This is a genomic window from Pseudoduganella sp. GW821-FHT11H04 (genome assembly GCF_058807935.1).
This window is the reverse complement of record NZ_JBXARE010000014.1, coordinates 1-55,777: the sequence shown is the minus strand read 5'-3', so window position 1 is coordinate 55,777 and position 55,777 is coordinate 1. Positions and strand designations below refer to the sequence as shown.

Sequence of the window (55,777 nt, the reverse complement as noted above, 5' to 3'; positions counted from 1 at the left end):
GTCGTCCACCCAGCCCACGGCGCCGAAGCCCATGGTCACGATCATCACAGGCCAGATCAAGCGATTCGACCAGTCGCACCACAGCACGGTGGCAACACCGACGGCGATCAGCAGCAGCACGCCGCCCATGGTTGGGGTGCCATGCTTCTTCAGGTGGGTCTGAGGACCGTCGGTACGTACCGCCTGGCCGTACTTCATGACGGTCAGTTTGCGAATCACGGCGGGGCCGGCAATCAGGCCGATCAGCAGGGCCGTGATGGTAGCCATCACGGCGCGGAAGGTGATGTAGTTAAAGAGGCGGAAAGCCCCAATGTCGTCCTGCAGGATTTGAGCGAGCCAAAGCAGCATGATTAGTGTGATTCCTTTGTTGCGTGTTGCGATCCAATCAAATGCTGCACGACCCGTTCCATCTTCATGAAGCGGGAGCCCTTGATCAATACGGTTGCATCCGGCGTTACTGCGGCGCTTACGGCCTGCAGCAGCGCGTCGAATTCTTGGTGGTGCTGGGCATGCGGCGCCATGTGGGCGGCCAGCGTGCCGGTGGCGAAGAAGTGCTCGATGCCTTTACTTGCGGCGTAGGCTGCGACTTCTTCATGGAACTCCTTGCCTTGCGTGCCGACTTCACCCATGTCGCCCAGCACCAGAATGCGCGGCGCTTTTGCCTTGGCCAGCACGTCGATGGCGGCGCGCACGGAGTCCGGGTTGGCGTTGTAGGTATCGTCGATCAGCAGCGCACCGTTAGAGGTCTGCTTTTTCTGCAGGCGGCCGTTTACCGGCGCGAAAGCCTCCAGGCCCGTGCGGATGGTGGAGGTGTCGATGCCGGCGGCATAGGTACAGGCGATGGCGGCCAGCGCGTTGCGCACATTGTGCTCGCCGGCAGCCTGCAGCGAGACGCTGAAGTGGCGCGGCACGGCATCGGGTGCGGCGAAGGATGCCGCTGCGCCATGGCCGATGGCCTGCGCAGTGGCCGCAGGGCGCACCGTCACTTCCAGCTCGGCGCCGAAGTCGCCAGAGGTGTACGTGCAGCTCACGTTGGCGGCGGCGTCCAGGCCGAAAGTCAGGACGCGGCGGCCGATGGACAGTTCACGCCAGACCGGGGTGAATTCGTCGCCATGCGGGAACACGGCCACGCCGTCGCCCGGCAGCGCGAACAACACACTGCCATTCTCGCGCGCTACCGCTTCAACGGTGTGCATGAATTCCTGGTGTTCGCGCTGGGCGTTGTTCACCATGCCGATAGTCGGCGCTGCGATGGCGCTCAGGCGGCCGATTTCGCCCGGATGGTTCATGCCCAGTTCCACCACGGCGGATCGGTGCGACGCATCAAGGCGGAACAGCGTCAACGGCACGCCGATCTCATTATTCAGGTTGCCGCGCGTTGCCAGGCGGCCGTCTTCGCCATGGGCGGCGGCCAGGATGGAGGCGATCATTTCCTTGACGGTGGTCTTGCCGTTCGAGCCGGTGACGCCGATCACGGGCAGCGTGAACTGCTTGCGCCAGTAATTGGCGATCTGGCCCAGGGCGACCAAGGTGTCCGGCACTACGATGGCGGGCAGGGTCCAGCCTTCCGGCAGCTTGTCGACGACGACAGCGGCGACGCCCTTCTCCACCACCTGCGGCAGGAAGTCGTGGGCGTCGAACACTTCGCCGCGCAAAGCGACGAAAAGCTGGCCGGCGCCGACCGTTCTGGTGTCGGTGGACACGCCGTCAAAGTCCAGCGCCAGCGCGGCGTCATTGGTCAGCACACCATGATGCAGGTGCGCGCCGGTCAGCGCTGGAAGGATGTGGGCAATGGTGCTGCGCATCAGTGCGGCCTCATCATGGTCAAGCGTGCTGACAACGCCAGTTGCGCGTGCTCGGCATCCGAGAACGGCATCTTGCGGCCCTTGATTTCCTGATAGGGCTCATGTCCCTTCCCTGCCAGCAAGATCACGTCCGCTTTGCCGGCATTGCGCACGGCGGACAGGATCGCGGCAGCGCGGTCTTCCACCGTCATGAATTCCGAATTCGGATTTTCACGGTCCATGCCGGCGACGATCTGGCGGATGATCTCGGCCGGTTCTTCGCTGCGCGGATTGTCGCTGGTGACCAGCACATGTTCCGCCATCTGCGAGATGCGGCCCATCTGCGGACGTTTGCCCGGATCGCGGTCGCCGCCGCAGCCGAACACGCACCACAGGTGGCCGCCACGGTCGTTGGCGACGGAACGCAGGGCTTCCAGCGTTTTTTCAAGTGCATCCGGCGTGTGCGCATAGTCGATCACGACCATCGGTGCTTCCTGGCCGCCGATCTGCTGCATGCGGCCCGGGGCCGGCTGCAGCGATTCGATGCCATCGATGGCGGTCCGGAAGGCGACGCCTTTCGCCAGAAGCGCAGCCAGCACGGCCAGCGCGTTGCTGACATTGAACGGGCCGACCAGCTGGGTGCGCACGTGCGCGTGGCCGAAGGTCGAATCCAGGTTGAATTCAGTACCCAGGTTGCGGCTGCGCAGCGAGCTGGCGCGCAGCATCGAAATGCCCTGCACGTTCGGCTGCGCCTTGATGTCTTTCAGCGTATAGCCGATGATGACCGGCTTGCGCGGCGTCTTAGATGCCTTGATGTGGGCGATCAGGCGATGGCCCATCGGATCGTCCAGGTTCACGACGGCGTGCTTCAGGCCAGGCCAGTCGAACAGGATGGTCTTGGCGGCTTCGTAGTTTGCTTCGTCGCCGTGGTAATCCAGGTGGTCGCGGGTCAGGTTGGTGAAGACGGCCACGTCGAAGTGCATGCCCTCGGTACGGCCCTGGTGCAGGCCGATTGACGATGCTTCGATCGCCAGCGCACCAGCGCCGTCGGCGTGTACTTCCTTCAGTTTTTGGGCCAGCAGCACGGCATCCGGCGTGGTGTAGCCGGTTTCGTCGAATTCCACTTCGCCGCGGGCGCGGAACATGCCTACGCCCAGCGTGCCAATGACTGCGGTCGTTTCGCCGACTTTCGCCAGCGCCTGGCCGGTCCAAACCGCACAGGAAGTCTTGCCGTTAGTGCCGGTGACGGCCACAGTGAACATGCTTGCATCGGGCTGTCCGTACCATGCGTGCGCGATCGGGCCAGCTTGTTTCTTCAGTCCCGCCACGGCGAGGTGCGGCACAGTGTGCGCTTCATCCCAAGCGTAATCGGTATCGTCGTACACCACGGCGGCAGCGCCGTTGGCAATGGCTGCGGCAATGAAAGTGCGGCCATCCTTGGCATCGCCAGGATAGGCAAAGAATACGTCGCCGGCCTTGATGCGGCGCGAGTCGGACGCCAGCTGCGCATTTGGCGCTGCCTCGCGCATCCAGCTGATAATGTCTTGATGGGTCATCGTCGTCATTTACATGGCCTCCGGTCCGGTATCGGTCGGCACCACGATTTCCGTGATGCTCGAATCAGGAGGCACATTAGAGGCGCGCAATGCGTTGATTGCGACAGCCGCGAAAGTTGGTGCTGCGACCGAGCCGCCGAAGTGGCCATTCTGGGTCGGTTCGTCGATCATGACTGCAATGATGAAGCGCGGCGCCGACATCGGCACCATGCCGACGAAGGAACCAATGTACTTGCGCGGCATGGCGTAGCGGCCGTTCTCGACCTTGTAGGCGGTACCGGTCTTGCCGCCTACGCGGTAGCCTGGAATCTGGGCTTTCTTGGCCGTGCCGTCCTTGCCGGACACCACGGTCTCCAGCATCTCGCGCATCTGCGCGGCGGTCTGCGGCTTGATGATCTGCTGGCCCAGCGGCTCCTTGTCGACCTTCTCAAACGACAAAGGAATGGTGTCACCATTCCGGGCAAACATCATGTAGGAGCGGGCCAGCTGTATCAGCGACACCGAGATACCATTACCGTAGCTCATGGTCGCCTGTTCGATAGGCCGCCATGATTTATAAGGCCGTACCCGCCCCGCCACTGCACCGGGGAAGCCCCACTTCGGCTGCTGGCCGAAGCCGACCTTGGTGAACATTTCCCACATATCCTGGGCCGGCATGCTGAGCGCGATTTTCGACGTGCCGATATTGGACGACATCTCAATGATCTGCCCCACATTGATCACGCCGTGGGCCTTGGTATCCGAGATCGTCTTGTCGAGAATCGTGTACTTGCCGCCGCCGGTGTCGATCAGGGTGGATGGCTTGACGCGGCCGGTGTCCAGCGCCAGCGACACGGTGATCGGCTTCAGCGTGGAACCCGGCTCGAAGGTATCGGTCATCACCCGGTTACGCAGCTGCGCGCCGGTCAGGTTGCGGCGGTCGTTCGGGTCGTAGCTTGGGTAGTTTGCCAGCGCCAGCACTTCACCGGTATGCACGTCCAGCACCACGGCGCCGCCAGCCTTGGCGCCGAAATGCTCGACTGCCTGTTTCAGCTGGGTGAAGGCGATGTACTGGATCTTGCTGTCCACCGACAGCACCACGTCCTTGCCATTGTGCGGTTCGATCTTGCCGCCGATGTCTTCGACGATGTGGCCGCGGCCATCCTTGATCACACGGCGCGAGCCAGGCTTGCCGACCAGGTTGTTCTGCTGCGCCAGTTCCATCGATTCCTGGCCGCGGTCGTCCACGTTGGTGAAGCCCACCAGGTGGGTCATGACTTCGCCCTGCGGATAGAAGCGCTTGTACTCTGGACGGATATCCATGCCGTCCAGGTCCAGCGCTTTGATCTTATCAGCGGTTTCCACCTCGACCTGGCGCTTCAGGTAAACCAGGTTGCGGTCGGAGTCGAGCTTCTTGCGCAGTTCGGCCTCGCTCATCTCCAGCAGGCCGGCCAGGGCGCGCAGTTTTTCTTTCGGTGCTGCCAGCACTTCCTCCGGCGCTGCCCAGATGGCGCGCACAGGAATGGACGAAGCCAGCACCTGGCCATTGCGGTCGGTGATCTTGCCGCGCACTGCCGGCAGCTCCTGCGTGCGCTGGTAGCGATTGGCGCCCTCCTTCTGCAGGAACTGCTGCTGGCTTGAAGTGCCCTGCAGCCAGACTGCGCGCGCCGCCAGCGCGGCGAACGCGACGAAGATCACGAACAGCACGACGCGCGAACGCCAGCTTGGCAGGCGCACCGCCAATACCGGGCTCTTGGAGAAGGACACGCCTTGCGAGCGTGCCACGCGTGCTGGTCCGGTTCCGCTGGAGCGCGTCACTTGTCGCCCTCCGTCAGGTATTGGGTGCGGTTCGGCGTGAGCTGGGTCATGTTCAGTTCACGGCGGGCGATTTCTTCGATACGGGCGTGCTTGCCCAGCGTGGACTGGTCCAGCTGCAGCTGCGACCATTCGGTATCGAGCTGTTTGGCTTGCGTGTTCGCGCGCTCCAGGTCCACGAACAGGTGGCGCGCCTGGTATTGCGCGTTAACGGTCGACAGGCCGCAAGCGACCAGGAATGCCGTCAATACGATATTGAGCTTGTTACTCATTGCGCCCCCCCGTGGAAGGCAGGCGCATGGCAACGCGCATCACAGCCGAACGTGCGCGCGGGTTTTCCTCAACCTCTTTATCGGAAGGCTTGATACGGGCCAGCAGTTTCAACTCCGGCTGCGGCAGGTCGACCGCCTTGATCGGCAGGCGCCGGTCGGGCTGCTCCACCTTGGCCTTGGAAGCGAGGAATTGCTTGACCATGCGGTCTTCCAGCGAATGGAAGCTGATGACGGCCAGGATGCCGCCCGGCTTCAGGGCGTTGAAAGCCTGGCTCAGGGCCGATTCAAGGTCCTCAAGCTCTTTATTGACGAAAATCCGGATAGCCTGAAAGGTGCGGGTCGCAGGGTCCTTGCCCTTCTCGCGAGTCTTGACCGCGCCTGCCACGATACCGGCAAGCTGTCGTGTGCTTGAAATTGGTTCGACTGCCCGGCGAGCAACAATCGCCTTTGCAATCTGAAAAGCAAACCGTTCTTCCCCATAATCCCTTATCACCTTTTCCAGTGTTTTTTCTGATTCTGTGGCCAGCCACTCGGCGGCGGAGATACCACGCGTGGTATCCATGCGCATGTCGAGCGGGCCATCGTTGCGGAAGCTGAAGCCGCGCGCAGCATCGTCTACTTGTGGCGACGAGATGCCGAGGTCCAGCAAAATGCCGTCGACGGCGGGAATGCCGCGTTCGGCCAGCGCATCCGCCATGGTGGCGAAGCTGTCATGCACGATGGTGAATCGCTTGTCGCCGATGGTTTCGGCGTTGGCGATAGCTTGTAAATCTTTGTCGAAGGCGATCAGGCGGGCTTCCGGGCCCAGGCGGGACAGGATCAGGCGGCTATGGCCGCCGCGGCCGAACGTTCCATCTATATAGATGCCGTTGGCGCGCTCGCCTTTCAGGTCGAGCGCATCCACCGCTTCATCTAACAGCACCGTACGATGCTGGAATTCTGGCACCGAGGTCGTCGTCATGGTGAGTCGGGCCTCAGAAGGAGAAATCGGACAGGGTATCGGGCATGCCAACCTCGATGGTGGCTTGCTCGTTGGCGGCACGCTTGACCGGATCCCAGATCTCGAAGTGGGTCAGCATGCCGGACAGCACGACTTCGCGGCCCAGGCCGACGGCGTCGCGCAATTCAGGCGCCACCAGGATGCGGCCGGCCGAATCCATCTCGACGTCGGCGGCATTGCCCAGCAGGATACGCTGCCAGCCGCGGGCCGACATCGGCCAGGCTGCGATCTGGTCGCGTTTGGCTTCCCAGACATGGCGCGGGTACATCAGCAGGCAGCCATCCGGGTGTTTGGTAAGCGTGAGCCGTCCTTCACACTGAATCATCAGTGCGTCACGATGCTTGGCCGGGATGGACATCCTGCCTTTCGCATCTAATGTGATCGCGGACGCGCCTTGGAACACGACTTAACCTTATCTAAAAAATCCCACAAAACTACACTTTTTCACACTGTCGCCCACTTTAGAGGATGCTCACAAGCCGGTCAAGCGATTTTCCCAAGTGAAAACACCGATTTGTCCAATGAAATTAAGGACTTAGCGCCATTCCTTGAGAAATAGCAGCGCTAAAAACCATTGAGAAATTAGGGACTTATGGAAGATAGTGAAAGTGCTACTTCACATGCAAAGATGGCGAAACGTGAAAAAAATGACTAAAAATAAATTTGGAAATCGGCGTTTGGTTGCCTGATGACAACGACACTTTAGCAAATTAGCAACAAGTGCCGAGAGCTCCGTTTGGCGGAAGAACGACTGCCTGCCACGCTTTGCGCGTGATCTGCTACCTCTAAAAAAATTTGCCGCCCAGGGGAACTGGGCGGCAACTTGTATAGACAAATGGCGTTGCCGCCGCTTGCCACCATTATACGGCTTGGGCCGCTATTTAATCGTAAGTGACGCCTACCGTGACACCGCTGAACGGCTGCTTCGCTTCCAGCACAATGTAATACCACTGGTTCGCGACCGGACTTGCGATGCTGATATTTTCAGCATTGCCGGCATTGGCCGAAGCATAGTCGTAGGAAGTGGTGCTCGGATAGCGGTTCAGGGCCACGTACATATTCATGTCGCCCGTGCCGCCGGCGCTCATGATCTTCACGTTTTTGGCGCCGGCCGGCACGATCAGGTGCAGGTAGGTGCGGCTGCCGGACGACAGGTTGCGGATAGCGCAGTTCTTGCCAAGGTAGGTCGGCGAGGCCTGGCCGCTGCAAGTCGGCAGGTTCGACACGGTATCCGGCATTGGCGGCTCGCCGGCGGTGGTGGCCGCATCGGCCCAGGTGGCGAACTCGCTGTCGTAACGGGTACCAATGCCTTGCATGAAGTTGTTGTAGCGGCTGTAATCACCGACGCGGAAATTGGCCAGGGCCTGGTCGACGTCCGCACGGTGGCGCTCCATCATGAAGCGCGTCGCCATGTAACCCCAACGGTAGGCGCGGTCCTGGTAATCCGACATCGAGTAGGTGTTGCCGAAGATATCGCTCAGGCGGTACTTGCGGCTACGCGCCATGTCGATCGCCGCCTGGTTGTTATTCTTCAGCGACAAGTACTCCGCAACGCCTTCGATCCACCACACGGTAGGCACGGTAGTGGCTGCGCCGAAGTCACCGTACATATCGAAACGGCCGTCGATATAGTGCACGAATTCGTGCTCCAGGTTCCATACCTTGAAGGTCGGACGCAGCCACGATGCCTCGTGGGCGATGAAGCGCGCCTGGTTGCCCGCAACCGAAGGGTCGCCTTCCAGGTACATGCCGCCGTTATTGGTGTCGATGCCGTAGATCACGCTCGCGTACTTGCTGTAGTTGGTGTAATCGTCGAACACCACCAGTTCCAGCGAGGTGTTGTTGTCATGCGCGACCGGGGTGCTATTGGTCTGCAGCATGGCGTGGGCGTAGGTTTCTTCCGTCGCCAGCGAGGAGCAGATCTGCTGCACCTGGTCCGAAGTGACGTCCTGCGCGCGCAGGCGCAGCGTCGGGCTGCAGCTGTAGGTCGTTTTCAGCACGGCATTGGCCAGCTGCTGCTCGAAGTTACATGTTCCGTACTGGCCGCAGTTGGCGTTGTCGTAGTATTTGACCGCTTGCGCAGCAGCCAGCCACATTTCGCTGTCCGCGCCCAGCATAGTGCTGGTGTTCAGCGTGTTCTGCACCATCGGCTTCACCTGCGGCTTCAGGCCGGCGTACTGCATGAAGCGGAAGGTCTCGTTCGACGCATCGGTCAGCTGATAGCTGGCGTTGGTGCCCAACAGCGCCGACTTGTTGGCGGTGATGAAACCGTACAGGGTGCTGGCGTATGAAATATCGTTCGACAGGGTCGTGCCTACATCGGGCATGGTATGCGCGCGGAACAGCACATTCAGGGCGCCAGTCATGCCGCCGCCCGCACTGTCCTGCTTCAGCGGCTCCGCTGCCGTCGTTGTGGTGCCGTTATTGGTGAAGCGGGTAATCGTCGCTTTCACATCGGGCAGGTACTGCACCTCGTCGTGCATATTGGTGATCAGGCGCCAGGTCTCCGCCGCCGTCGTCGATGCCACGGTGTTGTTGGAATACAGGCTGCTGCCACGCACCGCGCTGTGAAGGGCGGCGCGCAGAGGTGCACGTACCGATTCCGTCAGCGCGGGGATAGTGCCGTTGCTGGCCTGGTAGTAGCCTGCGCGCAGATAGAGCACCAGGTTGACCAGCTTCATGTTGGTGCCGTTGTAGCTGGCCGCTTCGCTGGCCATGCGGCTGGCGACAGCGCTTACATTGGCGCTCGAATAGATCGTCGTGGCCAGGGCTGGAGCAGCGGAGAACAGCGGATAAGTACATTCGTAGTCCGGCAGCGTAGCCACGTATTCAGCCAGCGCCGCGCCACTGTAGCTGGCCAGCGTGTTCATGTCCTTGCACTGCGTTGTAGCTACTGCAGGCGCCACGCTGGCCTTCATATTGCGCGGCATCAGGTCATTGCGCGGCTTGCGCGTTGGCGCCAGGTCGTACTTGCTTTGCTCCACGGTTGGCGGCAGGGTTTGCCGCTGGTGCGGCGCAGGGGCCTGCTTCAGTTTCTGCTCGTGGCCATCGCCTTCGTGCTTACCTGCTGCTTGCACAGCGGCGCTGGACAGCATGGCGGCCAGCAGGCCGGCCATGCCGATTGGGTGCAACTTCATATCTCCACCTCTTGTCGTTGTTAAATGGGAGAGCCCATGCTAACGAGGTGGAGCGGCGCGCTTTCAAGCGTGCGCGCCGTTAGTGTGATTTCGCTGAATCAGGCAGCGTGAACTGCACAGGAAATGGGCGAAAAAGCGACAGGTTGGCGCGTGCCGGAACCATTTCGGTACTGGCTTGGCGTGTAACCCGTCATCGCTTTGAACTGGCGGCTGAAGGCGCTATGGTCCGTGTAGCCGCATTCGCGGGCGATGTCGGCGATGCTGCGGCCAGGGTGGGCTTCGATCAGCGTCAGCGCACCTTCCAGGCGCGATTGCAGCAGCAACTGGCGCGGGCTGTAGCGGAATACTTTCTGGAACAGGCGCTCAACGCGGGCCAGCGAGAGGCCTTCTTCGCGCGCCAGGTCGGCCAGGTTCAGTTGCTGGTGGAAGTTCTCGCGGATGCGCTGGGCGATGCGCGCCACCTGGCGGTACACAGGGTGCTGCTCGTCGACCAGGCCCAGGTCGTGCGAGGTGCCGACCAGGCCCACGATATCGCCCTGCTCATTGCGCAGCGGGGTCTTATGCGTCAGGCACCAGCCGCGGCGGCGGTTCGGGTAGAGGTGCAGCTCAAGGTGCTTTTCAATGGTGGCGCCCATCTCGATCACCTGGCGGTCCTGCGCCTCATAGGCTGCAGCCAATGGATGCGGATGCACGTCCATCACGGTCTTGCCGAGGATGTCGGACTTGTTGCGCAGGCCGCAGCGGCGTGCCAGCGTATTGTTCACGGCCACATAGCGGCCATCTCGGTCCTTCACAAAGAAGGCCACTTCGGTCAGCGCGTCGAACAGTTTTTCGATCGCGTCCAGCTCCACGCTCCACGGACGGTCCATCATAAAGGTGTCTCCCATGCTTTGGCGCGCTCTGTGGCGCGATTCCATTTTGCCAGCAACTCGGCCCTCTGGTCACCCCCCATATTCGGCGTGAAGCGGCGCTCGCACGCCCACTGTTTCGCGATTTCTTCCTGCGATTCCCAGAAACCGACGGCCAGGCCGGCCAGGTAGGCAGCACCCAGAGCCGTGGTTTCGGTGACCTTCGGCCGCAGCACTGGAACGCCCAATAAATCGGACTGGAACTGCATCAGCATATCGTTGCGGGCTGCGCCGCCATCCGCGCGCACTTCCGTCACCGGCATGGAGGCATCTTTCTGCATTGCGGCCAGCAGTTCGGCGCTCTGGTAGGCGATCGATTCCACGGCGGCGCGGGCAATGTGCGCCTTGTTGCTGCCGCGCGTCAAGCCGACGATAGTACCGCGCGCATACGGGTCCCAGTGCGGCGCGCCCAGGCCGACGAAGGCCGGCACCAGGAATACACCGCCGCTGTCAGGCACGCTGCCGGCCAGCGCTTCCACTTCGCTCGAGTGCTGGATGATGCCCAGGCCATCGCGCAGCCATTGCACCGTGGCGCCGCCCATGAAGACCGAGCCTTCCAGCATGTAGTCGGTTTCGCCGTCGACACGCCAGCCAACGGTGGAGAGCAGGCGGTTATGCGAGGTACGCGGATGGCGGCCGGCGTTCATCAGCATGAAGCATCCGGTGCCATAGGTGTTCTTCACCATGCCGGGCTGGTGGCAGGCCTGGCCGAAGGTCGCGGCCTGCTGGTCGCCCGCGATGCCGGCAACCGGGATCGCTTGGCCGAACAGCGTTTCGCGCGTGGTGCCCACTTCCTCACTGGAGGAGACCACTTGCGGCAGCATTTCTTCCGGAATGTCGAACAGTTCGAGCAGGTCGGAGTCCCAGCGCATCAGGTGGATGTTGAACAGCATGGTGCGCGAGGCGTTGGACACGTCGGTGACGTGCACGCCGCACAGCTTCCACGCCAGCCAGGAGTCGATGGTACCGAAGCACAGCGCGCCCTTGCGTGCACGCTCGCGCGCGCCGGGCACGTGGTCCAGGATCCATTTGACCTTGGTGGCGGAGAAGTAAGCGTCCAGCTCAAGGCCGGTCGCGTCGCAAATCATTTTGGCCTTGCCGGCCGCGCGCAGCTCTTCGCAGTAATCCGCAGTGCGGCGATCCTGCCAGACGATGGCGGGCGCGATCGGCTCGCCGGTCTTGCGATCCCATACGACGGTAGTTTCGCGCTGGTTGGTGATGCCGATGGCGCGCACCTTTTTCACGTCGAAGTCCTGCAGGACCTTGCGCGCTACCGTGAGCTGGCTGTTCCAGATTTCGTTGGGGTCGTGCTCAACCCAGCCGGGCTGAGGGAAGTGCTGGGGAAATTCCTGCGCCGCGCATCCTGCGATTTTTCCTTCGTGGTCGAACAGGATGGCGCGCGAACTGGTTGTGCCCTGGTCCAGGGCGAGGATGTATTGAGTCATCTCTCAAGAATTAGTTGAAGCAAGCCGATAGGCCGGATTTTGTTACGGCACCCGAAGGTGCTATGACAGCCATTCCTCTAGGCGACGGATTACTCCGCCGCTCAAGCTTTCTACCCGCACGCTCCGCGAGCAACATCATCGCGTGCCTATTTGAAATTGCACCAGGTGGAGGTTACCGCGTTTCACCGTAACTTAATACGCTCGTCTCTGTGGCCCTATTCCTCGCCTTATAGTCTTGCGACCTTTCAGCGGACGGCCGTTAACCGTCACCCCGCTCTGTGGAGTCCGGACCTTCCTCCCGCCCATGTCTTGCAACATGAGCCAGCGGCTGTCTGGCTTGCTTCGGGCGATATTCTACCAGTTTAATTTCGGGGTCAGGTCCTGACACCTGACACGGCTCAGCCGTGTTGGGTGTTGGACCCTGACTCCGCCCGTATAAATCCCGTATAAATTGGTGTCGCAAAACCGAAAGCTATTTCTCTAGAGCAGGCATAGAATGCCAAATCCATGTATAAGAAGGCAAGTACCATGACGCAAACTCCTCGTTCCGGCGGCCAGATCCTGGTCGATGCGCTGAAGATCCACGGCACCGACACCGCCTTCGGCGTGCCCGGCGAAAGCTACCTGGACGTGCTCGATGCCCTGCACGAATCCGGCATCCGCTTCATCATCAACCGCCAGGAGGGCGGCGCCGCCTTCATGGCCGACGCCTACGGCAAGATGACCGGTAAGCCGGGCATCTGCTTCGTCACCCGCGGCCCGGGCGCCACCAATGCCTCGATCGGCGTGCACACCGCCTTCCAGGATTCGACCCCGATGATCCTGTTCATCGGCCAGGTCGGCAGCGATTTCATGGACCGCGAAGCCTTCCAGGAAGTGGACTACCGCCGCATGTTCGGCCAGATGGCGAAATGGGTCGCCCAGATCGACCGCGCCGACCGCATCCCTGAATACATCGCCCGCGCCTACCAGGTCGCCACCAGCGGCCGACCTGGCCCGGTCGTACTGGCCCTGCCGGAAGACATGCTGACCCACAAAGCCACCGTGACCGACACCCGCGCCTACGTGCCGACCCAGGGCGCACCGTCCGCGCCGCAAATCGCTCAGCTGCGCCAGATGCTATCTGAAGCCAAGCGCCCTATGCTGCTGCTTGGCGGCGGCGGCTGGAACGAGCAAGCCACCAGCGATATCCGCAAGTTCGCCGAAGCGAACAAGCTGCCGGTCGGCTGCGCTTTCCGCTTCCAAGACCTGCTGGACAACACCCACCCGAACTATATCGGCGACGTCGGCATCGGCATCAACCCGAAGCTGGCCGCACGCGTGAAAGAAGCCGACGTGCTGATCGCCATCGGCCCGCGCCTGGGTGAGATGACCACCAGCGGCTACTCCATCATCGCTTCGCCGGTACCGCAACAACGCCTGGTGCACATCCACGCCAGCCCGGAAGAACTGGGCAGCGTGTACCAGGGCGAATTGATGATCGCCTCCGGCATGCCGCAAGCAGCGGCAATGCTGGCAGCAATGGAGCCGGTGGATTCGAGCGCATGGCGCGACAGCGTGGAACTGGCACGTGCCGAATACAACGCATGGCAGCAGCAGCCGACCATCTTCAAGGACAACAACGCCCCGCTGAACCTGTGGCAGGTAGTGCAGGAACTGAAGGCGCAGTGCCCGGCCGACACCATCATCACCAACGGCGCCGGCAACTACGCCACCTGGGCGCATCGCTACTGGCAATACGGCCAGGCGCGCACCCAGCTGGCGCCAACCAGCGGCGCTATGGGCTATTCCGTGCCATCCGGCGTAGCCGCCAAGATTATCGATCCTGCGCGTACGGTGGTGACGTTTGCGGGCGACGGCGAATACATGATGAACGGCCAGGAACTGGCAACTGCCGTGCAGTACAAGGCGGGCGTGCTCATCATCGTGTTCAATAACCAGATGTTCGGCACCATCCGCATGCACCAGGAACGTGAATACCCTGGCCGCGTTTCCGGCACCACCTTGCACAATCCGGACTTCGCCGCAGTGGCGCGCGCCTTCGGCGGCCATGGCGAAACCGTTGCGGCGACCGAGGAATTCGCGCCGGCACTGCAGCGCGCCCTGGCCTTCACCCGCGAGCAGAACCTGCCGGCGATCATCGAGCTGCGTTACGACGGCAACCTGATCACCCCAGGCGCAACCCTCGACACCATCCGCAAACAGGCTGTCGCGGCAGGCAAGTAATCAATCCGTGCCCCGCCGCTTCGGCGCGGGGCAGTTCTTACAGGCTTTTGCCTGGCGCGAGAAGTCGCGCACCTTCGCCAGCACCATCGGCTGCGACTGATCCTCGCAATAGCCGCCATCCAGCGTCAACGTTTCGCCATCGGAAGAGAACTTGCCGCTGATGGTGCGCTCCTCCTCCCCTTCCAGCACGGTGAAGTACATCATCTTCCCGCGCGGATCGATATTGACATCAGTGGCAACCAAGGGCCAGCTCAGGCCACCGGCCGTGTACTCGTAAATCACCGAGTCAGCTTCGGCAAAACGCTGCAGCGTAATGCGCTGCCCGCCGAATTCGCTGCTGCTTTCGTGGACGCACAAGTCCGAATACACCATCACGCCGTAGCGCGGCAAGCCGGCACTGGCGTGCGGAGTAGCCGCGCGCTTACCCGGCGCAGCAAAGGCCGCAGTCAGCGCAATCAAGGTGCAGGCGGCGAAACCGCCGATCAGTATATGTTTTCGCATATAAAAAAAACGGCTGCACTCGGCAGCCGTTTTGACCAGGAACTGGTGAAGATTAGAACATGTGGCGGATGCCGACTGCGTAACCTTCGTGGCCGGTACCTACGTCGGCGTTGTTGCCGATGGTGTAGGAGCCGTTGTGCTTGTTGCGCAGCTTGGCGTACGAAGCGTAGGCGGTGGTACGCTTGGACAGCGAGTGCAGGTAGCCGATAGCAGCTTGGTCGCCATCGCGGCCGAAGGACTTGTCTTCAGCGGAAGACCAGGAACCAACCAGCGAGCCGGCAGCCGACACTGGGATGGTTGCGCCAACCAGCCAGGTGCGGGAATCCAACGATGGAGCAACTGGAGTTGCGAAGTAGGCAGTAGGGTTTGGCAGCACGTTGGCGGTTGGGCCCTTGTTGGTGCCGTACATTGCGTATGCCTTCAGTACTTTGAAGTCATAGTTCACAGCCAGCAGGGTGTTGTGGCCGATCTGGTTGTTCACCACAACGTTCGCTGGGGTAACGGTGTCGTTGTTGATGTTGTTGTATGCCAGACGAATGTTCAGAGGACCATTCTGGTAGCCGATCGAGGCGCCCAGTTGACGGCCGGTCTCAGCGTATTTCTTTTCGCCGAAAGCGTAGAACAGTTCGCCGGTCACACCGTAGAACTCTGGGGATTTCCAGACTACGGCGTTGCTGTTACGGGTGTTGATGCCGCCAGCTGGGAACAGGTTCTTTGCGGAACCTTCCAGGCCAGCTGCGAATGGGTCACCAACTTGGGACAGGGTGTTGTACCAAGGGGTGTACTGACGACCCAGGGTCAGGGTACCAGCAGTCTTGGACGACAGGCCGACGAAGGCTTGACGGTTGAACAGTTGGTTGTTGGCGTTGTCCAGCTCGCCGGTATCGGCTTTGATACCGCTTTCCAGGGTGAACACAGCCGACAGGCCGCCGCCCAGGTCTTCGCTGCCTTTGAAGCCCAGACGGGAAGCGTTAGCCACACCGGAGGAAATCTTGTTAACGGTGCCGTTCTTGCCACCGTGCTCAGAAACGAAACCAACATCCATGATGCCATAGATGGTTACGTTGGATTGAGCGTAGGCCGCGCCAGAAGCAGCGAGGATCGCGAGGGACATCAGGGTTTTTTTCATGTGCTTTTTCCTTTTGCTTTGTTATCGATCACCAGGGCGCTACGGCACTGATCTTCACTATTTTATATGATCTCAATATTTCCTGCCATGCACGTAGTAATGCGTATTGCAAGATAGCGTCAAATACCACATAGGCGCAATTAAAATTTACTTAATAGTAGAGTTTTTTGTTCAGGACACATTTCACACTTTCAAGCCCTTAGAGGGCTAAACTGAAAGCGACAACATTGTGTCATGGACAAGCGCCCCGAACGCTGGTTTCAGAGTGAAACTAGCCTGCATCATCTGCAACTTTTGTCGAATTTCAGCGTTAGAATGCAGGTCGCGTATCAATCTGGGGGCGCCGTCGGCGAATGAAAACGAGTGCGATTTCTGTAACAATTCCGTCCACAATCAGCGACGTGGAACGGGATACCGGTGTTGCAAAAGAAACCTTGCGCGTCTGGGAGCGCCGTTACGACTTCCCCCGCCCTGAACGCGATACGTTCGGGGAGCGAGTCTACCCAAGCGATCAAGTAATTAAATTGAGATTGATCAAGAGATTGATCGATCTCGGCTATCGTCCCGGCAAGGTAATCGGCTACTCCTCCGACGAACTGCAAGCGCTGGCGCAGAAAACCGCCGTGAGCCAAAAAGCGGAAGTGATGCGCCCACATCCCGAACTGCAGGCTTATATCGAGCTGTGCAAGACCCACCAGATGGAAGCCTTCCGCCGTAAACTGACCCAGGCCATGCTGGTGATGGGGCTGAAAAACTTTGTCATCAACCTGGTTGGACCGCTGGCCACCCTGGTCGGTGAAGCTTGGGCTTGCGGACAGTTCGCGGTATTTGAAGAGCACTTGTTTGCCGAATCGGTGCAGATCGTGCTGCGCAGCGCGGTGTTCTCGGTGCCCCAGGTGAACCACAGCAGCGGCTCGCCGCGTCCGCGTGTCCTTTTAACAACACTTCCCCAGGAACGCCACGGCCTCGGCCTGCTGATGGCGGAAGCCATGTTCGCCGCCGAGGGAGCGCATTGCATTCCGCTAGGCGTTCAAACTCCGCTGCCCGATATCGTGGAAGGGGCGCGCGCCATGCAGGCCGACATCGTGGCGCTGTCTTTCTCGACCACGATGAACCCGCGCCACGTCAACGACAGCCTGCGCGAACTGCGGGCGCGCTTGCCGGAAGCAGCGGAAATCTGGGCCGGGGGCAGTAATTCCGCCTTGCGCAAACGTCCGCCAACGTATGTGAATGTGTGCGAACTTGCCGATATCGGTACGGCAGTGACCGAATGGCGCCAGCGCCAACGCCAAGCCCTCACCTAGGCTCTGGTAGAATACGCGGTTCGATTGAAGGACCCTCTGCCAACCTGTCCATGTTCAGTTTTTTCAAGAAGAAACCGGTCGCGCCGGAAGTAGCTCCAGCAGCTCCAGCGGCCGCCCCTGCTCCTGCCACGCCTGCCAGCGCCGAACTTCCCGCGCCCCTGGCATATGAAGTCGAGACCGCCTCCAAACCGGAACTAAAACAAAGCTGGATGAGCCGTCTGAAGGCTGGCTTGTCCAAGACATCATCCAACCTGTCCATCCTCTTCGTCGGCGCCAAGATCGACGACGAGCTGTATGACGAACTGGAAGCGGCGTTGTTAATGTCCGACGCCGGCGTCGACGCCACCCAGTTCCTGCTCGACGCCCTGAAGCGCAAGGTCAAGGAAGAGAAGCTGCTCGAGGCCGCCCAGGTCAAGGACGCGCTCAAGCAGCTCATGATCGACCTGCTGCAGCCCCTGCAAAAGCCTTTCGAACTGGGCCGCCACCAGCCCCTGGTGATGATGATTTCCGGCGTCAACGGTGCCGGCAAGACGACCACCATCGGCAAGCTGGCTAAACATATGCAGGCCCATGGCCAGTCGGTACTGTTGGCTGCAGGCGACACTTTCCGTGCCGCCGCCCGTGAACAGCTGATGGTGTGGGGTCAACGCAACAATGTGACCGTGATTTCCCAGGAGTCAGGCGATCCGGCAGCCGTGTCCTTCGACGCGGTGCAGTCCGGCAAGGCGCGCGGCACCAATGTGGTGATGATCGATACCGCCGGCCGTCTGCCAACCCAGTTGCACCTGATGGAAGAGCTGAAGAAGGTCAAGCGCGTGATCGGCAAGGGCATGGAAGACGCCCCGCATGAAACCCTGCTGGTCATCGATGGCAATACCGGCCAAAATGCACTGGCCCAGGTAAAAGCTTTCGATGATGCACTGCAACTGTCCGGCCTGATCATTACCAAGCTAGACGGCACTGCGAAAGGCGGCATCCTGGCCGCCATCGCCCGCGTACGCCCGGTCCCGGTGTACTTCATTGGCATCGGCGAAAAGATTGAAGACCTGCAGCCGTTCAACGCGGCTGAATTTGTTGAAGCACTGCTCGCTTAATCGGCCTACATGATCGAATTCCAGCACGTCAGCAAGCAATACTCCCCCGACGGTGTCGCCCTGCGCGACATCTCCTTCACCATCGCCAAGGGCGAGCTGGTCTACCTGGCCGGCCCTTCGGGCGCCGGCAAATCGACCCTACTGAAGATGATTGCCGCCATGGAGCGGCCAACGTCCGGCAAAGTGCTGGTAAATGGCCAGGATATCGGCGCCTTGAAGCGCCCCGGCATACCCTTCCTGCGCCGTAACCTGGGCCTGATTTTCCAGGAACAGCGCTTGCTGAACGACCGCAGCGTGCTGTCCAATGTGATGATGCCCCTGCTGGTCACCGGTTCGCCGCGTGCCGCCGCCGAGCAGCGCGCCCGCGCCGCACTCGACAAGGTGGGCTTGCTGGACCGAGCCGATGCGCAGCCGCTGGCCCTGTCCGGCGGCGAGCAGCAGCGCGTTTCGATCGCGCGCGCCATTGTCAACCGTCCACAAATCATCCTGGCCGACGAGCCGACCGCCAACCTGGACCGCGCCAGCGCCAACAAGGTGATCGACGCCCTGCACGCCTTCCACTCGGTGGGCGTGACTTGCCTGATCTCATCCCACGATGAGCAGATCCTGGACGCTGCCGCACGCGTGATCCACCTCGAACGCGGCGCACTGATGAAGGAGGCTGCATGAGCACCTGGCTGCGCCACCACCTGTTCGCCTTCGGTTCTGCCCTGGTGCATGTGCGCCGCGCGCCGGGTTCTTTCCTGTTCAATATCCTGGTGGTCGCAATTGCGCTGGCCCTGCCCTTCATGGGCGTGACTTTGCTCGACAATGTGCGGCCAATGTCGGAACAAATGGCGGTCGAGCCTGAACTGAGCGTGTTCATCAAGGCCGAAACCCCGCGCGAACAGGCGGCTGGCCTGGCCTCCTCACTGCGCGGCATTGCACCGCAAGCCAAAATCATCTTCAAGCCGCGTGAAAAAGCGCTGGAAGAGCTGAATGCCAAGAGCGGCCTGTCCGACGTGGTTGCCACCCTCGGCGAAAATCCGCTGCCCGACAGCTATGTCGTCAAGCTGAATGCCTTCCAGAACGCTGCAGAAGGCGCCCAGATCGATGGTATTGCGGAGCAGATGCGCGTCCTGCCCGGCGTCGAAGCGGTACAGGTGGACTCGGCCTGGGTGAAACGCCTGGCCGCCTTGCTGGGCGTGCTGCGCCTGGCCCTGCTGCTGCTGGCCGCCACCCTGGCGACGGTGGTCGTTGCCGTTGTATTCAACACCATCCGCCTGCAGGTAATGACCCAGCGTGAAGAAATCCTGGTGTCCAAGCTGATCGGCGCCACCGACAGCTTCATCCACCGGCCCTTCTATTACACAGGCGCCCTGCTCGGCCTGTGCGCCGGCGGTGTTGCCCTGGGCGGCGTCGCGCTCGCGCTGCAGCCGCTGAACCACGCCATTGCCGACTTTGCAAGGCTGTACGCATCGGAATTCCAACTGGCGCCGCTGGCTCCCTTGGGCACCATCGGCCTGCTGGCCCTGTCGGCCAGCCTTGGCCTGTTCGGCGCCCTGCTTTCTGTGCAGCGCCATCTTTCCCGCCTGAACTGACACCCCTCCAGCTCCGTGCGTACCCGCACGGAGCCTGCCTTCCCGTCGCCCTATCCTGATAGTAAATTTACTATCAAACCCATAGAATCTCAGCAATTGGCACTCACCAAGGGAGAGTGCTAATATATGTTCAGAACAGCATGATAGAGGTTAAGAGTCATTTAAGTTCTATCGTGCATGCTGGTAACTCTGAAAGTATTTCCCTTCAATCGAGGATGAATAAGATGACCGCAACAAACGCACTGGTACCTGCCGGCAGCAACGCGCTGACCCTTGGCTTCAGCGGGAGCCTGGGCAATCTGGACGCTTATATCTCGGCTGTGAACCGCCTGCCTATGCTGACCCACGAAGAAGAAGTGGCGCTGGGCAAGAACCTGAAGGAAAAGAACGATCTCAAGGCAGCGGAAGTGCTGGTCACCTCGCACCTGCGCCTGGTGGTGTCGATCGCGCGTGGCTACCTTGGCTACGGCCTGCCGCACGGCGACCTGATCCAGGAAGGCAATATCGGCCTGATGAAGGCGGTCAAGCGTTTCGATCCGGACCAGGGCGTGCGCCTGGTGTCCTATGCCATGCACTGGATCAAGGCTGAAATCCACGAATACATCCTGAAGAACTGGCGCCTGGTCAAAGTGGCCACTACCAAGGCCCAGCGCAAGCTGTTCTTCAACCTGCGCAGCCACAAGCAGGGCCTGGACGCCATGTCGCCGAAACAGATCGACGAGCTGGCCAAGGCGCTGGACGTGAAGCGCGAGGAAGTGATCGAGATGGAAACCCGCCTGAGCGGCCGCGACATTGCTCTGGAAGCGCCTTCCGACGACGAAGACGATAAGTTCTCGCCGATCGCCTACCTGTCCTCGGACAATATGGAGCCGACCAAGGTACTGGAAGCGGCACAGGTGGTGCGCCTGCAGTCTGAAGGCCTGGAAACCGCCTTGTCCAAGCTCGACGCCCGTTCGCGCCGCATCGTGGAAGCACGCTGGCTGGCGAACGACGATGGCTCCGGCGCCACCTTGCATACGCTGGCTGAAGAATTCGGCGTCTCCGCTGAGCGCATCCGCCAGATCGAGGCTGCCGCATTGAAGAAAATGAAGGGCGCGCTGGCTGCTTATATGTAAGCATTCAAAGCAATGCCCCAACGAAAGCACCGATTCCGTAAGGATCGGTGCTTTTTTTAACTAACTGGCAATATTTTTAATGTCGGGAATTTTTACATTCCCATATGCAACACCGGCTAAGTCCTTGATATGGATGAGTTTCAGTTACTGGCACGTCGATTGCTTTGTAACTGCTGAGCACACTCACTGAGGAGTTCCCCATGTTCAAGAAGCTTGCACTGACCGCAATTTGCGCACTGGCAGTTGGCTCGGCCGTCGCTGGTCCTACCAAACCAGGCGAGACCTCGGCCAACCCGTTGATGCTAACCATCAACACCTCGATCAGTGCCGGCTGGAACCCGGATGGCGACTCCGTATGGACCTTCGCCGACTGGATCCATATCAAAGACCTGACGGTGTTGTACGTGAAGACCGTCAACACCACCACCTTCGATTTCGGCATTACACCGCCAAATGGCGGTGCGGTGCAGGATTTCGACTTCGATTTCCTGGTCAATGGCAGCTCGAAAACCAAGAGCAAACCCAGCGGCTATGCGGCCTATTGGGATGACGTGACGTTGACCGGCGGGGTGGTCTACGAATTCAAGCTTGATTCACTGAACGTGCACGACAACAACACCAACGTGGATTTCAAGGTCATGGCCGGAACGGCCGCTCCTTCCAATCCGGGTGGGCCACCACAAAGCATTCCTGAACCTGCATCTCTTGCACTGCTGGGCGCCGGCTTGCTGGGCCTGGGGATGGCGCGCCGCCGCCGCAAAGAATAAGCGGTTAAACACCAACTATAAAAACTGGCGCCCTTCGGGGCGCCTTTTTTATTACATGTCGAAAATCCTTACAGTTGAGTGGACTCAACAGTGCAACAAGGAGCTTTGCGATTTGCTAAGCTGTTCTCAGGCCAGAGGAGAACATCATGCAAGCAAGATTGATCTGCCTTGGCATGGCGAGCCTGGTCCTCGCCATTGCCGCTGCCTGCGGTTCAACCCGCAGCACCGAGGACGGCAGCGCCAGCCGTCCTGCACCACGCACCAGCGCCAGCTACCAGCTGGGACAGGGGGAATCCGTTACGCTGGCCCCCGCCGTCACGCTCAAGCTCGAGCGCGTCAACGACAGCCGTTGCAAACAGGGCGCAGTCTGCGTCTGGGCCGGCTATATCAGCTACAGCTTCGTCCTGAGCGACAAGCAAGGCAACACCAGCTTCGTGCTGGCGCAAGACATGCCTGGTGCTAGCAAGTCGCTTTCGCGCAACGGCCTGACCTTCACCCTGCTGGGCGTGGAGCCGGCCGAGGTGCCGGCACTGAAGGCGGCGGCGCCGAATTATCGGGTAAGCTTGCGGGTATATATTTCCCACCCGACATAGTTGCCCATGACGCCAAACGCCCTGCCCCTGCGACTGACTTCCACCATCATCCTTGCACTGGCGTTCAGCGGCCCGGCCTGGGCCAAGACCCCGGTGGCCACCGGCACCGGCGGCGCTGTGGCGACCATCAGCGAGCCGGCCTCGCAAGCTGCGCTCGCCATTCTCAACAAGGGCGGCAATGCAATTGATGCTGCAGTCGCGGCAGCCGCCACCCTGGGCGTCACCGATCCGTTCAGCTGCGGCGTGGGCGGCGGCGGCTTCATGGTGATTTACCTTGCCAAGGAAAAGCGCGTCATCACACTTGACCATCGCGAAATGGCGCCGGCTTCCTTCCAGGCCGATGCTTTCACAGCTGATGGCAAGGCGATGGATTTCGATACCGCGGTCGCCAGCGGCATGGCGGTTGGCGTGCCGGGCACGGTGCGCGGTTGGCACGATGCGCTGGACCGCTACGGCACCATGTCGTTCAAGCAGGTGCTCGCGCCCGCCATCAAGGTGGCGACGGACGGCTTCCGACTGAACGACAACTTCGTCGCGCTGGCGAAAGAAAACGAGAAGAAGTTCGCGCTGTTCCCGGAGACGGCCGCGCGCTACCTGAAGGATGGCAAAGCCCTGCCTTCTGGCACCCTGCTGCGCAATCCGGACCTGGCCAGGACTTATCGCCTGCTTTCCACCGGCGGCGTGAAGGCCTTCTATTCAGGCAAGCTGGCGCAGGCGATCGTCGGTGCGGTCAACCAGCCGCCGGTTGCTGCCGGCGTCTCGGTGCGCGCAGGACGGATGTCGCTGGCCGACCTGGCCAATTACGAGTCGCGCTGGCGCCAGCCGGTGCGCAGCACTTACCGCGGCTATGAGCTGCTTGGCATGCCTTTACCGAGCAGCGGCGGCGTGACGATCGCAGAAGCGCTGAATATCCTGGAGGGATTCGACCTGCGTGCCATGCCGCGTGAGAAGGCGGAGCACCTGTACATGGAGGCGGCGCGCCTGGCATTCGCTGACCGCAATGCCTACCTGGCCGATCCGGAATATGTGGAGGCGCCGGTAGCGGGCCTGGTCAGCAAGGAATACGCTGCACGGCGCCGTGAGCTGATCGATCCGACCCAGGCCCATTACCATGCACAGGCGGGCGATCCCTATGCCTTCCAGCGCGACTTGAGCGTGCCCCTGCGTCCCGCAGCCGCACCGCCATCGAAACTGCTGTCGGAAAGCGCGCACACCACCCACCTGGCCGTGTCCGACAAGGATGGCAATATTGTCGCCTACACCTTCACCATCGAATCATGGGGCGGCAGCGGCATCACTGTGCCGGGCTATGGCTTCATCCTGAATAACGAGATGACGGACTTCGACTTCACCGGCCCGCATCCGAATGTGCCGGAAGCGGGCAAGCGTCCGCGCAGCAGTATGTCGCCGACCATCGTTTTCCGTAACGGCAAACCAGCCTTCACCATCGGCAGCCCGGGCGGCGCCACCATCGTGACCACGGTGCTGCAAACCATTTTCAACCACATCGACCTGGGCATGGACATGCCGGCTGCGCTCAACGCCCCGCGCATCTCGGAGCGTAATGGCCTGGCCACGTCCATCGAGCCTGGTTTCTCGGGCAGCGCTCAAGCAAAGGCGCTGGAAAGGTTCGGCCAGCGCTGGGATGAAGCGGGCGTCGAGGAAATCGGCGCCGCCAATGCGATCGTCTTCAATCCCGACGGCACGGTGACGGCCGTCAGCGAAGGCAAACGCCACGGCGTGGGCAGCGCGCTGGTGCAAAAGCGCGGACACTGATTCAACCGTGCCGTTCGCGGCTATCGGCCGGCGCTTCGGCGCGTTCGTTCAGGCCGTAGTCGCGCACCACGCTGGCGATGCGAAGGCGGTAATCGGCGAACAGGCGCTCGCGCCCGGCCTGCTGGGCGGCACGGTGCGCTTCCACCTTGCGCCATTCCTGCACCGCTTCTTCGTCGCGGAAGAACGATAGCGACAGCATCTTTCCTGGATTAGTCAGGCTCTGGAAACGTTCGACGCTGATAAAGCCATCGATCTGTTCCAGCGTTGGCAGCAGCTTGGCGGCGATATCCAGGTAGGCATCCTTGCGGCCCTCGGCGGGCGTCACTTCAAAAATCACTGCGATCATTGATGAAACTCCGGTATGCGCGCGTTAACCGATGCGCGGTATGTCCAGCTTAGCTGCGGCAGCGGCCTGCTGCGCAGCGCTTCAATGCAGCCGGCGACGATCTGTTGCGCCAGCTGCTGGCCGGGGCAGGCGTGCTTGCCGTGGCCGAAACCGCGCTTCGCAGCGCCGAGCATGACCAGTATCGCTTGCCCTTGTTCTACTGTCACGCTGCCTATTGTGCAGCGTTCGGCGGCGAAGCGGCGCGTGTTGAGGATGGGTGGGTCGTTCTCCATCACTTGCGCCACCAGCGCCCCTTGCTGCATGGCGATGAGGGAGTTGCCCAGCAAGCCTGCCGTGGCTTCATAAGTTTGCGACAGCAGGCCGACGAGATTGGCGAGGATGGCGTGGTCGTTCTGCCAGCCGGCAGCGGCGGCTTCCTGGCCGACTGCGGCAGCCAGCGATCCCACGGGAGCTTCCTGCAGAAGCTCGCGCATGGCGGCCAACAGGCACAGGCTCGCGGCCTGCGCTTGCTCGATTTGCGGCGCGCTGCTCAAAGGCGACAGGCAAGCCACGAAATCGCCCATCCAGCGCGCCACGGCTGGCAATTGGGCGTCGGCGAAACCAAGCAGGCTGGCGACCGTGCTGACTGGCGCCTCGAAGGTCCAGTCGCGAATCGAGCGCCCTTCGGCCAGCAGCCGTGCAGCCACTTCGCGCGCCCGTGTTTGCGCTGGCGTTGGCGGCGCGGCGAGCGCAAATTGCGCGAGGGCGCGCTGCAGTGCGAGTTTGGGCGCAGCGTGGCGCTCGCCGTCATTCATGCGTACCAGCGCGCCGAAGACTTCGCCCGCGCTGCCGCCGGCAAGGGCGGCCGGCACAGGTTCGGCCAGCGGACGCACCCTCAGCGCCGGATGGCTGAGTACCCCTTCCACCAGCTCCGTGCCATTGGCGAGCCACAATCCACGTCCTCCATCCCATTCCAATTCCTGCATGTCTTTCCTCCGGCATTGATCAAGAATTTGCAGTATCCTGAAAAAGACACAACGACAATTCGCCCCACACCGAAATATGGATTCCAAGCTTGCCAACGTTGCCGGCGCCATCGCCGAACCTGCCCGCGCCCGCATGCTGTGCTCCCTGCTGGATGGCCACGCGCGCACCGCCACCGAGCTGTCCGTGGTGGCGGAAGTGAGTCCTTCCACCGCCAGCGCCCACCTCTCGCGATTGAAGGACGAACAGCTGCTGGTGCAGCTCGCGCAAGGCAAACACCGTTACTACCAGCTCGCCAGCCAGGAAGTGGCCGCAGCCCTGGAAGCCTTGCTGGTCGTTGCAGGCCTGCCACGCAATGAGTTCAAACCCAATACGCCCGACCGCTTGCGCAACGCGCGAACCTGTTACGATCATATGGCGGGCAGCGTGGCCGTTAAATTGCACGACCATTTCGCCGCGCAAGGCTGGCTGGCCGAAGCCAGCGAAGGCTACGACTTGAGCGCGGAAGGCGAAAAACAATTCGAGCAACTGGGCCTGGATTTGCCGGCACTGCGCAAGCTGCGCCGCCGCTTCGCCTGTCCCTGCCTGGACTGGAGTGAACGCAAGCCTCACCTGGGCGGCGCGCTTGGCGCGGCGTTGCTGCAACTGGCGTTGAAGCGAGGCTGGGTCGAGCAGGACCTCGACAGCCGCGCCCTGCAGGTTCCGCCGAAAGGACAACGCCAGATGCTGGCAGCCTTCGGTCTAAGCAGCGCTTAAGATTTTGCAAAGATGATGTTGTTTCCAGAACCAGAACGGAGACTCCCGTCATGAAAAAAATCATCCACGACAACAAGGGTTTTATCGCCTTCCTGCTGTTGCTGGGCGTATTCCGCACTGCCGTTGCAGACTGGAATCCTATCCCTTCGGCCTCCATGCACCCCAACCTGCTGGAAGGCGACGTGGTGTTCGTCAACCGCCTCGCCTACGACTTGAAAGTGCCGCTGACCGATATCGCCGTCAGCCATCTGGGCGAACCGCAGCGCGGCGACGTGGTCACGTTTTTCTCGCCCAAGGACCGCACGCGCCTGATCAAGCGCGTGGCAGCGTTGCCGGGCGACCGCGTTGAAATCCGTGGCGAACACCTGATCATCAATGGCAAGACCTCCGAATACACTGTGCTCGGCAACGCGGTTGAACACATCGACCACGTCGGCGACCTGCAGGCGCTGCAACTGAAGGAGCACAACGCCAGCGCCAGCTACAGCATCCAGGTGCTGCCGCAAGTCCAGGCGACACGCGACTTCGGCCCGGTCACCGTGCCTGAAGGCAGCTACCTGATGCTGGGTGATAACCGCAACAACAGCGCTGACTCGCGCTACATCGGCTTCGTCCCGCGCGCACTGTTGATCGGCCGCGCGGAACGCATCCTGGTCTCCGCCGACATTCTGGGCAACTGGGCGCCACGCACGGAGCGCATAGGAATGAGCTTGCGGCCATGATCGAATTCCAGGGACTGGCCAAGCACTACGGCGAGTTTCCCGCCGTGCAGCCGCTGACACTGACTGTGCGGCGCGGCGAAGTGTTTGGCTTCCTTGGACCTAACGGCGCAGGCAAAACCACCACCATCCGCATGATGATGGGCATCCTGGTACCCAGCGCCGGCCGCGTGCTGGTGGACGGCCTCGATTGCCAGTCCGATGCGGCAGAAGTGAAACGCCACGTCGGTTACCTGCCGGACAATCCCATCTTCTACGACTTCCTGCGCGGGCGCGAAATCCTTCAATTCGTGGCGGAGATGCACGGCATGCCGCGCCAGGCGGCAGTTGAACGCGCTGCACAGATGCTGCAGGAATTCGGCCTGCAGGATGTGAGCGAGGAATTCGCCGTCAATTACTCGATGGGCATGAAGAAGAAGCTGGGCCTGGCCTGCGCCCTGGTGCACGATCCCGCGGTGCTGATCCTGGATGAGCCGATCAACGGTCTGGATCCGCGCGCCGCGCGCGAAGTGCAGGACAAGCTGATCGCCAGTGCGGCGGGCGGCAAGACCATCTTCGTGTCCACCCACCTGCTCGACATGGCGCAGCGCATGTGCAACCGGGTCGGCATCATCAACCACGGCGCGCTTGTAGCCACGGGCTCGCTGGACGAATTACGCGGCGCCAGCAGCGACAACAGCACGCTGGAAGAGCTGTTCCTCAAGTTCACCAACGAAGACAATATGGCGGCGTGATGGACCTGCCCAGCGCTCCGCGTGCTTTCTGGCTGCTGGCGCGACTCAGGCTGCTGCGGGTCCTGAACATCGCAAACGCGCTGCGCATCAGCAAAGGCTGGCTTGGGCCAAGCCGGCAAGCAACACGCGGCAAGAAGAATGTGCGCTGGCTGGTGACCTGCGCGCTGGCTGCCTTCATGCTCTTCGCCTTCATCAATACCGCCAGCAACTCGCTGCTCAATATGCAGTGCCGGCTTCCAACGGGCAGCCACTGCACGGCCATGCACGAAGCGGGCAGGCAGTTGCAGGAGGCAGCCTTCCACCCCGTAGTGATGCTGGCGGTAACAATGCAGGCTTGCCTGCTGTTCTGCATCGCCTTCCTGCTGCCACTGGGAAGCCGGGAACTGGCGCAGCCGGATTGGGATCTGGAATGGCTGGTCACATTGCCGCTGCAGCGGCGCACCTTGCTGCTGGCGCGCATCGCCGAACGCAGCGTCGCCAACCCTTCCGGCATCCTGGCGCTATGGCCTCTGTGCATGACGGTGGCCTGGTATTCCGGCTACCGTTGGAATGCACCGCTACTGGCTGCGGGCTGCACCCTGGTCTTGCTGGTTTGCGCCGCCACGCTGCGCACCCTGGCCGATACCGGCTTGCGGCTGCGGCTCGCGCCTTCGCAGTTGCGCAACCTGCAGGCCATCGCCTCGGTTTCCAGCATGCCGCTGATGTACCTCGCCATGTCGCTCGCCATGCCGACCGCCACCCTGACACTGGGCTGGGCCGCGCAGTTCCCTTCATGGACCTTATGGACGCCGCCGGGCCTGGCGCTGCGTGCCCTGAATGCTCGCGACGCATGGCATGGATTGGGATTCGGACTGCTGCTGGCGGCGCAAACAGCGCTCGTGGTATGGCTTGGGCTGCGCCTGCTGCATGCCTTGCTGGCCGACGGCGTGGTTGCCACCGGTGCGCGCGAGACTGGCCGAAGCCCGGGTGCAAGCGGGAGATTCAAAGGCTGGGCAATCGGCACACCGCTTCAGCGGCGCGAGCTGCGATTGCTAAGCCGCGATCGCAACTTCCTCGTCCAAAGCCTGCTGATCCCCCTGATCATTTTCGGCAGCCAGCTGGTGTTGAACGGACAGGTGGAGAACCTGGGCCAGTTCCTCCGCAGCCCGGCGTTGATGTCGTCCGTGGCATTCGGGCTGGGCGCCTACGTGCTGATGCTGTCCGCCTTCCAGACTATCAATACCGAAGGCCATGCGCTGTGGATGCTGTACACCTACCCCAAGTCCATCGGCACTATGCTCGCGGAAAAAGCGCAGTTATGGTCGGCGTTGGCCCTTGTCTATCCGCTGGCGGTATTTTGCATCGGCTTGTGGTTTGGCGTACCGGCCAATCGTAATTTTTTCTCGCAATTGATGCTGGTGGTGGCCGGCATCCCGATATTTGCCGTTATCGCAGTCGCGCTGGGAGTCTGGGCTTGCGATCCCCTGGCGCAGGACATGCATGCCCGCGTGCGCCCCACATTCGCCTATGCCTACCTGATTCTACTATCTCTCTACACCTTTGCATTGAACTCACGCGTATGGCATTTGCGGCTGGCGGCAATTGCGCTGCTAGCCTTTCTCGCCCTGGCGCTCTGGCAACGGGCGCGCGACTCACTGCCCTACCTGCTCGATCCTTCAGCATCGCCGCCGCCAAGGGTTTCGGCTGCGGACGGCATCATATGCGCTATCCTGCTCTTCCTCGTGCAAATGCTGATCAGCGGAGCACTGAAGCTGGCTGGCCAGTTTTCCTCGCTAGCGACCAACACGCTCTCCTTTACGATTGCTGGCGCCCTGGTGTACGTCCTGGCCCGCTTGCTGTACTGGCGCTTCGGCACCAGCGGCGTACCGCGCCTCTGGCACGGCACATGGAGCGGCGCCTGGCGGAATGTTTGCGGCTGGGGTGTGCTGATGTCGCTACCCGCGCTGGCTGCAGGCTTGCTGTGGCTCGCGATCCAGCGCCAGGCCTACCTCGTTCCATCCGCCCCTCCGCGCTCCGCCATTTTCTGGCTGGCGCCCCTGACAATCCTCGCCGCGCCGATATTTGAAGAATTCATCTTCCGCGGACAGGTCTTCAACGGAATGCGCCGCTCTCTTTCCGCCCTACCAGCGATGGCCGTCAGCGCAGCTCTGTTCGCGGTGATCCATCCCCCCTCGTCCATGGCGCCGATTTTCGTACTCGGCCTGTGCACGGCCTATGCGGCAGAGCGTAGCAAATCACTGCTTGCGCCAATGCTTGCACATGCGCTGTACAACGCCGGCATGCTGGTCGCATAAAAAAAAAGCGGCGGCCTGTCGGCCACCGCAAAAGAAGAACGCCATGGGAAGCGTCCAACGGAGGTAAAAGATTAACGGCTCTGGTGCGACATCATCCAGGCCACGAAGGCTTCGCGGTTGCGCGAGCAGATCAGGACCTTGCCGCGGCCGGCAAAACGCAGCACCATGCCTTCACCGCTTGTCACCGAATTCACCAGGTTGCCCAGCAAGCCGCCACCGGAGCGGGTTGCCACAGCCAGTTCGTAGCGCAGTGCGCTATCCCAGGCCACCACGTGAGCGTTGTCGATGACGACGTCCTTGCCCGGTTCCACGTCGATTTCCTGCATCGAGCCGAAGCCCGAGACGGCCAGTTGGCCCTGGCCCGCCGATTCCGTGATGAAGAAGCCGCCGCTCTGGCCGAACAGCGCATTGCCAACGTTCTGGGTGCGCACCCGCAAGTCAACGCCGCCCGTGGCTGCCACGAAGGCGCCGTCGCTGATCATGTACTGGCGCTCGCCGATATCGAGAACCCGCATTGCGCCCGGCAGGTTCGGCGACAGCAGGCAGTTGCCGTCGCCGCCCGTGGCTTCGATGTTCTGCTGGAAGAAGGATTCGCCGTTTGCCAGAGAGCGCATCAGCGCGCCACCCAGGCCGCCGCGCATCTTGCCCTTCAGTTCGAGCGTGGAGTCCATCATCACCATCGCATTCGATTCGCAGAAGATGCGTTCGCCCTGCCTCATCGACACCTGCAGGAAGGGATCGATATCCCCGGTCACTTTGAAAATCGTCATCGCTTTAAGCCCCTTTCAGTTCAAGTTTCTTATGGCGAATCGAGGACCAGAGCGAGGCCACGATGAACGCCACGCCAATCAGGCCGGTCACCACTTCCGGAATATGGAACTTCATGCTCGCCAACATGATCACAGCCAGGATGCCGATCGCGTAGTGGGCGCCGTGCTCCAGGTAGACGTACTCTTCGAGCGTTCCCTTGTGAACCAGGTAGACCGTCATCGAGCGCACGAACATCGCGCCAATGGCCAGGCCGAGCATAATGATCACGACGTCGCTGGTGATGGCAAACGCGCCGATCACGCCGTCGAAGGAGAACGATGCATCCAGCACTTCCAGGTAAAGGAAGCCGCCAATGCCGCCGCGCTTGACCAGCTCACCGGCGTTCACGCCGCCTTCTTCCTCCTTCTCCAGCCAGGACGACAGGCCATCCACCGCAATGTAAGCCAGCAGGCCCCACATGCCGGCCACCAGCACGATGAACTTCTGCGCTTCGTCGACGATGGACAGGCTGCCAAGCAGGATCGCCATCGAAATCAAGATCGCAATCGAGGAAACCTTGCCCAGCGCGCCCAGCTTGCGCTCCACATGACCCAGCCAGTGCAGCTGCTTCTCATGGTCGAAGATAAAGTTCAGGAAGACCATCAGCAGGAACATGCCGCCGAATGCCGCCACTTCCGCGTGGTGGTTGGTCAGGTGGGTCGAAAACGCTTTCGGGTCGTTCAGCGCCAGCGTCCAGACATCGGGCAGGCTAAGGTCAGCCGCCACTGCGACGATCACCAGCGGGAACACCAGGCGCATGCCGAATACCGCGATGATGATGCCGACGCCAAGGAACAGCTTTTGCCAGAACGGATCCCAGGTTTTCAGGACCGAGGCGTTGACTACCGCGTTGTCAAAGGAGAGCGAAACTTCCATCACGCTCAGGATAAGGGCGATCCAGACGGCCGCCAGGGCGCCGCTCGCGCCAGTTTGTTGGTATCCCCACCAGCCTGCAATTGCAAGACAGATGAAGGAGACCAGGAAGGAAATCCTGAAGTGCTTCATCGGTTGACCCTTTCTCGTTGGTTAGTCCGGCAAGTCTAAGGGCAACCCGCATTTTGAAAAATAGAAGATAATCGAAGTATTACTTCTAAAAAATCGAAGCATGAGAACCACGGGCCTGAACTTCCGCCACCTCTATTTCTTCCGCATGGTTGCCACCGAGGGCAGCGTGACGCGGGCAGCCGACCGGCTGGGGTTAGCCATCCAGACCGTCAGCACCCAGATCGCGGCGCTGGAACAGTCCATCGGCAAGTCCCTGCTAACCCAGCAAGGACGGCGGCTGGTGCCGACCGAGGCAGGCCGGGTCGCGCTGACCTATGCCGAGCAAATCTTCCAGCTGGGCGACCGCATGCAGGAGGCGCTTGAGGAAGTCGATACCGGCAAGATCCGGCTCACGGTCGGCATATCCGACTCGATGCCGAAGCTGATCGCGGCGCACTACCTGCAAGGTGCGCTGCCGCCCGAAACGCCGGTTCGCCTGGTGTGCACCGAGGGCGAATTCGATGTCCTGCTGGCCGAACTGGCGCTGCACAAGCTGGACGTCGTGCTGACCGACCGCCCGGTGCGCGCCAGCGCCTCGCTACGCGTGTTCAGCCACCTGCTGGGAGAAAGTGAGATGCAGCTGTTCGGCGTGCGTGCGCTGGCCCGCAAAGTTGGCAAGGATTTCCCTGCAAGCCTGAACGGCGCTCCGCTCTTGCTGCCGACACGGAATACCGCGCTGCGCGGCCGCATCGACGCCTGGCTGCTGGAGCAAGGCGTGCGGCCCGACGTGGTCGGGGAATTCGAGGATAGCGCGATGCTGAACACCTTTGGCCGCAGCGGCATGGGGCTGTTCTTTGCGCCGGCGGCGCTGGCGGACGATATGCTGGAGCAGTTTGGCGCGATTCCAGCCGGTCCGCCGGCTTCGGAGCTGCGCGAGCAGTTCTACGCCATTTCCAGCGAGCGGCGCATCAGCCACCCTGTGGTCGAGGCGATGCTGAATACTTCGCCGCGATAGCAGCCAGGCCTGCACTGGCATAAGTCATCATATCGTCGACCAGTCCTTCGGCATCGTCGGACAATGCGGGGAACAGGCTGCTGCGCATTTCGCGCGGAGCGACCAGCAGCGCCAGGCAGGGCGACATCAGCAGGAACAAGGCGCGTTGCAGGCCGGGCGTGGTAGGCGGCAGGCCGAGGATCTCGCACACCAGCGCCATCATCAGCATGGCCTTGGGGGCGATGGCCTTGTGCACCAGCGCCGGCGCATGCTCGGTCGGCGACATCAGTTCGCGGATCACCACGCGCGCGCCCCAATGCGCTTGCGGCCCGGTGGCGCGCAGCACGATGCCGCGCAGGATCGTGCGCAGCTTGTCGTGCGGCGGCAGGTCGCGCGACACGTTTTCCTGCATTTCTTCAAGCTTGAGTAATTGGTGGTGCGCTTCCACCAACACAGCTTCATATAGCGCGCCGCGGCTGCCGAAGTGATAATTGACAGCAGCGATATTGGTGCCGGCGCGGGCACAGATTTCCTTGCTGGTGGCGTCGGCAAAGCCGCGTTCCGCAAATACCTGCCCGGCCACGTCAAGCAAGGCTTGGCGAGTGGCGTCGCCGTCCTGGCGGCTGGTACGGGTTGCGGTCTTTTTTTGCATGGCTCGCATTTTACGTCGGATTTAAATTCAAATCCAAATTTGAATTTGATGTAGAATTTCCGCAGGAGGGTCTGCACATGAATAAGAAACTTGTTGGAATTGCCATTGTCGCGGTGGCGGCGATAGGGTTTGGCGCCTGGTACCGGAGCCGCCCTGTCGCCGACGACAAGGAACTGGTCCTGTATGGGAATGTCGATTTGCGGCAGGTGGCGTTGGCTTTCCCTGCCGCCGAGCGGGTGGCGCGCGTGCTGGCCGAAGAAGGCCAGAAGGTCCACGCTGGCGAGGTGCTGGCGGAACTGGACACACGCGGCTTGCGTTTGCGCCTGGCCGAAACCGAGGCGCAGTCCAACGCACAACAGCAGGTGCTGGCCCGCCTGAAAGCTGGCACGCGGCCTGAAGAACTGGCGCAGTCGCGCGCTCGCACCGCAGCCGCGCAGGCCGACGCCGACCTGGCGCGCCAGCAGCTGGAGCGCGTCACGGCGGTGCAACAGGACAGCAATGGGCGTGCGGTCAGCCTGCAGGATGTCGATGCCGCCCGGGCGCGCAATAAGGGCGCGCAGGCGGCGCTGGAGCAGGCGCGCCAGGGGCAGGAACTGGCGCAGCATGGCCCGCGCCGCGAGGATATCGCCCAGGCACAGGCGCAGCTGGATGCGGCGCAAGCGGCCATCGCACTGCTCAATCACCAGCTAGGCGAAGCCACGCTGAAGGCGCCTGTCGATGCCGTAGTGCGCGCGCGGCTGATGGAGCCGGGTGATATGGCTTCGCCGCAGCGTCCTGTTTATACGCTGGCCATCGCCGATCCAAAGTGGGTGCGTACCTATGTGCGGGAGGCCGACCTTGGGCGCATCAAGCCTGGCATGGCAGCAGGAATTTCTATCGACAGCCTGCCGGGAAAGACTTTAACTGGCAAGGTTGGCTACATTTCCTCGGTCGCAGAGTTCACACCTAAGACCGTGCAGACGGAAGATCTTCGTACGGCGCTGGTGTATGAGGTGCGTGTGCTGGCCGAGGATAAGGCCGATGTGCTGCGCATGGGAATGCCGGCGACTGTGCGGATCGCGTTCGGGCAGTAGTCATGGATGCTCCGGTCCTCAGTGCGCGCGGCTTGTCCCGCCACTTCACCGTCAAGGGCGCTGAAGCGCCGGTGGTGGCGGTGCGCGATGTCTCGCTGGAAGTAGCGGCTGGTGCGCTGACGGCGCTGGTGGGGCCGGACGGTGCGGGCAAGACGACCTTGTTGCGCATGGCGGCGGGTTTGCTGGCGCCTAGCGCTGGCAGCTTGTCGGTGCTGGGGATCGAGGTGGCGGCGCACCCACAGGCGGTACAGGATCGGATCAGCTATATGCCGCAGCGTTTTGGTCTTTACGAGGACCTGAGCGTGCAGGAGAACATGGATTTATATGCTGACCTGCATGGCGTGCCGTTGGAGGTGCGGCGCGAGCGTTTCGCCCGGTTGCTGCATATGACGGACCTGGGGCGCTTTACCTCTCGCCCGGCAGGCAAGCTTTCGGGCGGCATGAAGCAGAAGCTCGGACTGGCTTGTACGCTGGTGCGGTCGCCGGAGCTGTTGCTGCTTGACGAGCCGACCGTCGGCGTCGATCCCTTGTCGCGGCGCGAGCTGTGGGAGATTGTCACGCAGCTTGTCGATGAGGAGCGCTTGTCGGTCATCGTCAGCACTTCGTATCTGGATGAGGCTGAGCGGTGCGGGCAGGTGTTTGTGATGCATGAAGGGCAGCTGCTGGCACAAGGTGCGCCGGCCGCCCTGCGCTCCCGCGCAGATGGCTTGTGCTTTACCGCGATGCCGGGTAATGGAGAATCGGCCCGCGCATTGCAGGCGCGCTTGATCGATGCGCGGGAGATTGTGGTTGATGCGGTGCCGGAGGGTGGTCACGTGCGGTTTATACGCCGGGCGGATGCTTCGGATGCCGCCGTTGCACGGCTGCTGAATGGATTGGCCGCGAAGCCCGTGCCTTCGCGGCTTGAAGATGGATTCATGATGCTCCTGCGAGCCAGCCCGCAATCCCCCGCAGCCGGGAGCACGGCGGGGGCGACGAGCGACGGTCGGGGCACAAGCGGCGAGAACGGGGCGGCGGCGGATGGCGATGGTGAGGCGATGATTGAGGTGCGGGACCTGGTGCGGAAGTTTGGCGACTTCACGGCTGTAGCGAGCACCAGTTTCAGCGTGGCGCGCGGGGAGATCTTTGGCTTGCTCGGACCGAACGGCGCGGGCAAGACCACGACGTTCCGCATGCTATGCGGCCTGCTTCCTGCCAGCTCGGGCTTCCTGCAGGTGGCAGGCGTGAACCTGCGCTACGCCCGCGCGCAAGCACGCGCCAAGGTTGGCTATGTATCGCAAAAATTCGCCCTGTACGGCAACCTGACCGTCGCCGAGAACCTCGACTTCTTCGGCGGCGCATACGGACTGCGCGGCAAGCGCCTGAAGCAGCGTACCAGCGAAGTGCTGGAAGAGTTCCAGCTGTGCGGCCAGGAAAACCAGGCCAGTGGACAGCTCCCCGGCGGCTTCAAGCAGCGACTCGCCATGGCCACCAGCCTTCTGCACGAGCCGGAAGTCCTCTTCCTGGACGAGCCAACCAGCGGCGCAGACCCGCTCGCTCGACGGGAATTCTGGCGCCGCATCACAACCCTCGCCGAGCAAGGCGTGACGGTCGTGGTGACGACGCACTTCATGGAAGAAGCTGAATACTGCGACCGCATCGTCATCCAGGATGCCGGCAAGGTGCTCGCCATCGGCACCCCGCGCGAAGTCCGCACGCAGGCGGGAGGTGCGGGCAATATGGAAGACGCCTTCATCGCCATCGTCGAAAAGAACCGCGAGGGAGGCCAACCATGAAACAAGGTTTCCGCACCCGCCTCGCGGCCCTGGTGCGCAAGGAATTCCGTCAGTTGCTGCGCGACGCATCCAACCTCGCCATCGGCATCGCCCTGCCAATTGTGCTGATCCTGATTTTCGGCTACGGCCTGTCGCTGGACGTGAAGAATGCACCTGTCGCCATCGTGATGGAAGACAGCTCGCCCATTGCGCAGGAAGCCGTGGCAGGCTTTAGCCTCTCCCCTTCCTTCGCACCGCTGCCCGTCGCATCGATGCACGACGCCGAGCAGCTCCTGAGCCAGCGCAAGGTCGACGCCATCATCCGCATCCCAGCCACCTTCACGCGTGACATGGCGGCCGGCAGCGCCGCCGTACAGGTCATCGTGCATGGTGCAGAAGCCAACCGAGCCAGCATCATCATGAATTACGCCAACGGCGCCTTGCAGCAATGGGCCGCCCGCCGCGCCGAGCGGCAAGGCAGCGCCGCGCGGCCCGATGCCCTGCCCGCTAACGGCGCGGTACGCATCGATCAGCGTATGTGGTTCAACAGCGCCAACACCAGCACCTGGTACCTGGTGCCCGGCCTGATCGTACTGATCATGACGCTGGTCGGCGCCTTCCTGACCGCGCTGGTGATGGCACGAGAGTGGGAGCGCGGCACATTGGAGGCGCTCTTTGTCACGCCAGTGCGGCCGGTCGAAATCTTGCTGGCCAAAGTCATCCCCTACTTCTGCGTCGGCATGGCAGGCTTGTTCCTTTGCCTGATTGCTGCGCGCTTCCTGTTCGACGTGCCGATGCAGGGATCGCTGCTGGTGATCGTATTCGCCTCCATGCTCTACCTGCTGGTGGCGGTTGGCATGGGCTTGCTGATTTCCTCCGCAACCAAGAACCAGTTCCTGGCAAGCCAGCTGGCACTGGTGAGCAGCTTCATGCCTTCGCTGATGCTGTCCGGCTTCCTGTTCGACTTGCGCAACGTGCCGCTGGCGGTGCAGGTGGTCGGACATATCCTGCCGGCGACATATTTCATGGAACTGGTCAAGACCCTTTTCCTGGCCGGGAATGTCTGGCCGCTGATACTGCGCAATTGCGCGATCCTTGCCGCTTATGCCGTACTGCTGCTTGGCGTAGCGCGCGCTGTCACCCGCAAGCGACTGGATTAGCCATGATCGACTTCTTCCACCGTATCGCCGCCATCGTCCGTAAGGAATTCCTGGCCGTGCTCAAGGATCCGAAGAGCCGCTTTATCCTGGTAGTGCCGGCGATCGTGCAAAGCCTGTTGTTCGGCTATGCAGCGACTTATGACTTGACCTATGTGCCTTATGCGGTGAACGACGCGAGCCACAGCGCGGCTTCCGCCGAACTACTGGCGAAGCTGGATGCCAGTGGCACCTTCCGCCGCATCCTCACTTTCGAAACCCAGCAAGCGCTGCGCGATGCAATCGACCGCGAGAAAGCGCTGCTGGCAATCAGCATTCCGGCCGATTTCGAGCGCCGCCTGTATGCGGGTGATGCGGCGCCGCTGCAGGTGGTGCTGGATGGGCGCAACTCCAATACAGCCGGGACAGCGGCGGCTTATGTCGGTGCGGTGGTGGCCGACTTCAACCGACAATGGCGCGAGAAGCACGGCGGCGTCCAGCCAGCGCTGCGCATCGAGTCGCGCGCCTGGTTCAATCCGAACCTGGAAACTCGCTGGTACCTGTTGCCGGGCATGATCGCGGCGCTCAGCATGCTGCAAACATTGCTGCTGACGGCCCTCTCGGTGGCACGCGAACGGGAGCATGGCACTTTCGATCAGTTGCTGGTAACGCCGCTCTCGCCGACCGAGATCATGATAGGCAAGGCGCTGCCTCCCATCATGATCGGGTTGCTGCAATCGACGCTGATACTGCTGGTTACGCGCTTGTGGTTTGGGGTGCCGATGGCCGGTTCGCTCTTGTCTATCTATGCGGCGCTGACGCTGTTCACGATCGCCAGCGTGGGCATTGGCCTGTCAATTTCGGCGGTGTCCCTGAATATGCAGCAAGCAATGCTATACACCTTTGTGCTGGTCATGCCGATGATGCTTTTGTCCGGGCTCACCACACCGGTACGCAATATGCCGGACGTGCTGCAGGTGGTGACCATGGCTAATCCACTTCGCTTTGCTATCGATATGGTGCAGCGTATTTATCTTGAGGGCGTTGGACTTGGCACGCTGTGGCCGAATATGGTGCCGCTGTTTTTAATTGCCCTGCTTACCCTGCCACTGGCGGCCTGGCTATTCCGACATCGCCTAACCTGAATTGGAAACATCATGAAACGCTCAATGATCTCGCTGCTTTGCCTGTCGCTCGCGGGTTGCGCGGCGGTGGGGCCCGATTTTCATTCGCCCGAATTGAAGGCGCCGGCAGCTTACGGCGACTGGCATGGCGGTTCTGCTTCGCTGCGCGACACGGCGCTGTCCTCTGGCGGCGCGCAGTCCTTTGCCCGCTTCGATGATCCGGTGCTGCATGGCTTGCAGGAACAGGCGCTGGCGGCCAGCTTTGATGTGCGCTCGGCAGCCTTGCGGTTTGCGCAAAGCCGGATGACGCGTGATGTGGCGGCGGGCGCCTTCGGGCCGCAAGTCAATGCCCGGGCTGGAGCGATGCGGCAGCGGCAATCGGAATCAGGGGCCGGCACGAGGATGGTGGATGCGATCGCGCCGGCGAATCGCGATGTGCTGATCGAAAAGCTTAGCGATCCATTCTCCTTGTATCAGGCGGGGTTTGATGCCAGCTGGGAGCTCGATCTTTGGGGTCGCGTGCGGCGCAGCGTGGAGGCCGCCGATGCAGGGATGGCGGAGGCTAGTTCGCTGCTGCGCGAAGTGCAAGTGGCGGTGCAGTTGGAGGTGGCGCGCAACTACTATGAATTGCGGGCAGCGCAGCGGCAGCAGGCGATCCTGCGCGCGGACATGGCGGCTACGCAGGAGATGGCAGAGTTGGTATCGGCGCGCCAGCGCGGCGGGCTTGCCAGCGGATTGGAAATCGAGCAGCAGTTGTCGACGGTCGCTGAGCTGCAAGGGCGCTTGCCGGCGCTGCTCGAGCAGGAGGCGGGCGCCATCAACCGCCTGACGATGCTGCTCGCGCAAACGCCGGGCGCCCTTCAGGCCCAACTCGCGGCGGAAGGGGCGGCGACGGTGGATGGGCCTGACCTCGCGCTGGGCGTACCGGGCGAAGTGCTGCGGCATCGTCCGGACATCCAGGCGGCGGAGGCGCGCTTACAGGCGGCGACGGCGCGCATTGGCGTGGCAGTGGCGGACCTTTATCCGCGCGTCACGCTCGGCCTGTCGCTGGGCCTGGAGTCGGTCGACGCGGGCAAGTTCGGCGACTGGGGCAGTCGTCAATGGTCACTCGGCCCTAGCCTGCAACTCCCGATCTTCGACAACGGCCGCCGCCGCGCGACGGTCGAATTGCGCGAACTGGAACAGCAGGAAGCCGCCATCAACTTCCAGAAAACCGTCCTCAAAGCCTGGCACGAAATGGACGACGCGCTATCGGCCTACGCCGCCGAACGCCAGCGCCAGCAAGCACTGGCAGCAAGTGAGGCGAGCGCCCGCGCCACGCTGGAACTGGCCACAACGCGCGCGCGGCGCGGCATGAGCGACCAGTTGCCGCTGCTGCAGGCGCAGCGCGCGCTGCTCGCCGTACAGCGCGAACAAAGCGCCAGCAAGAGCGCCCTTGCCCTGCGCCTGCTGGCCATCTGCAAGGCTAGCGGACTCGCCCCGCAGACGTAACTTTCCAACAAGAAATTATCAGGAATGCGCGAGACAGGCCCCGGGTCGGATAAGATAGAGGTTTTCGACTCACCGCCTTAGGGCGCATATGGACAACCTTTTACTAGTAATCTTCGCACTTCTCCTCGTAGCACTGAACGGCTTCTACGTGGCCGCCGAATTCAGCATCGTCACCCTGCGCCGCACCCGCGTGCGCGCCATCGCCAAAACCCAGGGCCTGCGCGGCCGCATCCTGGCCAAGGTCCATGGCCAGATCGATGCCTACCTGTCCGCCTGCCAGCTTGGCATCACCCTCGCCTCGCTGGGCCTGGGCTGGATCGGTGAACCTGCTTTTGCCCGCCTGCTGGAGCCCCTGCTTACCTTCGCCGGCATCACCTCGCCGGAACTGGTGCACGGCATTTCCTTTGTATTCGCCTTCGTCACCATCTCCTTCCTGCACATCGTAGTGGGCGAACTGGCGCCGAAGTCGCTCGCTATACGTATTCCGGAAGCGGTCGCGTTGTGGAGCGCCATTCCGCTGTACTCCTTCTACTGGGCCATGTACCCGGCCATCTGGCTGCTGAACCAAAGCGCCAACGGCGTGCTGCGCTTGGCCGGCCTGGGCGAAGCCGGTGGCCACGAATCGCACTACTCGACCGACGAACTGAAACTGATCCTGCGCACCAGCCAGCCCGGTGAATCCTTCAATAAGGACGAGCGCAACATCCTCGCCAACTCGCTGGATTTCTCGCAGCTGCGCGTGGCCGACCTGATGCGCCCGATCAATGAAGTGATCGCGCTGCACGAAGACCGTTCGATGGATGAGAACCTCGACACCGTTGTGCGCAACCGCTTCAGCCGCTATCCGTATTTCGACGAAAGCGGCGACAACGTGCTGGGTGTGGTGCACCTGAAAGACCTGTTCTTCGCCCTGCAATCGCGCAAGGAACTGAAGGACCTCGCCGGCTTCCTGCGTCCCGTGGAAACCATCTCGGCCCGCACGCCGGCGCTGGACCTGTTCCGCCGCTTCAAAGATGGCGCGCCGCACTTCGCCCTCATCGGCGAAAAAGGCAAGCGCCCAGTGGGGTTCCTCACGCTGGACAACCTGCTGGGCGCCATGGTGGGTGAAATCCACGATGAATTCCGTCTCAACGAAAATGACTGGCTCAAGCAGCCGGACGGTTCGCTAATCGGCAAGGCGAGCCTGCCGATTTTCTCGCTGGAGCGCATCCTCGGCGTCGACATCGAGAACGAAGAAATGGGCCTGGGCGAAGTCGAATCGGTCGGCGGCCTGATCATGCTGAAGATCGGCGACATCCCGAAACAGGGCCAGCGCGTTGAATTCGATGCCTTCGACCTGGTGGTGAAAAAGATGAACGGCCCGCGCATCCTGCTGGTCAAAGTCATCCCGCGCAACCTGCCTGCGGACTCCGACGAGCAGGATTGACGGTTTAAGGAATGGCGTCGGGCATGGTCACCAACCCCATGCTCACGCCGTCGCGCAGGAACTTGATTGCCTTTTCTTCCGGCAGCGGCTTGCTGAATAAATAGCCCTGCAACTCATCGCAGCCTTCGCGCGCCAGCAATTCGAGCTGGCCCGCGGTCTCCACTCCTTCGGCAATGGCGCGCAAGCCCAGGCTGTGCGCCAGGCGAATCACGGCCGTCACGATGGAACGGTCTTCCGGATCGCGCGTCAGGCCGCTGGTGAAGCTCTTGTCGATCTTCAGCTTATCCACCGGGAAGCGCTTCAAATAACTGAGGTTCGAGTAACCCGTGCCGAAATCGTCGATCGACATGGCGACGCCGATATCCTTAAGGCGGTACATCAATTCGATGGTGCCTTCCGGGTTATCCATAGACAGGCTCTCGGTCAACTCAAGCTCGATCAGGTGCGGGTGGATGCGATAGCGCTCCAGCACTTCGCGCACCTGCTTCTCCAGGTCCTGTACCGAGAACTGCGAGGCCGCCACATTGATCGCAACCGGCACCACCGGCACGCCGGTATTCAGCCACTCGCGCATGGTGGCGCACACCTTTTCCATCACCCAATTGCCAATGGCGATGATCAGGTTCGATTCCTCCGCCACCGGGATGAATTCCATCGGCGGAACCAGGCCAAGTTCCGGCGACTCCCAGCGCAGCAAGGCCTCCATGCCGATCACCTTACCGGTGCGGATATTGACTTGCGGCTGATAGTGCAGCACAAACTCATCGCGCTGCAAGGCGCGCATCAGGCCCTGTTCCAGCGTCACGCGCGCATCCAAGCGGTGCTGCATTTCCGGCGTGAAGAACTGGAAGCGATTGCGTCCACTCTCTTTTGCGCGATACATGGCGATATCGGCCTGGCGCAGCAACACCTCGGCCTGCGCTCCATCGTTCGGATACAAGCTCAGACCCAGGCTGCCTGTAATCACGTGGTCCTGCCCCGCCAGCTGCACTGGCTGCGCCAGGCGCGCCCCGATGCGCTCGGCAATCATGCCTGGCGTGGTGTCGCCCAGCGGGCTGTCGAGCAGCAGCACGAACTCGTCCCCGCCCAGGCGGGCCACCGTGTCGAAATCGCGCACGCATTGTTTCAGCGTGGCGGCCACGGTGCGCAGCAATTCGTCGCCTATCGCGTGGCCGAGCGTATCGTTGATCTGCTTGAATTTGTCCATGTCGACGAACACCACGGCCAGCGTTTCCTTGCGGCGTTCGGCGCGGCGGATGGCATGCGACAGACGGTCCAGGAACAGGTTGCGGTTCGGAAGTCCGGTCAGCTGGTCGTGCGTTGCCTGGTGCTTGATGGCTTTCTCGTGCAGCAGACGCTCGGTGATGTCGTGCGCCACATTCATCACCGAGTCTTCGCTGTTGAAGCGGATATCGGAGGCAAAGAATTCAACATCAACCAGATTGCCGTCCATGCGCAGCAACTGCAGCGTGCTGCGCGGCTTCTCATGCACCTTCAGCAAGTCCAAGCCCGACCACTCTTCCACCGTCTTGTGGAAGCTGGATGGGAAACGCTGTATGGCGGGCGTGCCGATCAACTCTTCGGCAGTGGCGGCGCCGAACAGGCGTACCGATGCCGGATTCAGGAAGGTGATCTTGCCATCGCTGTGGATCCAGATCGCATCGGGCGCCAGCTCCACAAGGGTGCGGTAGCGCAGCTCGCTGTCTTCCAGGTGGGTGTTCAGGCGCCGCAGGTGCTGGAAGTTTTCGTACAGTTCGAGGGACTTCTTTTCAAGCAGCGATTCCGCTTCCTTGCGTGCGGTGCGCTCGCGCAGCAGGCTGCGTGTGGCAACCGTGCTTTGGGGTGATTCCTTGTCCATCAATTCTGCTTGACGAGTTCAAAGCGCACGCGATGCAGCGCGCCTTCTTTCGGCAAGTCGGTTCGGGTTACATCGATCGCTTCGCCATAATGCTTGATGCAGCCGGCAATCAGGCCTTCGGCCAGGTCGCCGAAGCCGCGCGGGGAACTGTAATGCATGACCAGGCGCCCGGGCGCCGGGCGTTCGCACGGCAACGTTGGCAGTTCCGCATCCGGATACAACTTGCGCACTTCAACGTGGATCACGTCATCTATGCGGGACAGGAAATCGAAAGCGTTGTGGGTATCGGCAAAGAGGGGCTGGTAGTTCACACTGAAGCGATGGAACAGGTGCTCACCGAACATGTGGATCAACTTTGGCACGCTGTTGCCGGTGGCATTCGAGAGAGCCTGCACCAGGCGCACCAGTTCCGCGTGGTCGTAAGTGCCGACCGAGGTATAGGCGCCGTCGTTGGGAAGATTGGCTTCGGTGATGATCCGGTCCAGCATTTCGAGGCCCATGCGGCTCTCGACCAACTCCATGAATTCTGTGAAAACGACGCCTTTCATCGCGCCCTCTTTTTGATAGTTGGACAGGCGCCAGTATAACCCCTCTGGCAACGTTATACGACTGGTTTACCTTTTGTCCAATTCCTGAGCAGCCCAAGCGCCACGGCCAGCAAGGTCGGACCGATGAACAGACCAACAAAGCCGAAGGCCAGCACGCCGCCCATCACGCCCAGCAGCACCAGGGCGAACGGCAAACTTGAACCGCGCGAAATCAGGAAAGGCTTGACTACATTATCGACGCCGCTGATGACGACGGTGCCGTACACGAGCATGAATATGCCCCAGCCGGTCATTCCTTGCGAGAACAGCCAGATCGACGCACCGCCCCAGATCAGCGGCGGACCCACCGGCACCAGGGAAAGAATGAAGGTCGCCACCGACAGCAGCGCTACGCCCGGCACGCCGGCCAGCATGAAGCCAATGGCGGCCACCACTGCCTGCGCCAGCGCAGTGCCCAGCATGCCGTACATCACGCCGGTCACGGTGCGGCTGACGGTTTCCGCCACGTCGACCGCATGTTCGCCCATGATCTTGTCCATGCCCACTTCCAGCGAGGCCACGATGTTATGGCCGTCGCGGTACAGGAAGAATGCAACGAAGGCGGCCAGGCTGACTTGCGCCACGCCGGCGCCCAGCACGATGCCGCTGTTGAGCAGGAAAGTGCGGGCCGGTTCCACATATTTCTTGGCCACGGCGAGCAGCTCTTCCTTGCTGCTCAGTATCTGGCGCAGGTAGGAGTCAACCGATTCACCCACAAGCGGCAACTGGCGCAGCCAGGCCGGCGTTTCAAAGCCGCCGACGTCGATGGCATGGCGTGCAGCGCGGTAAAAATTGGTCACGCTGTCGGCGATATTCCATGTCACCAGCGACAGCGGCACGAGGATAACCAGTATCAGCGAAATCGTCATCACCGCAGCAGCAAGCGTGCGCCGTCCTTTCAGACGGGCCAGCAGGCGCTGGTACAGGGGCCAGGACGAAATGGCGATGGATGCGGCGAAGAGGATGCCGGCCAGGAAGGGGCGCAGTACATAAAGGCAGCCAATGACGAGGAAGACAATGGCTGCCAGGCGGCTGTAGGGCTGAAAACGTTTTTCCATGCCCTACAGCTTAGCAGGAATTCAGTTTGCGACGAGCAGCTTGAGGTCGTGCACGATCGGGGCCGGGCCGCCGCCGTGGCGCAGGAACAGCCGGATCTTGCCGTTCTTGTCGAACACATAGCTGCCGGCGGTGTGGTCGATGGTGTAGCTGTCAGGAGTCTTGCCAGGCACCTTCTGGTAGAACACCTTGAATTCCTTGGCGGTGGCGGCAATCTGCTCCGGCGTGCCGTACAGGCCTGTGAAGCGCGGGTCGAAGCCGGGCACGTATTGCGCCAGCAGTTCCTTGGTGTCGCGCTCAGGGTCGAGGGTGGCGAACAGCACCTGCACCTTGTCGGCGTCCGAACCGAGCTCCTTCATCACGGACGACATTTCAGCCATGGTGGTCGGGCAAACGTCCGGGCAATGGGTGAAGCCGAAGAACAGCACCACCACCTTGCCCTTGTAGGTGTCCAGGGTCACCGGCTTGCCGGTGTGGTCGTTCAGCGAAAAGCCCTTGCCGTAATCGAGGCCGGTCAGGTCGGTGTTTTCGAATTTGAGCTGCTTGTCGCCGCAAGCGACAAGGGCCAGCAGCATGAACAGCGCGGCAAACAGTTTTTTCATAGGACTCAGAACTTGAAGTAGTGGTCGACCAGCAGCGCCGCGAACAGCAGCGACAAGTAGATGATGGACCAGGTGAAGGCCTTGCGCGCCACGATATCGCTGTAATGCTTGTAGATGCGCCAGCCGTAGTACAGGAAGACCGCATTCAGCACGATCGCGCTGCCCAGGTAAATCAGGCCGCTCATTTTCACGGCAAATGGCAGCAGCGTGGTAGCGGCCAGGATGATGGAGTACAGCCAGACGTGGAAGGCGGTGAAGCCCATGCCGTGAGTGACCGGCAGCATAGGCAGGCCGGAACGCTCGTAGTCGGCTTTGCGGTACATGGCCAGCGCCCAGAAGTGCGGCGGGGTCCAGACGAAGATGATCAGCACCAGCAACCAGGCTTGCATCGGCACGTCGTTGGCGATTGCCGCCCAGCCCAGGGCCGGCGGCATTGCGCCCGACAGGCCGCCGATCACGATGTTCTGCGGCGTGGCCGGCTTGAGGATCATGGTGTAGATAATGGCGTAGCCGACGAAGGTGACGAAGGTCAGCCACATGGTCAGCGGGTTCACCAGCTGGTGCAGTATCCACATGCCGGCGCCGCCGATCACCAGTGCGAACACCACGGTTTGCGGAACGGTGATATCGCCCATCGCCATCGGGCGGCGTGCGGTGCGCGCCATGCGGGCGTCGATTTCGCGCTCGGCCAGGCAGTTCACGGCAAATGCCGCGCCGGACAGCAGCCAGATGCCGGCCGTCGCGGCAAGCACCACGCGCATATCAGGCATGCCGTCGGAGGCCAGGAACATGCCGATGACGGCGCAAAACACCGCCAGCTGCGTCACGCGCGGCTTGGTCAAGGCCCAGAATTGGCCGATGCGGGAGGTCGAGGATTTCATTGTTATTGGTAGGCGGGCGCAGCGAGGTACTTAGCCCTGTAGTTTATCATGGTCAGCAACAGCACCAGGGCTGCCGCACCCGCGTTATGGACCACCGCAATGGCCAGCGGGAAGTTGAAATAAATAGTCGCCACGCCGGTGAACAGCTGCAGCGCCAGTACCGCCACCATCCAGCGCGCGTGCTTGCCCAGGCCGTGCACGGGCCAGGCTTGCCAGGCGGTCAGGCCCAGCACCAGCACCACCACGGCGGCGAAATTGCGATGCACCCAGTGGATCGCGGTCAGCGCCGAGAACGGCAGGTAGTGGCCGGCGGCTGTCTTGCCCAGCTCACGCCACAGGTGGAAGCCATGTTCGAAATCCATCTCCGGCAGCCAAGCACCGGCGCAGGTCGGGAATTCGGTGCAGGCCAGGGTGGCATAGTTGGAGCTGGTCCAGGCGCCGAGCGCCAGTTGCACCAGCAGCACCACGCCGGACAACGCTGCCAGCAAGCGGATGCGTCCCAGGCGGCCCGCCTGCGACGGCGATACGCGCGGCATGGCCGAATGCAGCTGGTCTTCACGTCCGCCGAACCAGGCCAGGAATGCCAGAAGCGACATGCCCAGCACCAGGTGGCCGGTGACGAAGATAGGCTGCAGCTTCTGCGTCACGGTCCAGGCGCCGAAAGCGCCTTGCAGCATGATGAAGAAGAACAGGAAGGTCGGGTAGCCAGGCGTGACGCGGCGCGCGAACGACGCGGCGCCGGCCATTCCTTTGCGGCCGCCCTGCCAACGCCACCACGCAACGCCCATCATTGCCACGATCAGGACGCCGATGCCCATGGCCAGGTAGCGGTGGATCATCTCGATCCAGGCCTTCACCATGGTGACGGGGCCGGTCGGCATCAGCGATTCCGCGGCGCGAATCTGTTCGTGCGCAACAAAGGGATTGGCGGCGCCATAGCAGCCCGGCCAGTCCGGGCAGCCAAGGCCGGAGTCGGTCAGGCGCGTGAAGGCGCCAAACACAATCAGGTCGAAGGTCAGGAAGACTGCAATCCAGACCAGCTTGCGGTATTTATTGCTGTCCTTCGAAATCCAGACGGCGGACAGCGGCAGCGACGCTACCAACAGTGCCGTGATCGCCATATGGGCAAAGGAGTTGTGATCCATTGCACCCGCCTTAACCGATGGCCGAAGCCTTGAGCACCTTGCCCAGGTCCTTCTTGACCTTGGCCGGGTCGGCGTCTTTCGGGAAGCGCATCATCAGGTGTCCCATCGGGTCGATCAGGTAGATGTGCTCTTCCACCTTGCCGCCCTGCTCCAGCGGCAGCCACTTGCCAACGACGTCGGCCGGCGCGCGCAGGAAGTGGGTGCCGTCGTTCACGCGCATCATAAAGGTTTCCAGCGGCTCGCTATCGGTGATCAGCCACACGCGTTCGATACGGTCGGCTTCCTTGCCCTGCATGGTGCGCAGCTGGCGCATCATGAACAGCATGTCCTGGCATTTCTGGTCGCAGGCAGAACCGCCCACTTTGACCATGATCCATTTGCCTTTGAAATCATTTAGCGTCTGCGGCTTGCCATCCAGCGAAGTGCTGGCCATGACAGGAATCGGGTGCGCGCGCGGGTCGAGCAGGTCGCCGTAATTGGTCCGCCCTTCCGGCTTGATGAAGAAATACGTGAGGTAGGAGGCAAGGATAGGCGCTGCGCATACCAGCAGCACCGCGAACATGCTCCAGCGGCCACGGCGGCGCTGGTTTTCGTCTTGTTTAACGTTTTCCACTTTTTCTCAACCCAGTGAATACAAAGAAAAGTACTGCCATTGCCGCCAGTGCGTACCACTGGAAGGCGTATGCTTTATGTTTGTCGGCGCCCAGCGCCGGCGCTGGCCAGTCGCGCAACAACACTTCTGCCGCTCGCTGCGCCACGCCGTCCGGCGTCGTCTGCTCGACCACGATCGGCTGGAACTTCCAGCCCGTCGCCGCAGCCACCGCCGCGGCATCGGTATTTTGCACGATGACGCCGGCAGTCAGCTTCGGCGCATCTCCCAGCTGCATCACATGTCCTGGCGCCAGGCGCGCAATGCCCTCGACCGTCACCGGACCAGCCGGCGTGACATACGAAGGCAGCTTGCTGCGGTCCGCCATATCGCGCGGCAGCCAGCCGCGCGCCACCAGCACGTGCATATCGGTGCCGGCCAGGCGCAGGGGCATCAGGAGGTAGAAGCCAGGTTTCCCCTCGTGCGGGCGATTGTCCAGGTAGACCGGCCAGCCGGCCACCCATTCGCCCTGCAGGCGGACGCGGTGGAACTCCACCTCGGCGGCGGCGACCGGCGCGGCTCCCAACGGCAGGGGCGCGGCAGCGTTGCCGGCAGCCAGACGCGCTTCCAGCGCAATCTTTTGCGCGGCGCGGCCATCCTGCCAGCGGCCAGCGCTAATTCCAATCGCCACCAGAACCACGGTGGCCAGGAAAGGGATTGAGCGGAAGCGGAATGCCATACAATGAGAGTTCCTCAGAAACTGCTTAAATACCATGAAATACTTCGTCGCCGTCGCCTTCGTGCTGATCATCGGCAGCCTGGCCTCGGCCTTCATCAGCATGATGCGCAGCAAATCGGCCAACCCGAAGATGGTGCGCGCCTTTGCGCTGCGCGTAGGCTTCTCGATCGCGCTGTTCATCACCATTCTCGTATTGGCCAAGCTGGGATACATCAAGCCGACCGGCATCCGCTAACGGGCCGGTAAATGCAAAAAAGCCGCATCAGCCAGAACGCGCCCTAGGTCGCGCTCTGTGCAGATGCGGCTTTTTTTCGCGGGTAAATTATACCTGCGTCTTACATCCAGTACACGACGACGTACAGGCCGAGCCAGACCACGTCAACAAAGTGCCAGTACCAAGCGGCGCCTTCGAAGGCGAAGTGGTGTTCAGCGCTCATGTCGCCGCGGATCAGGCGGTACAGCACGACGGACAGCATGATCGCGCCCATGGTCACGTGGAAGCCGTGGAAGCCGGTCAGCATGAAGAAGGTCGAACCGTAGATGCCCGAGGTCAGCTTCAGGTTCAGTTCGCTGTAAGCGTGCATGTATTCATAAGCCTGGAAGCCCATGAAGGTTGCGCCCAGCAGCACGGTAGCGGCCAGCCAGAAGATCGCTTTCGAGCGATTGGCAGCTTGCAGCGCGTGGTGGGAGATGGTCAGGGTCATGCCCGAAGCCAGCAGCAGCGCGGTATTGATGGTCGGGATTGGGAACGGGCCCATCGCGGTGTACGACTCGACGGTGCCTGCAGGACCGGCGCCGCCATTCCACACGCCATTGTAGTCAGGCCAGATGAACTTGTGGTCCAGGTCGGACAGCCAAGGCATGGTGATCTGGCGTGCATAGTACAGCGCGCCGAAGAAGGCGCCGAAGAACATCACTTCGGAGAAGATGAACCAGCCCATCGACCAGCGATAGGACAGATCGATACGCTGGGAGTACATGCCTTTTTCCGATTCGGAAATCGCATCGCCGAACCAGCAGTACAGCACGCACAGCGTCATGACGATACCGGCCAGGTTGACGGCCATGCCCCAGGAGGCATCGTTCACCCAGGCGGAAGCGCCGATCATGGTCACCAGCAGGGAAATACCTGCCAGCATTGGCCATTTGGAAGGACCAGGCACGAAGTAGTACGGTGCCGCGGCGTTATTAGAGCTCATCTTGTTCTCCCTAAAATCCTGCAATAATTTACTTTGAAACCACGAGTTTTACGATCGAAACCAGCAAGCCGATGAACAAGGCCGCGCCCAGCAAACCAGCGATGATGACGTGGACCGGCTTGATCTTCTCCTGGTCCTGGTCAAAATCGCTCTTGCGGCGCAGGCCGAAGAACGACCAGATCACTGCTTTCATCGAATACAAAAACGATCCCATCTGCCTTCCTTAGTTGGCCGCAGTCTGGTTGCCCAGGCCGCCGGCCTCGATAAAGGTGTACGACAGGGTGACGGTCTTCACGCTCTTCGGCACTGCCGGGTCGATGAAGAACACCACGGGCATCTGCCGCGCTTCCCGCGGTTTCAGCGTCTGCTCTTTAAAGCAGAAGCATTCCACCTTCTTGAAGTGCGGCGTTACTTCCACCGGCGTGTAGCTCGGGACGGCTTGCGCCTTCACCGTGCGGTCCACGCTGTTGACTACTTCATACACCACGGTGGTCATTTCGCCGGGATGCACGGTCACACTATTCTGGGTGGGGCGGAAGCGCAACGTGCCCTGCACATTGCTCACCAGCTCCACCGTGATTTCACGGCTCATGTCGACCTGGCTGTTCTTGGCGACCTCTTGCGGTTTGCCATCGATCAGGTTCAGTCCAAGCACCTCGCAGAGATGCTTGTACACCGGGATCAGCGCATAGCCAAAGCCGAACATCATGACGGCGATGACTACCAGCTTGCCGAGCAGCTTCTTGTTGCTGCCGCTATCCTCGTTGCTCATTTCAGTGGTGCCCCAGCATCCATTGTTTGCCGATGACGGAAACAAAGAACACTACGGCAACCGACAACAAGATCAGGGCCAGGCGCAGATTGCTTTTCGGCTTCTTCGGGTCAGACATGATGCTTTTACCAATTACTTAACGGTTGGTGGCGTTTCGAAGGTGTGGAACGGAGCCGGCGACGGCACGGTCCACTCCAGGCCTTCTGCACCATCCCATGGCTTCGCTTCAGCTTTCTTGCCGCCGCGGATGGTCGGCAGGACCACAGCGAACAGGAAGAATGCCTGGGACAGACCGAAACCGAAGGCGCCGATCGACGCGATCATGTTGAAGTCGGTGAACTGCGCCTGGTAGTCAGCGTAACGACGCGGCATACCGGCCAGGCCCAGGAAGTGCATTGGGAAGAAGGTGATGTTGAAGGTGATCAGCGACAGCCAGAAGTGCGCTTTACCCATGGTTTCGTTGACCATGTGGCCGGTCCACTTAGGCGCCCAGTAGTAGAAGCCAGCGAACAGCGCGAACAGGGAACCTGCCACCAGAACGTAGTGGAAGTGAGCCACAACGTAGTAGGTATCCTGCAGCTGGATGTCGACCGGGGTCACTGCCAGCATCAGGCCGGTGAAGCCGCCCATGGTGAACACGAAGATGAAGCCAACCGAGAACAGCATCGGGGTTTCAAAGGTCATCGAGCCTTTCCACATGGTCGCGATCCAGTTGAAGACCTTCACGCCGGTCGGCACGGAGATCAGCATGGTTGCGTACATGAAGAACAGCTGCGAGGTCACCGGCATACCGGTGGTGAACATGTGGTGGGCCCAAACGATGAACGACAGGATCGCGATGGACGCGGTTGCGTACACCATCGATGCGTAGCCGAACAGCTGCTTGCGAGCGAATGCTGGAATGATCTGCGACACGATACCGAAGGCCGGCAGAATCATGATGTACACCTCTGGGTGACCGAAGAACCAGAAGATGTGCTGGTACATGACAGGGTCACCGCCGCCAGCGGCGTTGAAGAAGGAGGTACCGAAGTGACGGTCGGTCAGGGTCATGGTGATGGCGCCTGCCAGAACCGGCATAACAGCGATCAGCAGGTAGGCGGTGATCAGCCAGGTCCAGCAGAACATCGGCATCTTCATCAGGGTCATGCCAGGAGCGCGCATGTTCAGGATGGTAACGATGATGTTAATGGAACCCATGATCGACGATGCACCCATGATGTGCATGGCGAAGATACCCATGTCCATGCCAACGCCCATCTGGGTCGACAGCGGAGCGTACAGGGTCCAGCCGGCTGCGGTCGCGCCGCCAGGCACGAAGAACGAAGCGGCCAGCAGGATCGCTGCAGGAGGCAGCAGCCAGAACGAGAAGTTGTTCATACGGGCAAACGCCATGTCGGATGCGCCGATTTGCAGCGGGATCATCCAGTTAGCGAAGCCGACGAACGCAGGCATAATCGCGCCGAACACCATCACCAGGCCGTGCATGGTGGTCAGCTGGTTGAAGAACTCAGGCTGGAAGAACTGCAGGCCTGGTTTGAACAGTTCGGTACGGATCATCAGTGCCAGCACGCCGCCGGACAGCAGCATGATGAACGAGAACCACATGTACAGGGTACCGATGTCCTTGTGGTTGGTCGCGAACAGCCAACGGCTCAGGCCGTGTGGGTGATCGTGTGCGTGATCGTGATCGCCGTGGGCGTGATCGTGTGCGTGATCGATAGTGCTCATGTAATGCTCCTAATTACTTGGCGCGAGCAGCCACAACTTCGGCTGGCTGGACGATGTTTTCCGCTGGCTTATTCGACCAGTTGTTGCGGGTGTAGGTGATCACAGCCGCGATGTCGGTGTCAGACAGTTGCTTCCATGCCGGCATTTCGGATGGGAACTTGCCCGATTTCTTACCGTTCAGCAGAACGTGGATCTGGTCGGCTTTAGGACCGGTCACGACTGGCGAGCCGTCCAGGGCAGCGAATGCGCCTGGCACGCCCTTGCCGTTTGCCTGGTGGCAGACTGCGCAATTAGCGGTGTAGACTTTTTCACCCTTGGTCTTCAGTTCGTCGATAGTCCAGGTCTTGTTCGGATCGTCTGCCAGGGCAGCCATTTCCTTCTTCTTGCCTTCGACCCAAGCGGTGTACTCTTCGGCGGTCACGACTTTGACCACGATAGGCATGAATGCGTGCTCTTTACCGCACAGTTCAGCGCAGTTGCCGCGGAAGGTGCCGGTGTATTCAGCTTTGAACCAGGTGTCGCGCACGAAGCCAGGAATCGCATCCTGCTTCACGCCGAAGGCCGGGATCATCCAGGCGTGGATCACGTCGTTGGCGGTGGTCACGATGCGGACCTTCTTGCCAACTGGAACGACCACTTCGTTATCCACTTCCATCAGGTAGTTTTCGCCGCGCTGTTCGGTCGGCGCTTCGCCTGGATTGCCCACTTGCGAGCGTGGGGTGGACAGGTTGGAGACGAAGGAAATGCCCTCGCCTTCGCCCTTCAGGTAGTCATAGCCCCATTTCCACTGCATGCCGGTGGCTTTGATGGTGATGTCGGCGTTGGAGGTGTCTTTCATCGCAACCACGGTCTTGGTCGCTGGCAGCGCCATACCGATAACGATCAGGAATGGCACAACGGTCCAGGCGATTTCAACGGCGGTGGACTCGTGGAAGGAAGCGGACTTGTGGCCAACCGACTTGCGGTGCTTGAAGATCGAGTAGAACATCACGCCGAACACGGCGACGAAGATCACCATAATGATCCACATCATCATCGTGTGCAGGTCGTAGATGCTTTCAGCGATCTTTGTTGCAGGAGCCTGCAGGTTCAGCTGGTGCACCATCGGACCGCCGGTTGCACCGGTCGCGGTCTTGTAGTCCTTAGCCGCTGTCGCCGCAGGCTCGGCCCACGCCGGCATCGCTGCGGCGGTAACGGCCAAGCCGAGCATCAACGATTGAAGTCGCTTCGCAAGTTTCATGTTTTCCCCAACCACCCAAAAATAAAGAAAATTTTTGTGCACCGGGTCCGCCGAACTGCGACCCCGCCGCACGCTAAACACCTAAAGGTCCCTAGCCTGCCCCGCGCGAAAAATCGCGACCGAACTGTGCTGGAACCTTGAAATTCACTGAAGATGACCACACATCATCGACAGGTTATCGCTACGTTTGCCCGCCCGGGACCGTCTGGTTGCGTTCGGCTGGGCGATTTATTGGCAAAATTAGTCAATGATTATACCTAGTGAACATGTTCTACATCAAGGGCAGACGCCCTTGTGTTGTGCTAGTCACTAGCATCTTCGCCCTTCTTTGCCTATTTTTTAGGCTTTCTTGGCAGATCAAAACGGATGATCGCCTCGCCGCTGCTGGTTACCCGCGGCGCTGGACGGAAGGCGTGGCCGTAGATCACTTCGAACGTCAGGGCCAGCTTGCCGTCGGCGCGGCGCTGCTTTTCCAGGCCTTGCAGCATGCGCTGGTAGGCTTGTTTGCCTAACAATCCCTTGCGGCGCGTCTGCAGCGGGTTGCCACCCAGGGCGCGCGCGTCGGCTAGCAGCTTTTCGGCCGTGTCGTAGGTGACTGTTATCTTTTCCATATCCATTACCGGCTCGGCAAAGCCGGCTTCCACCAGCTGGTCGCCAAAGTCGTGCATGTCGACGAAGGGCAGCGTGTGGGGCGCCAGGTCGACGTCGGCGAAGGCGGTGCGCAGTTCCTGGAGCGTGTCCGGGCCGAAGCAGGAGAACATCAGCAGGCCGCCTACTTTTAATACGCGATGCCATTCCGCGAACACGCGGTCCGGCTGCGGATGCCAGTGGAGCGCAAGATTAGACCAGACCAGGTCCACATTGTTTCGTGCCAGCGGCAGGTCGGCCATATCGGCGCACAGGTAGTCAATGCCGGATTTTGCTGGTAATAATTTGCCAATCAATTGGCTCAGGCCCGATTTGGCGGCCTGGCCGCGAGCGACGGCGATCATCGCCGGCGACGTGTCGACGCCGAGGATCTGGGCCGCAGGATAGCTTTTTTGCAAGACTGGCAGGTCGGCGCCAGTGCCGCAGCCGGCGTCCATCACGCGCAGTGGGTTCACTTTGACCAATTGCAGGCGTTCATGCATGCGGCCGGCGATCTCGCGCCGCAGGAAGTCGGACTCGGCCACGCGGGCCGGATCGGCAAACATGGCGCGGACGCGATCCAGGTCAATAGGTGCGCTTAATTTCGGCGGTTTTGCTGGGGCTTGCATATTTAATACGTATTCTTAATGGGATAATCCGGGCAGTTTACTCGTTCGCGAGGATTTGCGATGGCTGGAGCTTTTACCGGTCGGCTGCTGGCGACCCTTTTGCCCTGTAACTGCGTGTTGTGCGGCGCCAGCGGTCCCGCCCTGCTCTGCCCCGGCTGCCACGGCCAATTCTTCAGCGCCGCCCCCACCCGCTGCCCCGTCTGCGCCAATCCCCTGCCGCCGGCCGGCGCGGCGCGACCGGCGCCGGCGCAAATGGTGCCGTGCGGGCGCTGCCAGTCGGACCATCCGGCTTTCGACGCGACTTTTGTAGCGGCCGACTATGCGCTGCCGGTCGACCGCCTCGTGCTTCAGTTAAAATTCGCCCGCCAGCTTGCGTTGGCGCGCCTGTTTGGCGACTTGCTGGCCGACGCAGTGTTACGCGGCGACGCTTCGAACATTCCGCGCCCCGCCCTGCTCTGCCCCGTGCCGCTTGGAATGCAACGCCTGTCCGAGCGCGGTTTCAACCAGGCGCTGGAAATCGCCCGCCCGCTTGGTAAGGCGCTCGGCATCGCCGTCCATGCCAAACTCGCAGTGCGCGTGCGCGAAACGTCGGCTCAAAGCAGCACCCCGCACGGGGCGCGCCAGGCGAATATGGCCCGAGCCTTCGCCATACCCGACCGGGCGCTGGTCGAAGGACGGCATATCGGCCTGGTGGACGATGTCATGAGCAGCGGCCAGACGCTGCAGGAACTGGCCGCAACGCTCAAGCGCCACGGCGCCACGCGCGTGACGAACTATGTGTTCGCCCGCACGCCCCCGAATATGAATTAGGAGAATGAAATGGACGCCTCCCCTCCAGTGCCAGAAAAGCGATGAGCGGGCAGGAAAGGGAAAGCAGGAGGAAGA

General features: G+C 61.5%; 54 protein-coding genes and 1 other RNA gene (1 of these 55 cut by a window edge). 22 read left to right on the top strand and 33 right to left on the bottom strand.

The window, feature by feature from the left end; genetic code table 11:
• The 11 genes from mraY to rnpB form a co-directional block, all read right to left on the bottom strand.
• Window positions 1–348 carry the 5' end (the start) of a phospho-N-acetylmuramoyl-pentapeptide-transferase gene (gene mraY / locus AC1RTP_RS23570; protein WP_498611064.1) on the bottom strand. The gene continues 822 nt to the left of window position 1, outside the view, so the window shows 348 of its 1,170 coding nt (coding positions 1–348); its start codon is at window positions 346–348; the stop codon falls past the left edge of the window.
• Between the two features lie 2 nt (window positions 349–350).
• Window positions 351–1,805, bottom strand: a complete 1,455-nt coding sequence (locus AC1RTP_RS23565) for a UDP-N-acetylmuramoyl-tripeptide--D-alanyl-D-alanine ligase (RefSeq protein WP_498611063.1) — start codon at window positions 1,803–1,805, stop codon at window positions 351–353.
• Window positions 1,805–3,349, bottom strand: coding sequence for a UDP-N-acetylmuramoyl-L-alanyl-D-glutamate--2,6-diaminopimelate ligase (locus AC1RTP_RS23560; RefSeq protein ID WP_498611061.1), 1,545 nt, complete (start codon window positions 3,347–3,349; stop codon window positions 1,805–1,807). The genes AC1RTP_RS23565 and AC1RTP_RS23560 overlap by 1 nt, the downstream gene beginning before the upstream one ends.
• A complete protein-coding gene (locus AC1RTP_RS23555) occupies window positions 3,350–5,137 on the bottom strand; it encodes a peptidoglycan D,D-transpeptidase FtsI family protein (RefSeq protein WP_498611059.1) in 1,788 nt (595 codons plus the stop codon).
• Window positions 5,134–5,406 carry a cell division protein FtsL gene (ftsL, locus tag AC1RTP_RS23550; RefSeq protein WP_498611057.1) on the bottom strand — a complete coding sequence of 91 codons (273 nt, stop codon included), beginning with the start codon at window positions 5,404–5,406 and terminating at the stop codon, window positions 5,134–5,136. The genes AC1RTP_RS23555 and ftsL overlap by 4 nt, the downstream gene beginning before the upstream one ends.
• Complete coding sequence (gene rsmH / locus AC1RTP_RS23545; protein ID WP_498611129.1) at window positions 5,399–6,394, bottom strand: 16S rRNA (cytosine(1402)-N(4))-methyltransferase RsmH; 996 nt, start codon at window positions 6,392–6,394, stop codon at window positions 5,399–5,401. Before rsmH ends, ftsL begins: the two co-directional genes overlap by 8 nt.
• Window positions 6,381–6,809, bottom strand: a complete 429-nt coding sequence (gene mraZ, locus AC1RTP_RS23540; RefSeq protein ID WP_498611056.1) for a division/cell wall cluster transcriptional repressor MraZ — start codon at window positions 6,807–6,809, stop codon at window positions 6,381–6,383. Before mraZ ends, rsmH begins: the two co-directional genes overlap by 14 nt.
• Window positions 6,810–7,287: 478 nt before the next feature.
• Entirely contained in the window at window positions 7,288–9,543 is a 2,256-nt protein-coding gene (locus AC1RTP_RS23535; RefSeq protein ID WP_498611054.1) for a M9 family metallopeptidase, read from the bottom strand.
• A 98-nt stretch (window positions 9,544–9,641) separates the two neighbouring features.
• Window positions 9,642–10,415: a PAS domain-containing protein gene (locus tag AC1RTP_RS23530; RefSeq protein ID WP_498611053.1), complete on the bottom strand. Its 774-nt coding sequence runs from the start codon at window positions 10,413–10,415 to the stop codon at window positions 9,642–9,644.
• The gene (glpK, locus tag AC1RTP_RS23525) at window positions 10,412–11,896 is read right to left on the bottom strand and encodes a glycerol kinase GlpK (protein WP_498611051.1); all 1,485 of its coding nucleotides are present in this window, start codon (window positions 11,894–11,896) and stop codon (window positions 10,412–10,414) included. Before glpK ends, AC1RTP_RS23530 begins: the two co-directional genes overlap by 4 nt.
• Before the next feature lie 12 nt (window positions 11,897–11,908).
• Window positions 11,909–12,240, bottom strand: an RNA gene (rnpB, locus tag AC1RTP_RS23520) — RNase P RNA component class A.
• A gap of 184 nt (window positions 12,241–12,424) precedes the next feature.
• Between rnpB and AC1RTP_RS23515 the strand changes: the two genes are divergently transcribed.
• The gene (locus AC1RTP_RS23515) at window positions 12,425–14,122 is read left to right on the top strand and encodes a thiamine pyrophosphate-binding protein (protein ID WP_498611049.1); all 1,698 of its coding nucleotides are present in this window, start codon (window positions 12,425–12,427) and stop codon (window positions 14,120–14,122) included.
• Here AC1RTP_RS23515 and AC1RTP_RS23510 read toward each other — a convergent pair whose 3' ends face one another.
• Together AC1RTP_RS23510 and AC1RTP_RS23505 are read right to left on the bottom strand one after the other, a co-directional pair.
• Entirely contained in the window at window positions 14,123–14,623 is a 501-nt protein-coding gene (locus tag AC1RTP_RS23510) for a hypothetical protein (protein WP_498611047.1), read from the bottom strand.
• 52 nt (window positions 14,624–14,675) lie between these two features.
• A complete protein-coding gene (locus AC1RTP_RS23505; protein WP_498611046.1) occupies window positions 14,676–15,752 on the bottom strand; it encodes a porin in 1,077 nt (358 codons plus the stop codon).
• Between the two features lie 353 nt (window positions 15,753–16,105).
• Between AC1RTP_RS23505 and AC1RTP_RS23500 the strand changes: the two genes are divergently transcribed.
• From AC1RTP_RS23500 to ggt, 8 genes are all read left to right on the top strand, one after another.
• Window positions 16,106–17,056, top strand: a complete 951-nt coding sequence (locus AC1RTP_RS23500; protein WP_498611044.1) for a MerR family transcriptional regulator — start codon at window positions 16,106–16,108, stop codon at window positions 17,054–17,056.
• A gap of 50 nt (window positions 17,057–17,106) precedes the next feature.
• Window positions 17,107–18,150 (top strand): signal recognition particle-docking protein FtsY, encoded by a 1,044-nt coding sequence (ftsY, locus tag AC1RTP_RS23495; RefSeq protein ID WP_498611042.1) that lies wholly within the window; start codon window positions 17,107–17,109, stop codon window positions 18,148–18,150.
• A 9-nt stretch (window positions 18,151–18,159) separates the two neighbouring features.
• Window positions 18,160–18,819, top strand: a complete 660-nt coding sequence (locus AC1RTP_RS23490) for a cell division ATP-binding protein FtsE (protein ID WP_498611040.1) — start codon at window positions 18,160–18,162, stop codon at window positions 18,817–18,819.
• A complete protein-coding gene (ftsX, locus tag AC1RTP_RS23485; RefSeq protein ID WP_498611038.1) occupies window positions 18,816–19,730 on the top strand; it encodes a permease-like cell division protein FtsX in 915 nt (304 codons plus the stop codon). The genes AC1RTP_RS23490 and ftsX overlap by 4 nt, the downstream gene beginning before the upstream one ends.
• A 224-nt stretch (window positions 19,731–19,954) precedes the next feature.
• Window positions 19,955–20,845: an RNA polymerase sigma factor RpoH gene (gene rpoH / locus AC1RTP_RS23480; RefSeq protein ID WP_498611036.1), complete on the top strand. Its 891-nt coding sequence runs from the start codon at window positions 19,955–19,957 to the stop codon at window positions 20,843–20,845.
• Window positions 20,846–21,045: 200 nt separating this feature from the next.
• A complete protein-coding gene (locus AC1RTP_RS23475) occupies window positions 21,046–21,612 on the top strand; it encodes a PEP-CTERM sorting domain-containing protein (protein ID WP_498611034.1) in 567 nt (188 codons plus the stop codon).
• Between the two features lie 146 nt (window positions 21,613–21,758).
• Entirely contained in the window at window positions 21,759–22,205 is a 447-nt protein-coding gene (locus tag AC1RTP_RS23470) for a hypothetical protein (RefSeq protein ID WP_498611032.1), read from the top strand.
• A 6-nt stretch (window positions 22,206–22,211) separates the two neighbouring features.
• The gene (ggt, locus tag AC1RTP_RS23465; RefSeq protein WP_498611030.1) at window positions 22,212–23,981 is read left to right on the top strand and encodes a gamma-glutamyltransferase; all 1,770 of its coding nucleotides are present in this window, start codon (window positions 22,212–22,214) and stop codon (window positions 23,979–23,981) included.
• 1 nt (window position 23,982) lies between these two features.
• Here the strand turns inward: ggt and AC1RTP_RS23460 are convergent, their stop codons facing one another.
• Together AC1RTP_RS23460 and AC1RTP_RS23455 are read right to left on the bottom strand one after the other, a co-directional pair.
• Window positions 23,983–24,327: an antibiotic biosynthesis monooxygenase family protein gene (locus AC1RTP_RS23460; RefSeq protein WP_498611028.1), complete on the bottom strand. Its 345-nt coding sequence runs from the start codon at window positions 24,325–24,327 to the stop codon at window positions 23,983–23,985.
• Complete coding sequence (locus tag AC1RTP_RS23455) at window positions 24,324–25,292, bottom strand: cytochrome P450 (protein WP_498611027.1); 969 nt, start codon at window positions 25,290–25,292, stop codon at window positions 24,324–24,326. The genes AC1RTP_RS23460 and AC1RTP_RS23455 overlap by 4 nt, the downstream gene beginning before the upstream one ends.
• A 76-nt stretch (window positions 25,293–25,368) precedes the next feature.
• Between AC1RTP_RS23455 and AC1RTP_RS23450 the strand changes: the two genes are divergently transcribed.
• Genes AC1RTP_RS23450 through AC1RTP_RS23435 form a run of 4 tightly spaced genes read left to right on the top strand, consistent with a single transcriptional unit; the run spans window position 25,369 to window position 29,793 of the window.
• A complete protein-coding gene (locus tag AC1RTP_RS23450; protein WP_498611025.1) occupies window positions 25,369–26,046 on the top strand; it encodes an ArsR/SmtB family transcription factor in 678 nt (225 codons plus the stop codon).
• 50 nt (window positions 26,047–26,096) lie between these two features.
• Window positions 26,097–26,768 (top strand): signal peptidase I, encoded by a 672-nt coding sequence (gene lepB, locus AC1RTP_RS23445; RefSeq protein ID WP_498611023.1) that lies wholly within the window; start codon window positions 26,097–26,099, stop codon window positions 26,766–26,768.
• Window positions 26,765–27,499 carry an ABC transporter ATP-binding protein gene (locus AC1RTP_RS23440; protein WP_498611021.1) on the top strand — a complete coding sequence of 245 codons (735 nt, stop codon included), beginning with the start codon at window positions 26,765–26,767 and terminating at the stop codon, window positions 27,497–27,499. Before lepB ends, AC1RTP_RS23440 begins: the two co-directional genes overlap by 4 nt.
• Window positions 27,499–29,793, top strand: coding sequence for a CPBP family intramembrane glutamic endopeptidase (locus AC1RTP_RS23435; RefSeq protein ID WP_498611019.1), 2,295 nt, complete (start codon window positions 27,499–27,501; stop codon window positions 29,791–29,793). The genes AC1RTP_RS23440 and AC1RTP_RS23435 overlap by 1 nt, the downstream gene beginning before the upstream one ends.
• A 71-nt stretch (window positions 29,794–29,864) precedes the next feature.
• On the opposite strand, the gene AC1RTP_RS23430 is transcribed toward AC1RTP_RS23435, so the two are convergent.
• Window positions 29,865–30,563, bottom strand: coding sequence for a TIGR00266 family protein (locus AC1RTP_RS23430; protein WP_498611017.1), 699 nt, complete (start codon window positions 30,561–30,563; stop codon window positions 29,865–29,867).
• 4 nt (window positions 30,564–30,567) lie between these two features.
• Window positions 30,568–31,608: a DUF475 domain-containing protein gene (locus AC1RTP_RS23425; RefSeq protein ID WP_498611016.1), complete on the bottom strand. Its 1,041-nt coding sequence runs from the start codon at window positions 31,606–31,608 to the stop codon at window positions 30,568–30,570.
• 100 nt (window positions 31,609–31,708) lie between these two features.
• Between AC1RTP_RS23425 and nhaR the strand changes: the two genes are divergently transcribed.
• A complete protein-coding gene (gene nhaR, locus AC1RTP_RS23420; protein WP_498611013.1) occupies window positions 31,709–32,602 on the top strand; it encodes a transcriptional activator NhaR in 894 nt (297 codons plus the stop codon).
• Here the strand turns inward: nhaR and AC1RTP_RS23415 are convergent.
• The gene (locus tag AC1RTP_RS23415; protein WP_498611011.1) at window positions 32,556–33,233 is read right to left on the bottom strand and encodes a TetR/AcrR family transcriptional regulator; all 678 of its coding nucleotides are present in this window, start codon (window positions 33,231–33,233) and stop codon (window positions 32,556–32,558) included. The genes nhaR and AC1RTP_RS23415 overlap by 47 nt on opposite strands.
• A gap of 77 nt (window positions 33,234–33,310) precedes the next feature.
• Here AC1RTP_RS23415 and AC1RTP_RS23410 point away from each other — a divergent pair, with 77 nt between their 5' ends.
• The 6 genes from AC1RTP_RS23410 to AC1RTP_RS23385 all read left to right on the top strand — a co-directional run bounded on the left by AC1RTP_RS23410 (window position 33,311) and on the right by AC1RTP_RS23385 (window position 41,237).
• Complete coding sequence (locus AC1RTP_RS23410; protein ID WP_498611009.1) at window positions 33,311–34,306, top strand: HlyD family secretion protein; 996 nt, start codon at window positions 33,311–33,313, stop codon at window positions 34,304–34,306.
• Window positions 34,307–34,308: 2 nt separating this feature from the next.
• A complete protein-coding gene (locus AC1RTP_RS23405; RefSeq protein ID WP_498611007.1) occupies window positions 34,309–36,081 on the top strand; it encodes an ATP-binding cassette domain-containing protein in 1,773 nt (590 codons plus the stop codon).
• Window positions 36,078–37,220, top strand: coding sequence for an ABC transporter permease (locus AC1RTP_RS23400; protein WP_498611005.1), 1,143 nt, complete (start codon window positions 36,078–36,080; stop codon window positions 37,218–37,220). Before AC1RTP_RS23405 ends, AC1RTP_RS23400 begins: the two co-directional genes overlap by 4 nt.
• Window positions 37,221–37,222: 2 nt before the next feature.
• Window positions 37,223–38,341 carry an ABC transporter permease gene (locus AC1RTP_RS23395; RefSeq protein WP_498611003.1) on the top strand — a complete coding sequence of 373 codons (1,119 nt, stop codon included), beginning with the start codon at window positions 37,223–37,225 and terminating at the stop codon, window positions 38,339–38,341.
• 12 nt (window positions 38,342–38,353) lie between these two features.
• Window positions 38,354–39,811 carry an efflux transporter outer membrane subunit gene (locus AC1RTP_RS23390; RefSeq protein ID WP_498611001.1) on the top strand — a complete coding sequence of 486 codons (1,458 nt, stop codon included), beginning with the start codon at window positions 38,354–38,356 and terminating at the stop codon, window positions 39,809–39,811.
• Between the two features lie 88 nt (window positions 39,812–39,899).
• Window positions 39,900–41,237 carry a hemolysin family protein gene (locus tag AC1RTP_RS23385; protein ID WP_498610999.1) on the top strand — a complete coding sequence of 446 codons (1,338 nt, stop codon included), beginning with the start codon at window positions 39,900–39,902 and terminating at the stop codon, window positions 41,235–41,237.
• A gap of 4 nt (window positions 41,238–41,241) precedes the next feature.
• Here the strand turns inward: AC1RTP_RS23385 and AC1RTP_RS23380 are convergent, their stop codons facing one another.
• From AC1RTP_RS23380 to AC1RTP_RS23345, 8 genes are read right to left on the bottom strand one after another with little or no spacing between them, the layout of a single operon-like run.
• Complete coding sequence (locus tag AC1RTP_RS23380; protein ID WP_498610997.1) at window positions 41,242–43,095, bottom strand: putative bifunctional diguanylate cyclase/phosphodiesterase; 1,854 nt, start codon at window positions 43,093–43,095, stop codon at window positions 41,242–41,244.
• Window positions 43,095–43,643 (bottom strand): heme NO-binding domain-containing protein, encoded by a 549-nt coding sequence (locus AC1RTP_RS23375; protein WP_498610996.1) that lies wholly within the window; start codon window positions 43,641–43,643, stop codon window positions 43,095–43,097. Before AC1RTP_RS23375 ends, AC1RTP_RS23380 begins: the two co-directional genes overlap by 1 nt.
• Window positions 43,644–43,696: 53 nt before the next feature.
• Window positions 43,697–44,740, bottom strand: coding sequence for an AI-2E family transporter (locus tag AC1RTP_RS23370; protein ID WP_498610994.1), 1,044 nt, complete (start codon window positions 44,738–44,740; stop codon window positions 43,697–43,699).
• Window positions 44,741–44,761: 21 nt separating this feature from the next.
• Window positions 44,762–45,340 carry an SCO family protein gene (locus AC1RTP_RS23365; RefSeq protein WP_498610992.1) on the bottom strand — a complete coding sequence of 193 codons (579 nt, stop codon included), beginning with the start codon at window positions 45,338–45,340 and terminating at the stop codon, window positions 44,762–44,764.
• Between the two features lie 5 nt (window positions 45,341–45,345).
• Complete coding sequence (cyoE, locus tag AC1RTP_RS23360; protein ID WP_498610990.1) at window positions 45,346–46,221, bottom strand: heme o synthase; 876 nt, start codon at window positions 46,219–46,221, stop codon at window positions 45,346–45,348.
• A 2-nt stretch (window positions 46,222–46,223) separates the two neighbouring features.
• Window positions 46,224–47,366, bottom strand: coding sequence for a COX15/CtaA family protein (locus AC1RTP_RS23355; RefSeq protein ID WP_498610988.1), 1,143 nt, complete (start codon window positions 47,364–47,366; stop codon window positions 46,224–46,226).
• A 10-nt stretch (window positions 47,367–47,376) separates the two neighbouring features.
• Complete coding sequence (locus tag AC1RTP_RS23350) at window positions 47,377–47,928, bottom strand: SCO family protein (RefSeq protein ID WP_498611128.1); 552 nt, start codon at window positions 47,926–47,928, stop codon at window positions 47,377–47,379.
• A 37-nt stretch (window positions 47,929–47,965) separates the two neighbouring features.
• Window positions 47,966–48,694 (bottom strand): SURF1 family protein, encoded by a 729-nt coding sequence (locus tag AC1RTP_RS23345; protein WP_498610986.1) that lies wholly within the window; start codon window positions 48,692–48,694, stop codon window positions 47,966–47,968.
• A 34-nt stretch (window positions 48,695–48,728) separates the two neighbouring features.
• Here AC1RTP_RS23345 and AC1RTP_RS23340 point away from each other — a divergent pair, with 34 nt between their 5' ends.
• A complete protein-coding gene (locus AC1RTP_RS23340) occupies window positions 48,729–48,929 on the top strand; it encodes a DUF2909 domain-containing protein (RefSeq protein ID WP_155455435.1) in 201 nt (66 codons plus the stop codon).
• Window positions 48,930–49,029: 100 nt separating this feature from the next.
• Here AC1RTP_RS23340 and AC1RTP_RS23335 read toward each other — a convergent pair whose 3' ends face one another.
• From AC1RTP_RS23335 to AC1RTP_RS23305, 7 genes are all read right to left on the bottom strand, one after another.
• Entirely contained in the window at window positions 49,030–49,893 is an 864-nt protein-coding gene (locus AC1RTP_RS23335) for a cytochrome c oxidase subunit 3 (protein ID WP_498610985.1), read from the bottom strand.
• A gap of 28 nt (window positions 49,894–49,921) precedes the next feature.
• Window positions 49,922–50,107: a DUF2970 domain-containing protein gene (locus tag AC1RTP_RS23330; protein ID WP_498610983.1), complete on the bottom strand. Its 186-nt coding sequence runs from the start codon at window positions 50,105–50,107 to the stop codon at window positions 49,922–49,924.
• A gap of 9 nt (window positions 50,108–50,116) precedes the next feature.
• Window positions 50,117–50,665, bottom strand: coding sequence for a cytochrome c oxidase assembly protein (locus tag AC1RTP_RS23325; RefSeq protein ID WP_498610981.1), 549 nt, complete (start codon window positions 50,663–50,665; stop codon window positions 50,117–50,119).
• A gap of 1 nt (window position 50,666) precedes the next feature.
• Window positions 50,667–50,783: a cytochrome oxidase small assembly protein gene (locus tag AC1RTP_RS23320; protein ID WP_498610979.1), complete on the bottom strand. Its 117-nt coding sequence runs from the start codon at window positions 50,781–50,783 to the stop codon at window positions 50,667–50,669.
• 14 nt (window positions 50,784–50,797) lie between these two features.
• Window positions 50,798–52,396 carry a cytochrome c oxidase subunit I gene (ctaD, locus tag AC1RTP_RS23315; protein ID WP_498610977.1) on the bottom strand — a complete coding sequence of 533 codons (1,599 nt, stop codon included), beginning with the start codon at window positions 52,394–52,396 and terminating at the stop codon, window positions 50,798–50,800.
• A gap of 13 nt (window positions 52,397–52,409) precedes the next feature.
• Entirely contained in the window at window positions 52,410–53,636 is a 1,227-nt protein-coding gene (coxB, locus tag AC1RTP_RS23310; RefSeq protein WP_498610975.1) for a cytochrome c oxidase subunit II, read from the bottom strand.
• Window positions 53,637–53,968: 332 nt separating this feature from the next.
• On the bottom strand, window positions 53,969–54,892 hold the full coding sequence (locus tag AC1RTP_RS23305) for a methyltransferase domain-containing protein (RefSeq protein WP_498610973.1): 924 nt from the start codon (window positions 54,890–54,892) through the stop codon (window positions 53,969–53,971).
• Window positions 54,893–54,952: 60 nt separating this feature from the next.
• Here AC1RTP_RS23305 and AC1RTP_RS23300 point away from each other — a divergent pair, with 60 nt between their 5' ends.
• Window positions 54,953–55,702, top strand: a complete 750-nt coding sequence (locus AC1RTP_RS23300) for a ComF family protein (protein WP_498610971.1) — start codon at window positions 54,953–54,955, stop codon at window positions 55,700–55,702.
• Window positions 55,703–55,777 lie beyond the last annotated feature (75 nt).

Excerpts from the sequence above, each read along its gene's own strand:
- AC1RTP_RS23565 (WP_498611063.1), bottom strand. The coding sequence starts at position 1,805 with ATGCGCAGCACCATTGCCCACATCCTTCCAGCGCTGACCGGCGCGCAC.
- AC1RTP_RS23560 (WP_498611061.1), bottom strand. The coding sequence starts at position 3,349 with ATGACGACGATGACCCATCAAGACATTATCAGCTGGATGCGCGAGGCA.
- ftsL (WP_498611057.1), bottom strand. The coding sequence starts at position 5,406 with ATGAGTAACAAGCTCAATATCGTATTGACGGCATTCCTGGTCGCTTGC.
- AC1RTP_RS23535 (WP_498611054.1), bottom strand. The coding sequence starts at position 9,543 with ATGAAGTTGCACCCAATCGGCATGGCCGGCCTGCTGGCCGCCATGCTG.
- AC1RTP_RS23530 (WP_498611053.1), bottom strand. The coding sequence starts at position 10,415 with ATGATGGACCGTCCGTGGAGCGTGGAGCTGGACGCGATCGAAAAACTG.
- glpK (WP_498611051.1), bottom strand. The coding sequence starts at position 11,896 with ATGACTCAATACATCCTCGCCCTGGACCAGGGCACAACCAGTTCGCGC.
- AC1RTP_RS23515 (WP_498611049.1), top strand. The coding sequence starts at position 12,425 with ATGACGCAAACTCCTCGTTCCGGCGGCCAGATCCTGGTCGATGCGCTG.
- AC1RTP_RS23510 (WP_498611047.1), bottom strand. The coding sequence starts at position 14,623 with ATGCGAAAACATATACTGATCGGCGGTTTCGCCGCCTGCACCTTGATT.
- AC1RTP_RS23505 (WP_498611046.1), bottom strand. The coding sequence starts at position 15,752 with ATGAAAAAAACCCTGATGTCCCTCGCGATCCTCGCTGCTTCTGGCGCG.
- AC1RTP_RS23500 (WP_498611044.1), top strand. The coding sequence starts at position 16,106 with ATGAAAACGAGTGCGATTTCTGTAACAATTCCGTCCACAATCAGCGAC.
- ftsY (WP_498611042.1), top strand. The coding sequence starts at position 17,107 with ATGTTCAGTTTTTTCAAGAAGAAACCGGTCGCGCCGGAAGTAGCTCCA.
- AC1RTP_RS23490 (WP_498611040.1), top strand. The coding sequence starts at position 18,160 with ATGATCGAATTCCAGCACGTCAGCAAGCAATACTCCCCCGACGGTGTC.
- ftsX (WP_498611038.1), top strand. The coding sequence starts at position 18,816 with ATGAGCACCTGGCTGCGCCACCACCTGTTCGCCTTCGGTTCTGCCCTG.
- rpoH (WP_498611036.1), top strand. The coding sequence starts at position 19,955 with ATGACCGCAACAAACGCACTGGTACCTGCCGGCAGCAACGCGCTGACC.
- AC1RTP_RS23475 (WP_498611034.1), top strand. The coding sequence starts at position 21,046 with ATGTTCAAGAAGCTTGCACTGACCGCAATTTGCGCACTGGCAGTTGGC.
- AC1RTP_RS23470 (WP_498611032.1), top strand. The coding sequence starts at position 21,759 with ATGCAAGCAAGATTGATCTGCCTTGGCATGGCGAGCCTGGTCCTCGCC.
- ggt (WP_498611030.1), top strand. The coding sequence starts at position 22,212 with ATGACGCCAAACGCCCTGCCCCTGCGACTGACTTCCACCATCATCCTT.
- AC1RTP_RS23460 (WP_498611028.1), bottom strand. The coding sequence starts at position 24,327 with ATGATCGCAGTGATTTTTGAAGTGACGCCCGCCGAGGGCCGCAAGGAT.
- AC1RTP_RS23455 (WP_498611027.1), bottom strand. The coding sequence starts at position 25,292 with ATGCAGGAATTGGAATGGGATGGAGGACGTGGATTGTGGCTCGCCAAT.
- AC1RTP_RS23450 (WP_498611025.1), top strand. The coding sequence starts at position 25,369 with ATGGATTCCAAGCTTGCCAACGTTGCCGGCGCCATCGCCGAACCTGCC.
- lepB (WP_498611023.1), top strand. The coding sequence starts at position 26,097 with ATGAAAAAAATCATCCACGACAACAAGGGTTTTATCGCCTTCCTGCTG.
- AC1RTP_RS23440 (WP_498611021.1), top strand. The coding sequence starts at position 26,765 with ATGATCGAATTCCAGGGACTGGCCAAGCACTACGGCGAGTTTCCCGCC.
- AC1RTP_RS23435 (WP_498611019.1), top strand. The coding sequence starts at position 27,499 with ATGGACCTGCCCAGCGCTCCGCGTGCTTTCTGGCTGCTGGCGCGACTC.
- AC1RTP_RS23430 (WP_498611017.1), bottom strand. The coding sequence starts at position 30,563 with ATGACGATTTTCAAAGTGACCGGGGATATCGATCCCTTCCTGCAGGTG.
- AC1RTP_RS23425 (WP_498611016.1), bottom strand. The coding sequence starts at position 31,608 with ATGAAGCACTTCAGGATTTCCTTCCTGGTCTCCTTCATCTGTCTTGCA.
- nhaR (WP_498611013.1), top strand. The coding sequence starts at position 31,709 with ATGAGAACCACGGGCCTGAACTTCCGCCACCTCTATTTCTTCCGCATG.
- AC1RTP_RS23415 (WP_498611011.1), bottom strand. The coding sequence starts at position 33,233 with ATGCAAAAAAAGACCGCAACCCGTACCAGCCGCCAGGACGGCGACGCC.
- AC1RTP_RS23410 (WP_498611009.1), top strand. The coding sequence starts at position 33,311 with ATGAATAAGAAACTTGTTGGAATTGCCATTGTCGCGGTGGCGGCGATA.
- AC1RTP_RS23405 (WP_498611007.1), top strand. The coding sequence starts at position 34,309 with ATGGATGCTCCGGTCCTCAGTGCGCGCGGCTTGTCCCGCCACTTCACC.
- AC1RTP_RS23400 (WP_498611005.1), top strand. The coding sequence starts at position 36,078 with ATGAAACAAGGTTTCCGCACCCGCCTCGCGGCCCTGGTGCGCAAGGAA.
- AC1RTP_RS23395 (WP_498611003.1), top strand. The coding sequence starts at position 37,223 with ATGATCGACTTCTTCCACCGTATCGCCGCCATCGTCCGTAAGGAATTC.
- AC1RTP_RS23390 (WP_498611001.1), top strand. The coding sequence starts at position 38,354 with ATGAAACGCTCAATGATCTCGCTGCTTTGCCTGTCGCTCGCGGGTTGC.
- AC1RTP_RS23385 (WP_498610999.1), top strand. The coding sequence starts at position 39,900 with ATGGACAACCTTTTACTAGTAATCTTCGCACTTCTCCTCGTAGCACTG.
- AC1RTP_RS23380 (WP_498610997.1), bottom strand. The coding sequence starts at position 43,095 with ATGGACAAGGAATCACCCCAAAGCACGGTTGCCACACGCAGCCTGCTG.
- AC1RTP_RS23375 (WP_498610996.1), bottom strand. The coding sequence starts at position 43,643 with ATGAAAGGCGTCGTTTTCACAGAATTCATGGAGTTGGTCGAGAGCCGC.
- AC1RTP_RS23370 (WP_498610994.1), bottom strand. The coding sequence starts at position 44,740 with ATGGAAAAACGTTTTCAGCCCTACAGCCGCCTGGCAGCCATTGTCTTC.
- AC1RTP_RS23365 (WP_498610992.1), bottom strand. The coding sequence starts at position 45,340 with ATGAAAAAACTGTTTGCCGCGCTGTTCATGCTGCTGGCCCTTGTCGCT.
- cyoE (WP_498610990.1), bottom strand. The coding sequence starts at position 46,221 with ATGAAATCCTCGACCTCCCGCATCGGCCAATTCTGGGCCTTGACCAAG.
- AC1RTP_RS23355 (WP_498610988.1), bottom strand. The coding sequence starts at position 47,366 with ATGGATCACAACTCCTTTGCCCATATGGCGATCACGGCACTGTTGGTA.
- AC1RTP_RS23350 (WP_498611128.1), bottom strand. The coding sequence starts at position 47,928 with ATGTTCGCGGTGCTGCTGGTATGCGCAGCGCCTATCCTTGCCTCCTAC.
- AC1RTP_RS23345 (WP_498610986.1), bottom strand. The coding sequence starts at position 48,694 with ATGGCATTCCGCTTCCGCTCAATCCCTTTCCTGGCCACCGTGGTTCTG.
- AC1RTP_RS23340 (WP_155455435.1), top strand. The coding sequence starts at position 48,729 with ATGAAATACTTCGTCGCCGTCGCCTTCGTGCTGATCATCGGCAGCCTG.
- AC1RTP_RS23335 (WP_498610985.1), bottom strand. The coding sequence starts at position 49,893 with ATGAGCTCTAATAACGCCGCGGCACCGTACTACTTCGTGCCTGGTCCT.
- AC1RTP_RS23330 (WP_498610983.1), bottom strand. The coding sequence starts at position 50,107 with ATGGGATCGTTTTTGTATTCGATGAAAGCAGTGATCTGGTCGTTCTTC.
- AC1RTP_RS23325 (WP_498610981.1), bottom strand. The coding sequence starts at position 50,665 with ATGAGCAACGAGGATAGCGGCAGCAACAAGAAGCTGCTCGGCAAGCTG.
- AC1RTP_RS23320 (WP_498610979.1), bottom strand. The coding sequence starts at position 50,783 with ATGTCTGACCCGAAGAAGCCGAAAAGCAATCTGCGCCTGGCCCTGATC.
- ctaD (WP_498610977.1), bottom strand. The coding sequence starts at position 52,396 with ATGAGCACTATCGATCACGCACACGATCACGCCCACGGCGATCACGAT.
- coxB (WP_498610975.1), bottom strand. The coding sequence starts at position 53,636 with ATGAAACTTGCGAAGCGACTTCAATCGTTGATGCTCGGCTTGGCCGTT.
- AC1RTP_RS23305 (WP_498610973.1), bottom strand. The coding sequence starts at position 54,892 with ATGCAAGCCCCAGCAAAACCGCCGAAATTAAGCGCACCTATTGACCTG.
- AC1RTP_RS23300 (WP_498610971.1), top strand. The coding sequence starts at position 54,953 with ATGGCTGGAGCTTTTACCGGTCGGCTGCTGGCGACCCTTTTGCCCTGT.